49 protein-coding genes (2 of these 49 running past the window's edge) are annotated in these 57671 nt (G+C 61.9%); 20 read left to right on the top strand and 29 right to left on the bottom strand.

Annotated elements, in window-relative coordinates:
- The 3 genes in view from ACQKI2_RS09410 to ACQKI2_RS09420 are tightly spaced (at most 24 nt apart) and all read left to right on the top strand, a layout consistent with a single transcriptional unit that may run on beyond the window.
- On the top strand, window positions 1–569 hold the final stretch of the coding sequence (locus ACQKI2_RS09410; RefSeq protein ID WP_427379438.1) for an NAD(P)/FAD-dependent oxidoreductase. The gene continues 703 nt to the left of window position 1, outside the view; the window shows 569 of its 1272 coding nt (coding positions 704–1272); its start codon lies beyond the left edge, outside the window; it ends in the stop codon at window positions 567–569.
- A 24-nt stretch (window positions 570–593) separates the two neighbouring features.
- On the top strand, window positions 594–1049 hold the full coding sequence (locus ACQKI2_RS09415; RefSeq protein WP_427379439.1) for a thioredoxin family protein: 456 nt from the start codon (window positions 594–596) through the stop codon (window positions 1047–1049).
- Between the two features lie 21 nt (window positions 1050–1070).
- On the top strand, window positions 1071–1274 hold the full coding sequence (locus ACQKI2_RS09420; RefSeq protein ID WP_427379440.1) for a YgaP family membrane protein: 204 nt from the start codon (window positions 1071–1073) through the stop codon (window positions 1272–1274).
- A 50-nt stretch (window positions 1275–1324) separates the two neighbouring features.
- Here the strand turns inward: ACQKI2_RS09420 and ACQKI2_RS09425 are convergent, their stop codons facing one another.
- From ACQKI2_RS09425 to ACQKI2_RS09435, 3 genes are all read right to left on the bottom strand, one after another.
- Window positions 1325–1735 (bottom strand): EF-hand domain-containing protein, encoded by a 411-nt coding sequence (locus tag ACQKI2_RS09425; RefSeq protein ID WP_427379441.1) that lies wholly within the window; start codon window positions 1733–1735, stop codon window positions 1325–1327.
- Window positions 1735–2568: a sterol desaturase family protein gene (locus ACQKI2_RS09430; protein WP_427379442.1), complete on the bottom strand. Its 834-nt coding sequence runs from the start codon at window positions 2566–2568 to the stop codon at window positions 1735–1737. The genes ACQKI2_RS09425 and ACQKI2_RS09430 overlap by 1 nt, the downstream gene beginning before the upstream one ends.
- Window positions 2569–2644: 76 nt before the next feature.
- Window positions 2645–3217, bottom strand: coding sequence for a hypothetical protein (locus tag ACQKI2_RS09435; RefSeq protein WP_427379443.1), 573 nt, complete (start codon window positions 3215–3217; stop codon window positions 2645–2647).
- Between the two features lie 156 nt (window positions 3218–3373).
- On the opposite strand from ACQKI2_RS09435, the gene ACQKI2_RS09440 reads away from it, so the two are divergent.
- Together ACQKI2_RS09440 and ACQKI2_RS09445 are read left to right on the top strand one after the other, a co-directional pair.
- Window positions 3374–4087: a response regulator gene (locus ACQKI2_RS09440; protein ID WP_427379530.1), complete on the top strand. Its 714-nt coding sequence runs from the start codon at window positions 3374–3376 to the stop codon at window positions 4085–4087.
- Window positions 4088–4575: 488 nt separating this feature from the next.
- Entirely contained in the window at window positions 4576–5448 is an 873-nt protein-coding gene (locus ACQKI2_RS09445; RefSeq protein WP_427379531.1) for a HAMP domain-containing sensor histidine kinase, read from the top strand.
- On the opposite strand, the gene ACQKI2_RS09450 is transcribed toward ACQKI2_RS09445, so the two are convergent.
- Window positions 5438–6145, bottom strand: a complete 708-nt coding sequence (locus ACQKI2_RS09450) for a TetR/AcrR family transcriptional regulator (protein WP_427379444.1) — start codon at window positions 6143–6145, stop codon at window positions 5438–5440. The genes ACQKI2_RS09445 and ACQKI2_RS09450 overlap by 11 nt on opposite strands.
- 112 nt (window positions 6146–6257) lie before the next feature.
- Between ACQKI2_RS09450 and ACQKI2_RS09455 the strand changes: the two genes are divergently transcribed.
- Both ACQKI2_RS09455 and ACQKI2_RS09460 read left to right on the top strand, forming a co-directional pair.
- Entirely contained in the window at window positions 6258–8513 is a 2256-nt protein-coding gene (locus tag ACQKI2_RS09455) for a TonB-dependent receptor (RefSeq protein WP_427379445.1), read from the top strand.
- A gap of 52 nt (window positions 8514–8565) precedes the next feature.
- Window positions 8566–9933 (top strand): MFS transporter, encoded by a 1368-nt coding sequence (locus ACQKI2_RS09460; protein WP_427379446.1) that lies wholly within the window; start codon window positions 8566–8568, stop codon window positions 9931–9933.
- Window positions 9934–10032: 99 nt separating this feature from the next.
- On the opposite strand, the gene ACQKI2_RS09465 is transcribed toward ACQKI2_RS09460, so the two are convergent.
- From ACQKI2_RS09465 to ACQKI2_RS09475, 3 genes are all read right to left on the bottom strand, one after another.
- Entirely contained in the window at window positions 10033–11571 is a 1539-nt protein-coding gene (locus tag ACQKI2_RS09465) for a N,N-dimethylformamidase beta subunit family domain-containing protein (RefSeq protein WP_427379447.1), read from the bottom strand.
- 81 nt (window positions 11572–11652) lie between these two features.
- A complete protein-coding gene (locus ACQKI2_RS09470; protein WP_427379448.1) occupies window positions 11653–12306 on the bottom strand; it encodes a class II aldolase/adducin family protein in 654 nt (217 codons plus the stop codon).
- The gene (locus ACQKI2_RS09475) at window positions 12303–13253 is read right to left on the bottom strand and encodes a carbohydrate kinase family protein (RefSeq protein ID WP_427379449.1); all 951 of its coding nucleotides are present in this window, start codon (window positions 13251–13253) and stop codon (window positions 12303–12305) included. The genes ACQKI2_RS09470 and ACQKI2_RS09475 overlap by 4 nt, the downstream gene beginning before the upstream one ends.
- 89 nt (window positions 13254–13342) lie before the next feature.
- On the opposite strand from ACQKI2_RS09475, the gene ACQKI2_RS09480 reads away from it, so the two are divergent.
- The 3 genes from ACQKI2_RS09480 (at window position 13343) to ACQKI2_RS09490 (ending at window position 17032) form a co-directional block, all read left to right on the top strand.
- Window positions 13343–14620: an aminotransferase class III-fold pyridoxal phosphate-dependent enzyme gene (locus ACQKI2_RS09480; RefSeq protein ID WP_427379450.1), complete on the top strand. Its 1278-nt coding sequence runs from the start codon at window positions 13343–13345 to the stop codon at window positions 14618–14620.
- Between the two features lie 88 nt (window positions 14621–14708).
- The gene (gene alr / locus ACQKI2_RS09485) at window positions 14709–15803 is read left to right on the top strand and encodes an alanine racemase (protein ID WP_427379532.1); all 1095 of its coding nucleotides are present in this window, start codon (window positions 14709–14711) and stop codon (window positions 15801–15803) included.
- Complete coding sequence (locus tag ACQKI2_RS09490) at window positions 15800–17032, top strand: D-amino acid dehydrogenase (RefSeq protein WP_427379451.1); 1233 nt, start codon at window positions 15800–15802, stop codon at window positions 17030–17032. Before alr ends, ACQKI2_RS09490 begins: the two co-directional genes overlap by 4 nt.
- Before the next feature lie 89 nt (window positions 17033–17121).
- On the opposite strand, the gene ACQKI2_RS09495 is transcribed toward ACQKI2_RS09490, so the two are convergent.
- From ACQKI2_RS09495 to ACQKI2_RS09505, 3 genes are all read right to left on the bottom strand, one after another.
- On the bottom strand, window positions 17122–20499 hold the full coding sequence (locus tag ACQKI2_RS09495) for a TonB-dependent receptor (protein ID WP_427379452.1): 3378 nt from the start codon (window positions 20497–20499) through the stop codon (window positions 17122–17124).
- A 121-nt stretch (window positions 20500–20620) separates the two neighbouring features.
- Window positions 20621–21646 (bottom strand): FecR family protein, encoded by a 1026-nt coding sequence (locus ACQKI2_RS09500; RefSeq protein ID WP_427379453.1) that lies wholly within the window; start codon window positions 21644–21646, stop codon window positions 20621–20623.
- 12 nt (window positions 21647–21658) lie between these two features.
- Window positions 21659–22276 carry an RNA polymerase sigma factor gene (locus tag ACQKI2_RS09505; RefSeq protein ID WP_427379454.1) on the bottom strand — a complete coding sequence of 206 codons (618 nt, stop codon included), beginning with the start codon at window positions 22274–22276 and terminating at the stop codon, window positions 21659–21661.
- 85 nt (window positions 22277–22361) lie between these two features.
- Here ACQKI2_RS09505 and ACQKI2_RS09510 point away from each other — a divergent pair, with 85 nt between their 5' ends.
- A complete protein-coding gene (locus tag ACQKI2_RS09510; protein WP_427379455.1) occupies window positions 22362–24143 on the top strand; it encodes an amidohydrolase family protein in 1782 nt (593 codons plus the stop codon).
- A 39-nt stretch (window positions 24144–24182) separates the two neighbouring features.
- Here ACQKI2_RS09510 and ACQKI2_RS09515 read toward each other — a convergent pair whose 3' ends face one another.
- The 11 genes from ACQKI2_RS09515 to ACQKI2_RS09565 all read right to left on the bottom strand — a co-directional run bounded on the left by ACQKI2_RS09515 (window position 24183) and on the right by ACQKI2_RS09565 (window position 37730).
- Window positions 24183–24920 (bottom strand): TetR/AcrR family transcriptional regulator, encoded by a 738-nt coding sequence (locus ACQKI2_RS09515; RefSeq protein WP_427379456.1) that lies wholly within the window; start codon window positions 24918–24920, stop codon window positions 24183–24185.
- Window positions 24921–24957: 37 nt separating this feature from the next.
- Window positions 24958–26478 carry an FAD-dependent oxidoreductase gene (locus tag ACQKI2_RS09520; protein ID WP_427379457.1) on the bottom strand — a complete coding sequence of 507 codons (1521 nt, stop codon included), beginning with the start codon at window positions 26476–26478 and terminating at the stop codon, window positions 24958–24960.
- A 15-nt stretch (window positions 26479–26493) separates the two neighbouring features.
- Window positions 26494–27456, bottom strand: a complete 963-nt coding sequence (locus tag ACQKI2_RS09525) for an alpha/beta fold hydrolase (protein WP_427379458.1) — start codon at window positions 27454–27456, stop codon at window positions 26494–26496.
- On the bottom strand, window positions 27453–29153 hold the full coding sequence (locus tag ACQKI2_RS09530; protein WP_427379459.1) for an N-acyl-D-amino-acid deacylase family protein: 1701 nt from the start codon (window positions 29151–29153) through the stop codon (window positions 27453–27455). The genes ACQKI2_RS09525 and ACQKI2_RS09530 overlap by 4 nt, the downstream gene beginning before the upstream one ends.
- 18 nt (window positions 29154–29171) lie before the next feature.
- The gene (locus tag ACQKI2_RS09535; RefSeq protein ID WP_035594744.1) at window positions 29172–29420 is read right to left on the bottom strand and encodes a hypothetical protein; all 249 of its coding nucleotides are present in this window, start codon (window positions 29418–29420) and stop codon (window positions 29172–29174) included.
- The gene (locus ACQKI2_RS09540; RefSeq protein WP_427379460.1) at window positions 29417–29659 is read right to left on the bottom strand and encodes a hypothetical protein; all 243 of its coding nucleotides are present in this window, start codon (window positions 29657–29659) and stop codon (window positions 29417–29419) included. Before ACQKI2_RS09540 ends, ACQKI2_RS09535 begins: the two co-directional genes overlap by 4 nt.
- A gap of 196 nt (window positions 29660–29855) precedes the next feature.
- On the bottom strand, window positions 29856–30875 hold the full coding sequence (locus ACQKI2_RS09545; protein ID WP_427379461.1) for a glycerophosphodiester phosphodiesterase family protein: 1020 nt from the start codon (window positions 30873–30875) through the stop codon (window positions 29856–29858).
- A gap of 26 nt (window positions 30876–30901) precedes the next feature.
- Window positions 30902–33340, bottom strand: a complete 2439-nt coding sequence (locus ACQKI2_RS09550; protein WP_427379462.1) for a TonB-dependent receptor — start codon at window positions 33338–33340, stop codon at window positions 30902–30904.
- 942 nt (window positions 33341–34282) lie between these two features.
- Window positions 34283–34975 carry a class I SAM-dependent methyltransferase gene (locus ACQKI2_RS09555; RefSeq protein ID WP_427379463.1) on the bottom strand — a complete coding sequence of 231 codons (693 nt, stop codon included), beginning with the start codon at window positions 34973–34975 and terminating at the stop codon, window positions 34283–34285.
- Between the two features lie 23 nt (window positions 34976–34998).
- A complete protein-coding gene (locus ACQKI2_RS09560; RefSeq protein WP_427379533.1) occupies window positions 34999–36639 on the bottom strand; it encodes a DHA2 family efflux MFS transporter permease subunit in 1641 nt (546 codons plus the stop codon).
- 2 nt (window positions 36640–36641) lie between these two features.
- Window positions 36642–37730 carry an HlyD family secretion protein gene (locus ACQKI2_RS09565; RefSeq protein ID WP_427379464.1) on the bottom strand — a complete coding sequence of 363 codons (1089 nt, stop codon included), beginning with the start codon at window positions 37728–37730 and terminating at the stop codon, window positions 36642–36644.
- Window positions 37731–38041: 311 nt separating this feature from the next.
- Here ACQKI2_RS09565 and ACQKI2_RS09570 point away from each other — a divergent pair, with 311 nt between their 5' ends.
- The gene (locus ACQKI2_RS09570) at window positions 38042–39427 is read left to right on the top strand and encodes an alpha/beta hydrolase family protein (RefSeq protein WP_427379465.1); all 1386 of its coding nucleotides are present in this window, start codon (window positions 38042–38044) and stop codon (window positions 39425–39427) included.
- An 11-nt stretch (window positions 39428–39438) separates the two neighbouring features.
- Here the strand turns inward: ACQKI2_RS09570 and ACQKI2_RS09575 are convergent, their stop codons facing one another.
- Entirely contained in the window at window positions 39439–39810 is a 372-nt protein-coding gene (locus ACQKI2_RS09575) for a c-type cytochrome (protein ID WP_427379466.1), read from the bottom strand.
- 221 nt (window positions 39811–40031) lie between these two features.
- On the opposite strand from ACQKI2_RS09575, the gene ACQKI2_RS09580 reads away from it, so the two are divergent.
- Entirely contained in the window at window positions 40032–40673 is a 642-nt protein-coding gene (locus ACQKI2_RS09580) for a TetR family transcriptional regulator (protein WP_427379467.1), read from the top strand.
- A gap of 196 nt (window positions 40674–40869) precedes the next feature.
- Window positions 40870–41418: a lipocalin family protein gene (locus ACQKI2_RS09585; protein ID WP_427379468.1), complete on the top strand. Its 549-nt coding sequence runs from the start codon at window positions 40870–40872 to the stop codon at window positions 41416–41418.
- Window positions 41419–41432: 14 nt separating this feature from the next.
- Here the strand turns inward: ACQKI2_RS09585 and hutU are convergent, their stop codons facing one another.
- Genes hutU through hutI form a run of 4 tightly spaced genes read right to left on the bottom strand, consistent with a single transcriptional unit; the run spans window position 41433 to window position 46669 of the window.
- Entirely contained in the window at window positions 41433–43100 is a 1668-nt protein-coding gene (gene hutU / locus ACQKI2_RS09590; RefSeq protein ID WP_427379469.1) for a urocanate hydratase, read from the bottom strand.
- Between the two features lie 10 nt (window positions 43101–43110).
- A complete protein-coding gene (gene hutG, locus ACQKI2_RS09595; protein WP_427379470.1) occupies window positions 43111–43929 on the bottom strand; it encodes an N-formylglutamate deformylase in 819 nt (272 codons plus the stop codon).
- On the bottom strand, window positions 43926–45467 hold the full coding sequence (gene hutH / locus ACQKI2_RS09600) for a histidine ammonia-lyase (RefSeq protein ID WP_427379471.1): 1542 nt from the start codon (window positions 45465–45467) through the stop codon (window positions 43926–43928). The genes hutG and hutH overlap by 4 nt, the downstream gene beginning before the upstream one ends.
- Window positions 45464–46669: an imidazolonepropionase gene (gene hutI, locus ACQKI2_RS09605; protein ID WP_427379472.1), complete on the bottom strand. Its 1206-nt coding sequence runs from the start codon at window positions 46667–46669 to the stop codon at window positions 45464–45466. The genes hutH and hutI overlap by 4 nt, the downstream gene beginning before the upstream one ends.
- A gap of 77 nt (window positions 46670–46746) precedes the next feature.
- Here hutI and ACQKI2_RS09610 point away from each other — a divergent pair, with 77 nt between their 5' ends.
- The 3 genes from ACQKI2_RS09610 (at window position 46747) to ACQKI2_RS09620 (ending at window position 50027) form a co-directional block, all read left to right on the top strand.
- Window positions 46747–48117 (top strand): formimidoylglutamate deiminase, encoded by a 1371-nt coding sequence (locus tag ACQKI2_RS09610; protein WP_427379473.1) that lies wholly within the window; start codon window positions 46747–46749, stop codon window positions 48115–48117.
- A gap of 44 nt (window positions 48118–48161) precedes the next feature.
- Window positions 48162–48884, top strand: a complete 723-nt coding sequence (locus tag ACQKI2_RS09615; RefSeq protein ID WP_427379474.1) for a UTRA domain-containing protein — start codon at window positions 48162–48164, stop codon at window positions 48882–48884.
- A 102-nt stretch (window positions 48885–48986) separates the two neighbouring features.
- Window positions 48987–50027: a DUF7064 domain-containing protein gene (locus tag ACQKI2_RS09620; RefSeq protein WP_427379475.1), complete on the top strand. Its 1041-nt coding sequence runs from the start codon at window positions 48987–48989 to the stop codon at window positions 50025–50027.
- A gap of 103 nt (window positions 50028–50130) precedes the next feature.
- Here ACQKI2_RS09620 and ACQKI2_RS09625 read toward each other — a convergent pair whose 3' ends face one another.
- The 3 genes from ACQKI2_RS09625 to ACQKI2_RS09635 form a co-directional block, all read right to left on the bottom strand.
- Complete coding sequence (locus ACQKI2_RS09625; protein WP_427379476.1) at window positions 50131–51465, bottom strand: spinster family MFS transporter; 1335 nt, start codon at window positions 51463–51465, stop codon at window positions 50131–50133.
- 129 nt (window positions 51466–51594) lie between these two features.
- Window positions 51595–53922 carry a TonB-dependent receptor gene (locus tag ACQKI2_RS09630; RefSeq protein WP_427379477.1) on the bottom strand — a complete coding sequence of 776 codons (2328 nt, stop codon included), beginning with the start codon at window positions 53920–53922 and terminating at the stop codon, window positions 51595–51597.
- A 578-nt stretch (window positions 53923–54500) separates the two neighbouring features.
- The gene (locus ACQKI2_RS09635) at window positions 54501–54926 is read right to left on the bottom strand and encodes an organic hydroperoxide resistance protein (RefSeq protein WP_035601581.1); all 426 of its coding nucleotides are present in this window, start codon (window positions 54924–54926) and stop codon (window positions 54501–54503) included.
- A gap of 149 nt (window positions 54927–55075) precedes the next feature.
- Here ACQKI2_RS09635 and ACQKI2_RS09640 point away from each other — a divergent pair, with 149 nt between their 5' ends.
- From ACQKI2_RS09640 to ACQKI2_RS09650, 3 genes are all read left to right on the top strand, one after another.
- Window positions 55076–55540: a MarR family winged helix-turn-helix transcriptional regulator gene (locus tag ACQKI2_RS09640; protein WP_427379478.1), complete on the top strand. Its 465-nt coding sequence runs from the start codon at window positions 55076–55078 to the stop codon at window positions 55538–55540.
- A 98-nt stretch (window positions 55541–55638) separates the two neighbouring features.
- Window positions 55639–56475, top strand: a complete 837-nt coding sequence (locus tag ACQKI2_RS09645; RefSeq protein ID WP_427379479.1) for an acid phosphatase — start codon at window positions 55639–55641, stop codon at window positions 56473–56475.
- A gap of 118 nt (window positions 56476–56593) precedes the next feature.
- Window positions 56594–57671, top strand: the start of a protein-coding gene (locus ACQKI2_RS09650; protein WP_427379480.1) for a Tex family protein. It continues 1238 nt past the right edge of the window; only the first 1078 of its 2316 coding nucleotides appear in the window; it begins with the start codon at window positions 56594–56596; its stop codon lies beyond the right edge, outside the window.

Raw genomic sequence — 57671 nt, forward strand, 5'->3', positions numbered from 1 at the left:
CGGTCGAGGAGGTCAATGAGGATGGCAATGTGAAACAGGTTCACGAACTGCCGATGAAGTATTCCATGATGCTGCCCGCCTTCAGAGGCGTCAAAGCCGTGCATGGTATTGGAGGGCTCACCAATCCGCGCGGTTTCATCCTGACGGATAAGCATCAGCGAAACCCGAAATATCCGGAGATTTTCGGCATCGGCGTCTGCATCGCGATTCCGCCCGTCGGCAAGACGCCGGTGCCGGTGGGCGTGCCTAAAACAGGCTTCATGATTGAGTCCATGGTCACCGCGACCGCCCGGAATCTTGCCAGCATTCTGGAGGGCAAGGAGCCCACCCATGAGGCGACCTGGAACGCCATCTGCCTTGCAGACTTTGGAGACAAAGGTGTCGCCTTCATCGCTCAGCCCCAGATCCCGCCGCGCAATGTGAACTGGTCGGGCTCGGGCGGCTGGGTACACACTGCAAAAGTCGGATTCGAGAAATACTTTATAGGGAAGGTGAAGGCCGGAAAGGCAGAGACGTTCTATGAGAACGCTGCCCTGGCGCTCATCAAGACCCACAAGCTGAAAGGCTGAAGACGCCTTCAAGGAGAGTCAGACATGGCGGAAGACAGAACGATCGTGTGCCTGGCGTGCAGCGCAGTGAACCGAGTGCCGGAAGGCAAATCGCTCACTGCGGCGAAATGTGGCCGGTGTTCAGAGGCGCTGGCAACGCCGCAGCCGGCTGACATCACGAACGACCAGATGCGGCTGCTGGAGAAAAAGGACACCGGGGCTTTTGTCGTGGACCTGTGGGCGCCCTGGTGTGGACCCTGCCGGATGATGGCGCCGCACTACGCGGCGGCTGCCGAACATCTTCAGGGTGATGTCCGCTTCTACAAGATCAATACCGATCAACACCCCGATGCCGCCATTCGCCTCAACATTCGCGGCGTGCCAACGCTGGTTGCCTGGAAGGGCGGCCGGGAACTCTCCAAACAGGCGGGCGCGCCCGGCGGCGCCGCGCTCGAGCGCTGGGTGCGTGACCTGTTTGGCCTGGCGCCGTTCCCCAACTGATCCCTCAACGGAGCAACTGAAATGAACCTTGATCGTGCTGTTCTCGCTTTTGCTGGCTGCGTTGTGCTTGCCAGCTTAGCGCTCGGATATTTCGTCTCGCCCTACTGGTTCCTGCTGACGGCTTTTGCCGGCCTCAACATGTTGCAGGCCTCCGTCACGGGCTTCTGCCCGGCGGCGATGATCTTCAAGATGATCGGTGTGAAGGAAGGCTGCGCGTTCAAATAACGGTGAAAAAGGAAGAGGCCGCATTCCAGCCTCTTCCTTCCGCCGGGGGGTTATCCGCGTTTGCGGATCGCGTTGATTTCGGCGGCATCGAGCACGCCATCATCATTCTTGTCGGCCCTGTCAAAGGCCCGGGCCGGGCTTGCATCCCATTCGGCCTGGCTGATTGTGCCATTGCTGTCGGCATCGATCTGCTGAAAGGCTTTGCCTGCCAGCCGGCTCCCTTTCTCCCCCAGGAAAGCGGTGAATTCCGTCTGGCTGAGTCCGCCCGAATGGTCCGTATCCAGTGTGGCGAACATGGCGCTGCGGCGGCTGAGGAATTCCGCGCGGGTCACCGCGCCGTCTCCGTTTGCATCGGCATTGAGGATGATGCTGCCGGCAGTGCCGTTCGGATCGGCGGACGCTGGCAGGGCGAGCGCAGCCAGAACAGCCAGCAAGGCACACAGGGTTGGGAGGACTTTCATTATGGATGTTCCTTTTCATAAGTGAGTGAGAGCGATGGGGAAGCGGGGGCGCTGGCAGCTTTCCGGAAGGCGGCGGCATAATTGGGGTGGAGCGTGCCGAAGAGGCGGTCCCAGATCAGCGTGTAGAGGCCGTAATTGTAGCGGAAGGTCCGATGGTGCTGGTTGTGGCTGGTGGCTGTATTCAGCAGGCGGAGCACGGGCGTTTCCCCCATGAATCGGGGAAAAAGTTCATAACCCAGATGGCCCATCACATTGAAGGCGATCAGAAATGTGGAGAAGCTCAGGAAGGCCAGAGGATGCAAGGGAATGATCGTCAGAACCACCAACAATCCCACCGCTTCGATGACCGCCTCATAGGGGTGAAACGCAAAGGCCGAGAGCGGAGAGGGATTGGTCGAAAGATGGTGTATCCGGTGGACACGCTCGAAGACGGCTGGCGCATGCATCAACCGATGGGCCCAGTAGAAATAGAAGTCATGTACCAGAACGGCAGCCGGGATGCTGAGCCAGAACCACGCCCAGCCATACGTGTCGATCCCGTTATAGAACGCCATGAACTCGAATTCGCGGTTGGCAAAGTGGGCCGCAAGACCCACAGCGCCGAATACAAGGGCAGAGAGCGCTGACCAGCCAGCTTCCCGCCGGAACTGCTTCGCCGTGAACGGGGCGGGCTGAATGCGCCTGCCTGCCAGCGATTTGTGGTTCGCCATGATCAGCCACAGCGCCCCTCCGGCAAAGATCAGGTAACGGACAAACAAGAGCAAGGCGACAATGCCGGCGATGAGCCATGGCGTTAACGCTGGATCAGCAGACTGAACATATTGAGCAAGCATGTTGGCTCCCGAAAAAGGTGCGGCCGGCGAAAGGTAAAACGGACTGCGCCGGCCGCAGAGTGGGGGTGGGGGGAGATCAGTCCGTTTGAACAGTGACCCAGCGCGTGCGCGAGCTTTCTTCGCCCTGTGCGTTGGTGCGTGTGGTTGTCTTGGTGCCTTCGCCGTCTCGCGTCACATCACGAGAGGCAGTCTGGCCATCGGGGCCCGTAACGCCGCTCTCTTTCACGAGATTGCCGTTCTCATCCACATAGCGCACGGTGCTGCCGCTGACCGTTTCGCCGTTCGGGCCGGTGACGTAGGAGTTGCGGCCGCAGGCGCCGTTGTCACAGGACGCGGCAGAGCCCGACGAAACCGTCGCACCGGAATTGGTGGTGGTCGAACCGCTGCGGAAACGCCCGCCATTCTCCTGGTCGATGCCGCTGTTTACCGTGCGCGATGCGCCATAGCCTTCACCGGTCTGCACGCTGCCGGTTTTTGTGCGCGTGCCATCGGCGCGTTCGATCATGCGGGAAGACGTTGCGGTGCGGCCGTTTTCGCCTTTTACCGTGGTCTGGCGGCTGCGGCCTTGCGCATCTGCGGGGGTTGCAAAGGCGGCCACGGCGAGGGCGCCGAGGGCCGCAATAGCGGCAAGTTTCATGTTGCGGTTCATGGATGATCTCCTGGGCTCAGAGGCGGCTGCCTCATGCCGAGAGATCTAACCGCCTTGCGTAACGTGGGTTTTTCCGGGGAATGCCAGTTTGTTACGTTTTGTAACCTGCAGAATTCCTTCGTGGATTTCCAACCAATTGCGCGGCATTTTCCGCTTATGGAACAACGTCCGATCATCCTGGTCGTCGAAGATGACGAAGAAATCCGCACGCTTGTCAGCGATTACCTCCGCATCAACGGTTTTGATGTGGAGGGCGCCCGTCATGCCGGTGAGCTTGACCAGCTGCTGGCGCGTGTGTCCCCTGATCTCATCGTGCTGGATATCATGCTGCCCGGCGGCGAAGATGGCCTTTCCATCTGCCGCCGTTTGCGGGCTCAGTCTTCCATTCCCATCATCATGCTGACGGCGCGGGGCGACGATATCGACCGGATTGTCGGCATCGAGATCGGGGCAGACGACTACATTGCCAAGCCCTTCAATCCGCGTGAGCTTTCCGCGCGCATTCGAGCGGTCCTGCGCCGGTCGGCTGGTCTGGAGAAACGCCCTGACAATGAAGTGCGCGCAGGCCACCTCATCATCAATTATGATCGCCGGGAAGTGCGCGCCGATGGCGGCCCCCCGCTTGACCTTTCTAGCGGAGAATATGCTCTGCTTACGGTATTCCTCAGCAGACCGCAGCGCGTTCTGGATCGGGACCTGCTGCTGGAACTCGCAAGCGGCCGCAGCACCAGCGGGGTGTTTGACCGCGCCATAGATGTTCAGGTCAGCCGCCTGCGCAAGAAAATCGAGCGGGATCCTGCCAATCCCGAACTCATCAAGACGGTGCGCAATGGCGGCTACATCTTTGCCTGCAAGGTCATCACGCCATGAGGCTTCCGGGCATTGGTTCCAATCCGGCACTGCGGGTGCTTGCCGTCATGGGGCTGCTCTTCTTTGCTGCCCAGTTGGTGATTCTCGCCGTCTTCTGGCGCGATCACCGGCAGGGAAGCGAGCGTGTGTTTCTGCTGCCGCTGCCCGCGCGCGTGGCCACTATGGTGGATCTCGCCGACAATGCGGATGATGCGACGCGCGACAAGCTCGCGCGCGCTTTCAGCTCCAGTGACAGTCGCGTCTATATTCAGGAGGGCCCGGTGGAGGGCGAAAAGCGCGATGGGGCCGCGGTTGAAGCATTCCGCCGGGCGCTCGGGCTCTACAGTGAAGAGATGCAGGGCCGTCAGGTATCGGCAATGGTCGGTCTAAATGGCCGCGCCATTGGCCCGCCGCGGAAGACGGAAACCGGTCTGCAGGCGGAATATCCCATGCGGCTGGTGGTTGAGCTATCCGATGGAAAATCAATGGTCGTCGAAACGCCAAGCCTTATGGAATGGCGTTTCCGGCGCACACCTGTCGGGCTCTTTGCGGGGCTCTTCGGCCTCATCGTGGCTGGTATCGCGCTCTGGAGCATCTGGAATGTTGTTCGTCCCGCGCGCGATATGGCCAAGGCGGCCGGGCGGTTTGCGGCAACCGGCATTCCCCAGCCTGTCCGCCCTGGCGGTGGCGCGGAAATGCGGGGTCTTGTCAACGCCTTCAACACTTTACAGGAGCGTGTTGCCGAACTGCTCGCAAACCGCGCGCTTGTGATGTCGGCCATGTCCCATGACGTCCGCACCTATCTGACGCGCCTGCGCTTGCGGATAGAGCCGCTTGAGCCCTCCAGCCGGGATGCGGCCGAAAAGGCGATTAACGAGATCCAGGCGCTGCTGGATGATACGCTGACTTTCGCAGAGGCTGAGCAGGGCGGTATCGGAGGCGCTGAACACCTTGCGCTGGCCGGCTGGCTTGAAGACCTCAAGACCTCCGGTCAGTTCGACCCAGACAAGATCACGCTCCGGGTCGATGCCAGGCCTGTCGCGCCGGTTCATCCCGGACGGCTCGAGCGCGCGCTGGTCAACATCATTTCCAATGCTGTAAAATATGGCGGCCGGGCGGATGTCACCCTCGCGCAGGAGGGGGCAGATGCTCTCATCACGGTTGCAGATTCTGGCCCAGGCATACCGGACGCGGAGAAGGCGTGTGTCTTCGAGCCATTTTACCGGCGCGACGTTTCCCGCAATCGCTCGACAGAGGGCGCGGGCCTCGGTCTTGCCATTGCCAAGACGATCATCGTGCGTCAGGGCGGCAGGATCAGCCTGTCAGACCGGCCAGGGGGCGGGCTGGTCGTTTCGATCCTGTTACCGGCGGTCAGTCGCTGAGTTGGGCGTAGTGTGTCACGATCATCCTGGACACATCGGTGCATATCTGACGCGCATCGCGCTGCGGCTCCTCAAGCACCATTTCCATGGCGCTGTAAGCAAGCTCGGTTGTCAGTCGCGCTGAAGAGATCAGGCGCTCGCGCGAGGCCGGGTGGCCCTGCGCTTTCATGGCATCTGCGATGCGCTCAGCCACCATGTCGCTGGAGGCCAGGCGCACTTCCCGCAGGATGGGGATCGCCCGCAGCGCCCTCAGTACAAAGATGTTTCCGGGGAAGTGCCGGGTGATGTCGTTCACCCGTTCCTGCAGGCGCACATTGCTGGCCACTTCTTCGTCGAAGCCCCTGGCTTCCAGCCCGCCCTCGGCGATCCATTCCAGCACCGCCTGGTCCTGCAAAGCCATGAGGCGGTCGCCGAGTTCGCGAAGAATGGCATATTTGTTCGGAAAATACCGGTAGAGGGCAGGCGGGGAGAGGCCCGCCCGGCGGCACACCAGATTGGTCGACAGCCGCTCCAGCCCAACCTCGTCCAGCAGCCGGCCAGCCGTGTCGAGGATCAGCTCGAACGTGTCCTGCGCCCGCGCCTGCTGCGGTTGCTGCTTGGTGGCGGTTTCCACCTGCATGGGGTCGGCCACCTTGCGAGAGGTCGTTTTCTTTGCGCTGCTCATTTCCTCGGCGTTCCCCACGCTGGCTGTGCTCATTCTGCACACTTATAGGCTAAACATCATGAAACGGTAATTAAAGCTATTGTAAAAGTGCTAGTGATCGCTATCCAATCGTTTCCGAATAGGGATGGAAGAAAAGGATTCTGCGATGAGATCTCTTTTGATCGGAACCGGGGCGGTCGCCCTTCTCTGGACTGGCAGCGCCGCGGCGCAGACCGAGGAGCCTCAGGAAGACGCCTCCGCGCGCCGTCTTGAAAGCATTGTCGTGACGGCTCAGAAGCGGGCCGAAGACGTGCAGGATGTCCCAATCGCCATCACGGCGCTTTCCTCGGCAACGCTGGAAAAGCAGCGTGTTGCCAACGTCACCTCGCTGGACAACCTCGTTCCTGGCCTGCGCATCGCGGCAGCTGACGCGGCTGCAAACCCGAAGATCTTTATCCGCGGTGCCGGCTTGAACGACTTCAACCCGACCTCTTCGAGCGGCGTCGGCCTGTACGCTGACGGCGTCTATATCGGCTCGCCGCTCGCGCAATATTCTGCCTTCTACGACCTTGAACGTGTTGAAGTTCTGCGCGGCCCGCAAGGCACGCTCTATGGGCGGAACACGACCGGCGGCGCAATCAACGTCATCGCCAGACGCCCGACTTTCTCGCCGGAAGGCTACGCCGATCTCGAAGTCGGCAATTTCGGCTCGGTGGAAGCCAATTTCGGCTTCGGGGGGCCGGTCATCGGCGACAAGCTCGCCTTCCGCCTGGCGGGTCAGTATGTCGAGGACGACGGCTACACCACGAACGCCATCACCGGGAACAAGGTCAACGACGCCGAGCGCTACGCCCTGCGCGGCTCGATGCTCTACACGCCGGACGAGAAAACCGACGTGCTGCTGTCGCTCAGCACCTTCGTGAACCGCGGCGGCGCTGTTCAGCCCAAGTCGCGGCAGCTGTTTGCGGTCGATCCGGCGGCGGCGGGCGCGGACGGCGTCTGCGCGCCGGCCTATTTCCGCAGCGGCCTCTGCACGGATGCGCTCGGCTTTGCCGATACGGATGCCGATCCCTACACCGTTACGGCTGATGTCGAAGGCCGGGACAAGGTGGACCTCTGGACCGCCGCCCTCACCATCGACCGCGACCTCACCGACACCCTGACCCTGACTTCGATCACGGCTTATCAGGACGTTGAGCGCAACGCGCACGAAAACACCGATTCCAGCCCGCTTCAGATGCTCGAAGCCTACTACATCAACACGCAGAAACAGTTCTCTCAGGAACTGCGCCTCGCCTCTGATGGTGAGAAGCTGAAATGGGTTCTCGGCGCCTATTACATGAACGACGAGACGACCAGCGACAGCGCCTATGACATCCTGCGTATCCTGCGCCCGATGTTCACGACGCCGGAAAATCCGACAGGCGCAAGCCCGGAAAACTCGGTTGTTTTCCTCGGCTATCCGTACACGCAGGAAACCGACAGCTATGCCATCTTCGGCCAGGCTGATTACGAGCTGGCCCCGAAACTGTTCCTCACCGCTGGCCTGCGCTGGTCGGCTGACGAGAAGTCGATGGACTACGCAACGGTTGCCGAACAGGCCGTGACGGTCTTCGAGTATCAGGGCAGCAAGACGTTCAGTGACTGGTCGGGCAAAATCGGCCTGAAATACGATATCACTGACACGACGAACATTTTCGCCAGCTACAGCCGCGGCTACAAATCTGGTGGTTTCTTCGGCGGTAATGCCGACAGCGCGGAACAGATCGAGCCCTACGACAACGAGACGGTCAACGCCTACGAGATCGGTTCGAAGAGCGATCTTCTCGGCGCCCGCCTGCGGATGAACCTGTCCGGTTTCTACTATGACTATCAGGACATTCAGGCCTACTCGACCGTGGAGCGCAACGGCCTGACAGTTCAGGTGCTCGACAACGCGGCAACGGCTGAAATGTACGGCGCTGAAGCTGAATTCGTTGCCCGTCCGATCAGCGCGCTCGATCTCTCGCTGGGCCTTGCCTGGCTGCATGCCGAGTATGGCGATTACAACTCGCTGGGTGGCGACTATTCCGGTAACAAGATGCCCCAGGCACCGGAATTCAGCATGACGAGCCGCGCAGCCTACACGATCGAGACCGCCAGCGGTGTGACCATCACGCCGAGCGTGGACGTGTCCTACCGCTCGAAAGTCTACTTCGACAGCACCAACCGCGAACGCCTCTCCGATCCGGAGTTGTGGCTGGTCGGCGCAGAGCTTTCGGTGATGTCGCCCGATGGCAAGGTCGAAGCGGGCCTCTGGGGCCGCAACCTGACGGATGAGGCTTACCTCACATCGGCCAACCCGATCGACAGCCTCGGCGTTGATCTGCTGACCTACTCCCGTCCGCGCAGCGCGGGCCTCTTCCTGCGCTACCGCTACTGATATGGCGCTGATGCCGACAGCGGCCGGACCGGAGGAGGCACTGCCTCCCTCCGTGTCCGCGCCGGGCGCCCGCAAGCTGGATCGCTCTGCCTGGTCATGGGCCACCTATCAGGCAGGGCGAGACCCGTATATCGGCCTCGTCAATGGCTTTCTCTTCGCGCCTTATTTCGCCACCGTGGTTGTGGGCGATGGCGTGAAAGGGCAGGCGATGATCGCCCAGATGGGAATGATCTCGGGTCTGACGGTTGCTTTCATTGCCCCGGTCATCGGGGCAACGGTAGATACCATCGGCCCCCGCAAGCCCTGGCTTGCTCTGATCACGCTGATGGTCATCCCTTTGATGATGTCGCTCTGGTTCGCGGCGCCCGGCGGCGCGATCCTCTCCCCCTGGGTTGTTGTTGCCATCCTGGGGCTGATCTCCATTCTCCTGTCCTGCGGGGAGGTGCTCTTCTCCTCCATGCTGCCCTATGCCGCCACGCCGCGCATGCGGCCCATGGCATCGGGATGGGCCTTGTCTCTGGGCAACGTCACGTCGATCATCCTGCTGGTATTCATCCTTCTGGCGCTGATGCTCCCCGAAAAGCCGCTCTTTGGCCTTTCGAAGGAAGCGAGCGAGCCCGACCGGATTGTGCCCATTCTGGTCGCGCTCAACTTCGCTCTCTGCGCCATTCCGCTTTTCCTGTTCAGCAAGGATGCGGCCAAGTCCGGCGGCAAGGCCAATGCGTCTTCAGTCCGGGCAGGGGTTGGGTCGCTGGTCTCTCTCATCCGGAACTGGAAACAGAATTCCGATGCGATGATCTATCTGCTCGCCCGCACACTGGCGCAGGATGCGGGCGGCGTTCTGCTCATCCTCTGCGGCGTTTACGCTGCCGGGGTAATGGGGTGGGGCGGCACGGAAATGCTCGTCTACGGACTTCTTGGCTGTGTGGCCGGGCTGATCGGCGGCGTGCTCGCCGGCTGGCTGGATGAAACCTTCGGCCCGAAGACCGCTTTCCAGATAGAGATTGCCGGCTCCGTGGTTGGCTTGATCGGGATCATCGGCGCGGCGCCTGCGCAAATCCTCTTCATGCCTGTCGCTGATCCCCAGCCTGTCTGGAATGCGCCGATGTTCTCGACGCTTCCGGAACTTGTGTTCGTATTTTTCGGCTTTTCCGGCTTCGTCTTCCAGATTGCCGCCTGGTCTTCCAGCCGCACGCTGCTCACGCGCCTGGCGCCTGCCTCCCAGATGGGCGCCTTCTTCGGTCTGGCTGCACTGGCGGGAAACTCCACCAGCTGGCTTGGCCCGATGCTTGTCGGCATCTTCACGGCCGTCTTCCATTCGCAACAGGCGGGTTTCGTCCCCGTCACCCTCCTGTTTGCGGCAGGGTTCCTGCTGCTCTTCTTCGTGAAGGGCGGCGGCAAGGAGCCCGACCCGGCCTGAGTTTCCTCCCAGCCATCAAGGATTCAGGCCAAAAGAAAGGCGCGGAGGCTGTCCCCTCCGCGCCTTTCGACTTTTGTGCTTAGGCAGATGAACTGGTGATCAGGCTTTCGTCACACCAAACCGCTTCATCACATTGTGCGTGATCACTTCAACGAACGGGTCTTTCGCGGCAAGGCCGTGGGCCCATTCGGTGGTGCCGGTATTGAATACTTCGCCTTTGCCGCGCTTGAAGCTCGCCAGCATCGCATGGCCGCGCAGAACGCGCTGCTGCCTCGCGGGGGAGGGATCGCCATAGATCTCCCCGGCAATCACATCCAGCTTCTCCGGCGGGATCATCGGCGCATAGCCGCTGGTGGGATCTTCGCCCAGCGTCACCGGGGCAAGGCCGATGATTTCGAGGTTTTCCGGAACGCCGCCCACCGTCAGGGCCTTGGGCAGGCCATCGGTGCCAAACTCGAACAGGCACCCGTCGCTTTCATAGCCGATCAGCGGAACGTCCCCGCCCAGAATGTCGCCATAGAACAGGTCCGTGCCTTCCAGCGACCAGTGCTTGTCATTGTAGATCGTGAACCCCGCCGTCCCGCGCGAGACGCACATGCCAAGCCGGTGATAGCCGCCAAAATTGAAGCTCAACCCTGTGATCTCGGCTTCGGGCGCTTTGAAGGCGCGGTGCGACCAGAGATGCGTTGCCAGTTCTGCCGGCACATCCTCTGCCTCAAAGCCTTTCCATTTGTGGCACACATAGGTCTTGCCATCGTCTTCCCAGCGCACCTTCCAGAAACAGGTATTGCCCGAAAGGATTGCGGCAAAGCCGCCCGCATCCACAAACCGCTCCACCTGCGCGCGCTCATTGCCAGACCAGTATTCGGAGTGTCCCACGAAGAACGCAGATGTGTAGGCCGACAGCAGATCAGGATCCGTTTCCAGATCATAATCGGTCACATAATCGAACACATAGCCTTCTTCTTCCGTCCACGCCGCAAAGGCATGTTCCCACTTGTTGAGGAAACCGGCCGAGCCATCATAGGGAGAGATACGATGCTTGCGCATCCAGACGGGGTCCGCCGTCCAGGGCTTCTCCTTGAAGCCCCGCGAGCGCATGTTGATCAGGCGGGGAGCATCGTCCGGCGCAGCGATGATCATCTGCGTGAACGGGCGCTGGGTGGAGGAAACGCCGATTGCCTGATCCATTGCCTGGTCAAAAGGCACGGTGCCGGTCATCAGGCCGGTCACGTTGGAATAGGCGTTCGCCCCGCCCCACCAGTTGTAGGAATGGTAGGTGTTCGTCGCCAACACCAGCACCGCCTTTGAGCCCGCCATGCCTTTGGCGGGCTTGATGCAAACGAAATGGTGCGTCTGCTCCCCGGCGGTGTCCGTCAGCACGATGTCGTAATAGCCGGTGCGCCAGTCTGCGCCCGTGGTCACTTCCAGCGCTACCGGCCAGCCGCATCCGTTGCGGTCAGCATCGGCCGGTGCCGGGTGGTGGCCCGCCGCGATCCCGTCCTGCGTATGAACAATCTCGCGCGCCTTCCCGACGCGGGCGATCTCCAGCCGGCAAGGGCCGTGCTCCACGCTGATATGGAGGGCGAATGTCTCGCCGGGGTGAAGGCTCAGGCGGTCAGTATAGCAAGCCAGCATTGGACGCTCCCATCAATCTGCATAGGCTAATGGTAGCCATCATTATCATATTCGCAAGCGCGAAGAGGCCGCACCAGCGCCTTATGGCTTCTTCTTCTGCCCGTAGGAGCGAAACCGGTCAGCAATGCGGGCCATCTCGTCATCTGCCAGAAGCATTGGCCCGCCGATAGCGAGTGTGCCCCAGTAGATCGCCGCCTGTTCCTCTATCTCTTCGGCAATCAGAAGCGCCTGTTTCAGGCTCGGCGCCACCACGATCTGTCCGTGATTGGCCATAAGTGTCCCGAATTGTCCGGAAAGTGTCTCGCAAACGGCCTCCGCTAGCTCGGCCGATCCGAAGGTGGCATAGGGCGCCACCGGCACAGACGGTCCGCCGCTGACGGCCACCATATAATGCAGGGCAGGGATCGGTCTGTTCGCGCAGGCCAGCGTCGTGGCAAAGCGCGAATGGCAATGCACCACCGCGTTCACATCCTGGCGCAGCTGCAACAGCTTCCAGTGCATCTGCCACTCGCTGGAAGGCTTCATGCCGGCCGGGTCAAAGCTGCCATCGGGGGCCATCCGCACGATATGTTCCGGCGCAAGCATCGAAGGCGGAACCCCCGTCGGCGTCACCAGCATATCCTCGCCCAGGCGCGCCGATACATTGCCGGATGTCCCCCGGTTCAGGCCGCGCGCATCCATCGCCGCCATCACCTCGACAATCTGCGCCCGCAGTTTTGTTTCCTGCTCGCTCATGATGCGGCGGCCTCCTTCACGGGAAGTGTTGTGACAGCGTTTTCAACCTGCTCAAAGCTTTCCAGCTTGCCATAGGTCGCCAGCCCCTGCGCCACCATTGCAGCGGTCGCGGCGGCAAACTTCAGCGCGTCGAGATCGCCCAGTCCTTTAAGATGCGCCGTGATGAACCCCGCGCAGAACGAATCGCCGCACGTCGTCGTATCCACCACTTTGATGTCGAATGCCGGCAGCCGCCCACGCAGGCTGCCCGCTGCCATCACGGCCCCGCGCCCGCCATCCTTGATCGCGCAGTTCCCAGCCCCCATCGCCACGAACGCATCTGCTGCCGCCTGAAGATCCTCTTCTCCTGTCAGAAAGCGCGCTTCCTCCGCGCTTGGCAGGAACCAGTCCACATGCGGAAGTATCCGCGCCAGTTCCGCCTTCGCGTCCGGCCTCGGCGCAATCAGGTCACACGTCACCACGGCGCCCGCCGCCTTGGCGGACGCCACCAGCCTTTCGCCCGGCCCGCCATCAAATGTCGGCGCGCCGATTGCCGCATAATGAAGGCAGCGCACATTCGCTGCGGCCGCCATCAGCGCGTCTGTCAGCGGCGGAACAGAGCCAGCCCCGGGGGCGTGCAGCGTCGGGCGGCGGCCCTGATCATCAATAGGCAGGATTGTCGTGGAGGTCGGATACCCTTCCAATGTCTGCAGGAGGCTTGTGTCCACCCCACCATCTTCCAGCGCAAAGCGGACGAACTTGCCCGTCAGGTCGCTGCCGATGGCGCCCGCAACGCCAGCCTTCAGCCCCAGCCGTGCTGCGACACACGCCGCGCCTGCGGCTGTGCCGGCCGGCGCGCAGGCAATCTGTTCGATCAGCCGCCCGCCCTCATTCTGCGGAATTTCCGTGATCGGCCGGCCCACAACATCCAGCGTCGTCAGGCCCACGCACAGAAGATCAAGTTTCATCCAATTTCCTCCCGAATTTACCTTGCGTCCATATCGGTCTTAAGTAAGATAGTCAAAACTATCTTATCGGCAAAATCGGCGAGGGCAACATGTGGACGAACTCAGTGGACAAGGCTTTGCGTGAACGGGCGGAAGCCGTCATTCCGGGCGGGATGTATGGTCACCAGTCTGTGCGCCTTTTGCCTGACGATTATCCGCAGTTCTTCGACCGTGCTTCGGGTGCCTATATGTGGGACGCTGATGGCAACCGATACATTGACTATATGTGCGGCTACGGACCAAACTTGTTCGGCTATGGCCATGACAGCATCGACGCTGCCTACATCAACCAGCTGAAAAAGGGCGACACGATGACCGGCCCGGCCGGCCTGATGGTAGAGCTTGCCGAGCAGATGACGGCGATGGTCACCCATGCGGACTGGGCCATGTTCTGCAAGAACGGCACAGACGCTACCACAATGGCGATGATGATCGCCCGCAACTTCACCCGCAAGAACACCATCGTGCTCGCCAAGGGCGCCTATCACGGCGCTGCGCCTTGGTGTACGCCCGTCAGGAACGGCACAGCGCCAAGCGACCGTGCCAATCAGGTCTTCTACACTTACAATGACGTTGCTAGCCTCGAAGAGGCGGTCCGCAAGGCAGGTGACGACCTTGCCGCCATTTTTGCCTCGCCGATCAAGCACGACACCTTCGTCGATCAGGAAGATCCGACAGCGGAGTATGCCCGCCGCGCCCGCGAACTCTGCGACGAGAAGGAAGCGTTGCTGATCGTGGATGATGTCCGCGCCGGGTTCCGCCTTGCCCGCGATTCCAGCTGGTCGCGTGTTGGCATCCAGCCCGATCTTTCCAGCTGGGGTAAGGCCATTGCCAACGGCCACCCCATCTCCGCGCTCCTTGGCGTCGAAAAAACCCGCAATGCGGCTGCCACGATCTACGTTACCGGCTCCTTCTGGTTCTCCGCCGCTCCGATGGCGGCCAGCCTCGAAACACTGCGCCTCATCCGCGAGACCGACTATCTTGAGCGCACTCAATCCCTCGGCCAGCGTCTGCGCAAAGGGCTGGATGAGGCCGCAAACCATCACGGCTTTGCTCTCCGTCAAACCGGCCCAGCAGAAATACCGCTCATCATGTTTGAAGATGATCCGGGCTATTCCAAAGGCTACGCTTGGAACGACGCCCTTATGAAACGTGGTGTCTATTTTCACCCCTGGCACAACATGTTCATCTGTGCGGCGATGACGGAACAAGACATCGACCAGACCATTCAGATAGCGGACGATTCCTTCAAGTTTATAAAGGACGCCGGGCCGCTTCCGCCGGTCGAGAAACTCGCAATTCTGGGACTTTTGGCGGATGGTCACTGAGGCAGCCTTTCCGGCGCCTCAAACCCCCGCTCAAATTGCAGAGAGCTGGCGTCCTTCTTCGGATGAGGCGGGCCGGTTGACGATTGATATGGCGGCTATTGCTGCCAACTACCGCCGTCTCTGCGGGATGCACCCGGCCTCCCGCGTCGGCGTGGTGGTCAAGGCGGATGCCTATGGGCTTGGCGCGGCGCAGATTGCGCCGGTGCTTGCGGCTGCGGGCGCGCGGGATTTCTTCGTGGCGCATCTGGCCGAAGCTCTGGCTGTGAAACCTTTCCTTCCGGCTGATGTCACCATTTTTGTTCTCAACGGCCTTGCGCCGGGCGGCGAAGCGCTCTGCGCGGCGGAGAAGAACATCATCCCGGTGCTGAACACGCCGGAACAGGCGCGGGATTGGTATGCGCTCACGGTAGACCAGTCCCGCGTCCTGCCTGCCGCGCTTCAGGTTGATACCGGTATGTCGCGCCTTGGCCTTGATGAAGAAGAATTTGACGAAGTTCTGGACTGGCCGGCCTTCACGCAGAAGATCCCAATCCGCCTGCTGATGAGCCATATGGCCTGCGCCGATGTTCCAGGTGCCCGTGCCAATACAGATCAGATCGCCCGGTTTGAGCGCTTCTGCACGCGCCTGCCTTCGGTGCCCCGGTCTCTGGCAAATTCGGCGGCGGCCATATTCCTGCCAGATGCGGCGGGCGATGTCCTGCGGCCGGGTCTTGTGCTCTACGGCGTTGATCCGGGAACCGCAGGCGTTCCGCACATGCGGCCTGCCGTCTCACTTGATGCCCGTGTCATCCAGCTGCGGGATATTCCGGCCGGCGCGGGCGTTGGCTATGGGTTCGACTACATCGCGAACTTTCCGTTGCGCACGGCCACGATTTCGGCCGGCTATGCCGATGGCTGGCCCCGCTCCCTCAGTAGCCGTGGCGGGGTCTGGTTTGACGGCAATCGCCTGCCGATCCTGGGGCGGGTCTCGATGGATAGCTGTGTGGTGGACGTGACCGCGCTGCCGAAAGGGAGTATCGGCCCCGGCGACAGGGTGGAACTGATCGGGCCAAACCAATCGGTCTCTGACCTGGCAGAGCTTATCGGCACAACGCCGCACGAAATTCTTACGGGCCTTGGACGCCGCTTTTCCAGGGTCTACGCGAACAGGCCGCCTGTGGGCGGAGAGGAGATGCAGTCATGAAAGTCGTCATTCTGGGCGCCGGCGTCTTGGGGATCACGACCGCCTACTATGCAGCGCTCGATGGCCATGATGTGACCGTGGTGGACCGTATGAGCGGCCCGGCGCTGGAGACCAGCTTTGCCAATGCCGGCGAAATCTCTCCGGGCTATGCCTCTCCCTGGGCCTCCCCCGATGTGCCGCAAAAGGCGCTCAAATGGCTGTTCATGGAACACGCCCCGCTGATCATCCAGTATCAAAAGCTCAGCCCCGCCATGGTTGCCTGGGGCGTGGCGATGCTGCGCAACTGCACGCCCGCGCGCTACGCCGCCAACAAGGAAAAGATGGTTCGCCTGGCCACCTACAGCCGCGACATGCTGCGGGATCTGCGCGCCGCTGAATCCATCAGCTACGACCACCGCACGCTCGGGACATTGCAGCTCTTCCGTACCCAGAAACAATATGACGGCGCCGCCCGCGATATTGAAGTGCTGAAAGCCGGCGGCATTGATTTCGAACTTCTGGACGCGGCAGGCTGCCACGGGGCAGAGCCAGGCTTGGCCCACGCAACCGATCCCATCGTTGGCGGACTACGCCTGCCGGGGGATGAGACCGGCGATTGCTTCAAATTTACCAATGGGCTGGCCGCCATTGCAGAGGCCTGCGGCGTGAAGTTCCTCTGGAACACATCCATTGATGGTCTGTCCGAAAGCGGCGGCCGGGTCAGCGCGCGCATCGGTGGCAAGCCGGTAGAGGCAGATGCGTTTGTTCTGGCATGCGGCGCCTGGTCTCCCGCGCTGGCGCGCCCGCTGGGCATCAGCCTGCCGGTCTATCCGGTGAAGGGGTATTCCATCACTGTGCCGATCACGGATGAAACCCGCGCCCCGCAATCCACGCTGCTGGATGAAACCTTCAAGGTTGCCATCACGCGCCTGGGAGACCGTGTGCGCGTGGGTGGCATGGCAGAGCTTGCCGGATTTGACCGCAGCCTGAAGCCGCAGCGCCAGCGCACGCTGGAGCGGTCGGTCTTCAGCCTGTTCCCGGGCGTGACGGCGTCGGAGGAGCGCAATCTCTGGTGCGGCCATCGCCCGATGACGCCCAATGGCGTCCCCTTCGTAGGCCGCTCGAAGTTTCAGAATCTATGGCTCAACACCGGACACGGAACACTGGGCTGGACCATGTCCTGCGGCTCGGCCCGCTTGGTGGCAGACGAGATTTCAGGGCGCAAACCTGCGGTCAGCCTGGCCGATTGATAAAGCCACTCAAGCCGATTTGCTGAAATCCGGGTAAAAGAAAGAGGCGGGCTGTTTCCAGCCCGCCTTTGTTTTTATCTGGATTCTTATCAGAAGCTCTTGCGGATGCTGGCATACCAGTACCGCCCATAGGGCTGGTAAAGCGCGCCGTTATAGCCGGTGGAGCTGGAGTCCATCGGCGGCAGCTGGTCGCCCACATTGCGCACGCCGAGGCGGACGCGCGTGTTCTGTGCAAAGCCTTCCTCGAAGGCATATTGGGCGTAGAGGTTGACCGTCTGCTGGTCATCCACGCGCCAATAGTCGCCTTCCGAGTTCAGGATCGACGTATCCCAGAAGTAGCCGGTATACTGAGTATAGGCACCGATCGTGATGGCTTCGGTGGGCTGCCAGGTCATCGAGGCATTCCACTTCCAGCGCGGCGAACCGTCCTGGCGAAGCAGGTTTCCGCCTTCCGGAATGATCGTTCCGGAGTTGATTTCGCCGGCGGCCCGGGCATCCAGCAGAGCCTGGATATCGGGAGACGCTGCGCGCTCATACTCGATGAGATGGGCGACGTTCACATCGAAGTTGAAGCGGCCAATCGGTGTCTCATGCAGCGCCAGCGATGCCGAGAAATCCACGCCGCGCAGATTTTGCGGCTGAAGGTTCCGGTAAGCGTCGTTGACATAGAGCACACGGCCAACCGGATCGAGACCGGTTCCGGCAAACGCAGCAATCTCGTCAGCCGTCGGATCAGCACGGACGACATCCGGGTTGCTTGAGCCTTGTGTGCGCAGCAGATAGTCAAGGATCAGCGCGTTGCCTTCACCATAGATGCCGATCAGGCCTTTCTGCTCAACATTCCAGAGGTCTGCGGTCAGCGTCAGAGACCCGAAATGATCGGGCATGATGCGCGGTTGCAGAACCGTACCAACGGTCCACGTATCGGCCGTTTCCGCCTCGAGGTCCGGGTTGCCGGCGCGGCGGCCGGTCGTGGCGTAGCCATAGCCGGTGCAATCGGAGAAGTTCGCGATGCGCCCGGCCCGGACGTCGGCTTCACAACGCACCCAGTCTGTCCGCGTATTGGAGCGGGAAACAACCGTTGCGTTGATCTGCTCGAGGTTGGGGGCGCGGAAGGATTGCGCCCAGGAACCACGGAAGCGCAGCCCGTCGATCACCGCCCAGGACAGTGCCACCTTCGGCTTGGCGATATCGCCGAAGTCCGAATAGTTTTCGTAGCGTCCGGCGGCCTGCATTTCGAGGCTCTGAACCAGCGGCACGTTCATCTCCGGCGAGACCAGCGGCACCGCGAACTCGATATAGGCAGAGCCAACCGTGCGCGAACCTTTCGTGTCCGGCGTATCGCTGGTGCCGACCAGATCGCTGAGAACCGTGACGCCGGTTTCGGTGTCCGTGAACGTGAAGGTTCCATCGACATGCTTGTCGCGGTCGTCAAGCTGCAGGTCGCGGCGCAACTCAACACCCGTTGCCATGCCGACATCGCCGCCGGGCAGGGTGAAGATGTCAGGCCGGCTGAGCTTGAAGTCCAGTTGGGCCAGCGAGGTGCGCGAGTAACGCTCCGTACGGATACGGGCATAGTCAAGCGCCGCCGCATTCGACAGGGTCGTGTCGAGGCCCTGCGGGTCTGCCGGGTTGGCACCATTGAAGGGGTTGTAGGCGTTGGGGGTCGACCAGGAGAGAGCTTCCTGAAGCCGGGTTGACGAAACGCCGTCCTGCTCATCGCGAACAGAGGCGCGCGAGTACAGCAGCGCGCTTTCCCAGTCGAAATCGCCGACTTCCCCGCGAACGCCCGTCAGGAAACGGAACTGGTGATTTTCAACATTGACGTTCGAAAGTCCGAAATCATCGAAGCGATAGCTCGTCAGCGTGACATCGGCCCCTTCGTCCGAGATATTGAGGCCGGTCAGGCGGTTGGGGTTGACGCTGCCATCGGGAAGCAGGGTCGCCCCGAAAGGGTTCCAGTAGTTCGTAGACGGAACAGTGATGCGGGCAGAGCTCAGCATCGTGGACGGTTGCTGCCAGGCGTTGGTTTCGGCAAAATAATAGCCCAGTTCGCCGAAGGTCTGCATGCCGCCGGGCATATCATAGCGGAAGGTCGAGAAGAGGTTGATCCGCTCGACTTCCGGCATCAGCGAGGTGCCAACGGCGTTGGTGTCATAGCGCGTGTTGCGATCCGTGCCGGTCGTCGCCCGGTTGCTGGCGCGCAGGCACACACCGTCTCCAAGAGACGTTGCGCAGCTTCCGTTGGCGGACGGAATGATGGAGAAAGCCCCGGCGGAAGTGGTCAGCGCCACGCCGTTCTGGCGCACCGTTCCGGTGCCGACGGTTGCAAAGTTGCCCCAGCCGCTGATAGTGCTCGTGCGGTCGAGTGTGCCCACGCCTTCAAAGTCGGTGCCGGTGAAGAAGCTGCGGCGGTCGGCCGTTGCCGTCCAGCTCTGATCCGTCGTCGACAGTTCAGAGCGATCCGTATAGCCGAGGAACAGCGAGACGTTGCCGCGCCCATCGGCGAAATCGGTGCCGAAGGTGCCGTTGACATCAAGCTGGCGCAGGTCGGTGCCTTCAGCCCCGCCATACTGAACCGTCAGGTCGCCGCCATTGTTCACTTCGCGCAGTACGGTGTTGACCACGCCGGCCACGGCATCGGCGCCATAGATGGCGGCGGCGCCATCGCGCAGAACTTCAATCCGGCTGACACCGGCGGTCGGGATGGCATTGGTGTTGTAGGTCAGCACCGGAACGAGGTTCTCGTTGGCGCGCGAGGTCGGGTGCAGAACCACCCGGCGGCCGTTGAGCAGCACCAGCGTGTTGCCGATACCCAGGTTGCGCAGGTTCACCGAGCCGACATCGCCGCGTGCGGCGTTGCTCGACTGTGGCAGGTAGCTGCTGTTGAAGGTCACGTCACCCATTTGCGGGATGGACCGGAAGAGATCATCGCCCGAATCCGCGCCGATGGCGGCCAGCTGCTCCTGGCCAATCAGGGTCACCGGCAGGGCCTCGGTGGTGCGTGCGCCCTGAATGTGCGAGCCGACAACCACGATCGTCTGTTCACGGCGTTCTTCGGTGGCGGCCGCTGCCGTCTGGATAACGGGTTCAGACTGAACACTGCTCTCGTTGACAATTTCCTGATCCGGGCTCGTCTGCTCAATGGCGGAAGCGTCGATCAGGAACACGTTGGAGGGCGTCACCCGGTAGCTCAGGCCCGCATTGGAGATCAGCGCGTTCAGCGCATCTTCAGGCTCGAAAGCGCCTTCCAGGCCGGTGCTCTGCTTGCCGGCGACCAGGTCTGCCGAGACAAGGATTTCACGGTCGCTCTGGCGGGAGAAATCCGTCAGGGCCTTGGAAAGAGATCCCGGAGGAACAGAAAACTGAACCGGCTCGGCAATCGCTGATCCCGCCATCAGGGCGGTCAGAGCCGCGCCGCTCATCACGCCGCGCTTCAGTTTGTTTTGGGAAGTCCTGCTTGTCATCTGATCCTCATTGCTTCTTGCGTGCTGAGGGCTTCCTGTTCCCCGCGGGAAGCCCCTTCAATGACTAGGACGCAGCAGCTTCGGCAAACCCGCCTGACAAATATGACGGGCAAGTAACAAACTAGTGAGGTTGTGACATTTTTAGCACGATCACATTGCCCTCGCGCTGGGCTTCAATCGGGAAATAGACCTGAAGCGCTTCGGTAAAGCGCGCCTGCTGACCAGCGCGGAAGAGGCCGGTGATATGCAGGCTGGAAATGCCTTCGCCTTCGGGAACGATCCGCACGGTGGAATAGCGGTTCATCTCGGCAATGGCTTCCGTCAGCGGCGTGTTCTCGAAGGTGACATAGCCTTCGCGCCAGCTGGTGGCCTTGCTGGTGTCTATCTTCGTCACTTCCGGCAGGCTCGCCGTGGACGTGGCGACCAGCCGCTCGCCCGATGCCAGCTGCACCAGCGGCGCAGGCTTCTTCCGGCCAGAGGCTGGCACCTCCTCAATCTCGACCTTGCCTTCCACCAGGATGACTTCAACGGCCGTTTCGTTGAGGCGCACATCAAACGTTGTGCCCAGCGCAACCACGCGCTGATCCCCCGCAGTGACGATAAACGGCCGGTTTGGATCCTTGGCCACTTCAAACAGGGCCTGCCCCTTTAGCAGGGTGATCAGCCGCTGTTCACCGGAATAATCCACATGTACGCGGCTGTCAGTATTCAGCGTGATGACCGAGCCATCCTCCAGCGTGATGCCGGAACGTTGGCCAACAGTTGTGGCGTAATAGGTCGGCGCTTCGAGATCGATCTGGCTGGGCGGGGCATCCCCCCGCATCATGAAATTCGCCGCAACCGGCACCATAAGCGCGAACATCGCAAGGCAAGCGACCAGCGCATACCGCCGCTTGTCGCCATTGTGGCGCTCATTCAGCGCGGCATCCCGCAGGGCGCGCATCTCAGGTGAATGCGCGGCGGACAGCAGGGCGGAGACAGACTCCTGCAGAAGCTCATAGGCCTCGCGATGGCTGGGGTCTGCCTCATACCAGTCGCGAAAGGCGCTGCGTTCTGCATCGCTGCAGTCGGGATTGCGCAGGCGCGCATCCCAGTCGGCTGCTGCGGTATGCCCCGTCATCGTCTTTCTCGAACCCACGTCCTTCATGGCGTCAGATCATTACCGATCGCTGCGGCCAAGCCGGGTCAGCAGATGTGCGTTTGCTCGCGCCATATATTTTTCAACCGTACTAACCGATATTTTCAGATGTTTCGCAATCTCGGAGTGCCTGTACTGCTCAAAATGGTAGAGCGCAAACGCCTGACGAACAGGGGCGGGCAACTCATAGAGGGCTGAGATTAGCCGTTTGACTCCTTCCTTTCCTATCAAGACGCGCTCGGGATCAGAATCCGCCAACCCATGCAGCTCTTCTTCGAAAGTTTCATGTGTGCCTCCGCCGCGCGCGGCCGACCGGCGGATGCTGTCGATGAGGACGCTGTTGGCGGTCCGGAACAGATAGGATTCGACGGTACTGACTTCCGTGAGGTCCGCCTTTCGTGCGATCTTGGCGAAAACTTCCTGCACCAGATCTTCGGGGTCGAGGGCCGCAGGCGCCCGTTTGCGGAAGTAGTTCCGCAGGGCGCCGCCATATTTGCGCACCCAGACATCGAGGTCTGCAGGGATCTGTTCGGTTCGAGTGCCCTTGCGGGATTGGTGGCCCATCTTGGATTCGCCCAGCTTGGTTGTGTGATAAATACAAGTGACGGTTCTGCGACAACCGGAAAAATGCGATCTCACCGGAGGATTTTGCCGTCTTGTGCGTCTTAGGAGACAGACGCTCCGCTCTGCACAAGCCAAGATGCCCCCATATAAGGAGAAATATGTGCTCCGCCTTCTAAGTGTTCTGATCCTCGCGGCTGTCTGCCTGTTTGGGCAGCAGTTCGCCTTCGCCCGTCCCGGCCAGGTCACGGCCATCACCAATGTTGAGGTGTTCGACGCCACCGGCGCGGCGCCCTGGCAGGGCACGGTGCTCATCCGCGATGGCAGGATCATTGAGGCAGGGCCGAAAGTGAAAGCGCCGCGCGGCGCTAAAGTCATCAAGGGCGAAGGCCGCGCGCTGCTGCCGGGCTTTTATGATGTCCACACCCATTGGGGCCCGCGCGCCACGCCGTCCGCCCTGCCGGACGTGGCCGCCAAGTACCTCGCCTCAGGCGTGACAACTGTGCTCGATTTCCATCAGCCGCCGGAAGCTTTTCAGCCGCGCCGCGAATGGCTGAGCCAGATTCCTTCCCCGCATGTGAACTTGGTGGCCCGCATGAGTACGCCGGGCGGCCACGGCGCTGACTGGAGCGACCAGACCACCACGAAATGGGTGTTCACGGATGAGTCCGCCCAGCGCGCAGTGCAGGAACTGCTCCCTTATGAGCCGGACTATATCAAGGTTTTCACCGATGGCTGGCGCTATGGCATGTCGCCGGAAGAAACCAGCATGAATGAGGAAACCCTCAGCGCGCTGGCCGCCGAAGCGCACAAGAACAACATCCGTATCCTCACCCATACGGTTACGGCCCAGCGCGGCGCGCTTGCTGCCCGCGCCGGCGTGGACATCATCGCCCACAGCCTTCAGGACCGTGTGATCACCGAAGAGGAAGTGGCTGATATCGTGGCTTCCGGCCTCTACTATGCGCCCACCCTCGCCATCTATGAGCCCCGCCGCCCCGGCGCGCCCGAGCTCGACATGGAAAGCGCCGCCGTGCGCCAGCGCGTCTGGAAATACGGCAACGCCGAGGAAAACCTCCGTACCCTGTTTGCGGCCGGCGTGCCCGTTGCCCTCGGCACGGATGCCGGCATCGGCGGTCTGGTGCATGGTGATGCCACGCTGCGCGAAATCGAGCTCTTCGTTGCCGCTGGCCTGGCGGAAGCTGACGCGCTGATCGCCGCTACCGCCAACAGCGCCGCTGCCCTCGGCCTTGCCGAAGATCGCGGAACGATTGCTGCTGGCAAGCGCGCCGACATCGTCCTCATCGATGGCAAGCCCTGGGAAACCATCAGCGATGTGCGGAAGATTTCGCTCGTGCTCGTTGATGGCGCCGTCGTTTACGACGCCGCAAACCCGCCGAAGCCGCTTCCGGCAACCCTTGCGGCGCGTCCGGCCGCGGCCCTGATCGACGATTTTGAGCGCGCCGACGGCCGCACGGCAATCGACACGCTCCCCGTCACCGATCTCGACTTCGGCATGGAGCGCTCGGTCATCACCTTCACGCGCCGCCCGCGTGAAGAAGGCGATCATGTCCTCTCTGTCAGCGCCAATATGGCCCGCAAGGAAAACCCCATGGCCGGCGTGCTGTTCCCGCTCAGCCGCGGCTCGGTTATCCCGGCGGATGTCACCGCCTATGAGGGCGTCTCCGCAGAGCTCTTTGGCGCCGGAGACTACACGCTGCGCATCGTCTCGATGCAGGGCATGTGGGAGGCGAAAGTCTCGGCAGGCGAAGGCTGGAACAGCATCAATGTTCCGTTTGCGGATTTCTCCTTCACTGGAAACCGTGATGCAGCTCCGGAATGGACCGGTGACGATCTGCTGCAACTCGGCGTGCTCGTAAACCGCGCGGCCGGCGAAACCGCCTGGTTCGAGATTGACGATATCGGCTTCTACCCCGCGCCGTAACCTTATGCCCGGCGCCTCTGCACAGGGCAGGGGCGCGGGCTATGCCTGCTGCGCCTTGGCCAGCATCTGCCGGAATGTGGCAATCTTCGCGTCCAGCCGCGCGTGGCCTTTTTCGGTCGCGCAGGCTGCCAGGATCAGAGCATAACCAAGCCCCACAGAGGGCAGCAGCTCCTCGGTTTCCAGCATCCCCACCGACCAGGAAAGCAGCGTCCCCCCGGCCAGATGGGACAGCATCCGCTCCAGCGCCTCGGCGCTCGTGTCCGTCTTCAGCAGGCCTTCCTCCTGCGCAGAGGTCAGCAGCATATGCCACGCCGCGCGCGTCTGCGCCTGCCGCTCGGGGCTTGCGAGCCCGGTATCATCATCCTTGCCGCCCGCCGTCAGCAGCGCGCGCCAGAGCGGCCGGTAAAAGTCCGGGTCCCGAACAAAATATCCATAGCCGAGTTCATAAGCTTCAAAGATGCGCTCGATTGCATCGGCCACGTCCAGCTTGTGATACTTCTGAACAAAATCCCGTTCGTCCTCCAGCACCGCCATGACAACCGCGCGCTTGGAACCGAAGAGGTTGTACGAGGTCGCCACGCTCACCTCGGCGCGCCTCGCCAGTTCGCGCATCGACAGGTTCATGTCGCCCGTCTCGCGGATCATATCGCGCGCAGCCGCCATGATTTTCTGGCGGCGTTCGGCTTTGGCCTGTTCGCGGCGGCCCAGATCGGCAGCAGGTTCGGCAACGGGTTCAGCCATGGTATTGGCGCCAGCCTCCAGGGTGGGTGAAGTCATGAGATCCTGCTCTCCCTGCTTCCTGACGCCATTTCCCTCATGCGGCCAGTGGCTTTTCCGTCGCGGCGCGTTCCATGTCGGCCTTGTAGTCCAGCTTGAGCGCCTGCATCATCTCGATACGCTCCGGGCCGGGCTTGGGCGGATAGGCCGCCGCGTTCAGCCGCTTGCCGCGCGCCCAGTAATAAAGAACGCCCGCCAGATTCTTCGGCTTGCCCAGCCATTTCTCCGGATGCTCCAGCATATGAAACCCGCGCATCGCCTCGCGCAAAAGCCGCGTATCGGAGCGCAGCGCGATCTTCACACCATCCTCCACAAAGCTCTCCATCATCCTTGAGCGGAAGCTCTGCTTTGCGCCGGGCGTCAGCGTTTGCTGCGCGCGCTTCATGGCGCTGCGATCCTGCCGGCGCTGCACGATATAGAAAGGGCGAAGCTCCTCGGTTACGCGCTCATGATATTTCAGCGCGCGCTGCATCGGGTCTGGCGTTGCTTCCAGCGTCTGGCGCAGAGCCTGCGCCGAAACAGCGGCAAAGGAGCAGCCCCGGCCATACAGCGGATTGGTCCGCACCAGCGTGTCGCCGAGCGCAAAATAGCCTCTCGCTGCCGGTTTGCCGTCCACCACCATGTCGCGCCACCGGCTGATCAGATCGCCCATGCCGAACACCTTGCTCGTCGGCTCAGACTGCTGCGCATTCGTCCACGGACGAAGCCCTGGCAGCATCAGCGTGATCTGATGGAAAATTTCGGGGTCGAGGATCGACTTGCGCATCTCCATCTCAATCTCGGGGATAGCCACCGTGATCGAGAAATTCCCATTATCTCCGGGAAAAACGCCGAATTTCAGAAAGCCCAGATCGCCGGTCGGCGGCGGATTGGCCTTCCGGTCCGGCTCGGTCTTGCCCGGCAGGAAGCGGTAATGCCGCGTGAAATAGAGAATACCTGCGCTCTCGCTTTCTTCCCGAATGCCGGCGCCTTCCTCCATCAACTGCTCAATGGTGAAGCCGCCTTTGCCGCCCGCATCGACGATCACATCTGCCGTCAGCGTAACGGCCACACCATTCTCTTCGCCCTCGATGCCGGTCACATCGAATACGCCATCCTCGCCCTTCCGGGTAATCAGCTTGCGGACAAGGAAACCAGACCGCAGCGTTACATTCGGAAGCGTTTCCACATAACGCCGCATCGCCATTTCCAGCGTCGTGCGGCGGCTGGTGATGATCGTCAGCTCTGCATCGCTCGGGTCGGCCTGGTAACGTGCCTGCTGCTTTTCCGTCAGCATGTTCTCGAACGGCAACTCTCGCACGCCCATCGCCATCAGCTGGTCGAGCAGGGCAGGGTGCTCGGCCTTCATGATCGTCCGCAGGCGCGCAAGAAAAGCGTGGCTCTGGCGCAGATGGCCCACGCCCACGCGCTTCCAGGTCTTGAACAGCTCATCCGGATCACTGGTTTCCACCGGCCCGTCGCGTTCCAGAACGATCACATCGCGCCCCGATGGCGCCAGCATCAGCGCCGTACACAGACCGCCGATCCCGGCGCCGATAACAATCACTTTCTCACGCATGCGTCCCCCCACCTGTCAGGAGTCGATATTGCGAAGGAATTCCAGAATGGTCTCGTTGACCGCTTCTGGGGCTTCTTGCTGGGTCCAGTGGCCAATGCCGGGGATCATCTTGTTGATCCGCAGATCCTTGACGAAATGCGGCATCGCCTCAATGGCCGCTGCCGCCATCATCACCACGCCGTCTGCTGTTCCGGCGATAAACATCGCAGGCTGATGGATTTCCATCGGCGCGCCTTCGGTCCGCTGCCAGTGCAGATCATGGTTCCGGTAATAGTTGATCGGCCCGCGCATGCCCGACGCCTTGAACTCTGACACATAGAAATCAAGGTCAGCGTCCGTCAGCCATTTTGGCAGTGTTTCCGGATAGGGCAGGCTGGTCAGCAGATCGTCATGTTCCGTCTTCGGAGGCAGTTTGGTCAGGTCGGTTTCCCCCGCAGCCATGATCAGAAACTTGCGCAGCCCCGTATACATGTCCTTCTCGAACTCGGCCTCGGCCACGCCCGGCTCCTGGAAATAGAGCTGGTAGAAGAACTGCCCCTTGTAAATCTCCCGCAGCATCGGCATCGGCTGAACCGGCGAGCGCGGCAGGAAGGGTACAGATAGTCCGCCTACGGCGCGCACCTTGTCCGGATGGAACAGCGCGGTGGACCATGCCGTCGGCGCGCCCCAGTCATGCCCGATCACAACCGCCGTCTCATAGCCCAGCGCCGGGATCAGGCCGATAATGTCCTTGATCACTTCGGTCTGAACATAGTCGGTAATGTTCGGCGGCTTGTCGCTCTTGCCATAGCCGCGCATGTCTGGCGCGACCACATGATATCCCGCCGCCGCAATCGGCGCGAACTGATGCCGCCAGGAATACCAGCTCTCGGGAAACCCGTGCAGCAGAAGCACCAGCGGGCCTTCGCCCGCCTCGGCAATGTTCAGCTCGATGCCGTTGGTTGCAACCCGGCGCTGGGTAACACCCGGCCAGCTCATGCGGCCACCAGCGGGCGTGTGTCGGCCCCGTCGCCCGGCAGGATGGCGCCGCGCGTATCCTCGCCAGCATAGCCGGCCTCGGTAGACCAGGCGATGCCGCCGCCAACGACCACCGTATCCACCCCGCGCGAGTCGCGCACATAGCGCTTCCCGTCGCCCGGCACGTCCTGAACATAGGTTTCCTCGCCCCGGTCAATCGTCGCCGGGTCGAACACGACGAGATCCGCCACATAACCTTTCTGGATCAGTCCGCGATCGGGAATGCCCCAGATGCCAGCCGTGTCAGAGGTCACCTTCTTCACCGCATCCTCAATGCTCATGGCCTTCAGATTACGGACGAAGTGCGAGAACAGATAGCCCGTGTCGCCATAGGTGGAGAAGGAGAGAATGTGCGCGCCGCCATCGCTGGCGCCAATGTGTACGCGCGGATGCTTCAGCATCGCGCTGACGCGCTCGTCATTGTTGTGGCCCATGTTTGCGGCCATGAAATGCGCGTCCAGCTTCTCTTCCACCGAAAGGTCGATCATCGCTTCCAGTGGCGTGCAGCCACGCATCTGGCCAATCTCGGCCAGCGTCTTGCCGACATATTTCTGGTTCGCTTCCGTCTGTGCAAAGCGAAGCGTCAGGAATGACCAGAGGCCCATATTCGGTGTCGCCTCGGCGATCAGCTTCTTGCGGCTTTCCGGATTGGTGAAGCCCTCGATGATCTGATCCGGCGTGCCAAAGCGCATCAGCTTGTACCAGTTTGGCAGCCGCACGAAGATCAGGCTCGGCACGGCAAAGCTGAAGCTGATATCGATCGGGCGCGTCTGCACCTGCGGCCAAACGCGGGCCCCGCGCGCAAACTGTTCGTCCACGCGCGCCATCACGCGCTCCACCGCGTCCACATTGTCCGCATTAATGAACAGCGGCGAGAAGGTTGTCGGAATGGAATATCTCAGCGAAAGTTCAGCCAGCTGATCAAGGCGCGCAATCGTCAGGTCTGGGTCATAGAATTCCGGTACGATCTGCAGGATACGGCCATATTCGCCCAGAACGCTTGCCAGCGCGTCCACTTCGCTCGCGTCCGCATACCGGCTCGGCACGGGAAGCAGCGTCTCGTCCATGTCCACATAGCTGGTGGAGAGGCCAACCGCGCCGGCATCAAGGCACTCGCGCAGCACGCTCTGCATGCCGGCCATTTCCTCTGCCGTCGCGGTCCGCACCATCGCCGCGTCGCCCATCACCCAGAGGCGGATCACGCTATGCCCCACCAGCGGCGCCACATTGATGGCCAGCCCCTTGCGGATGCGTGTGATATATTCGGAAAATGTCTCCCAGTCCCAGACGACGCCTTCCTTGAAGGCCTTGTACGGCATTTCTTCAATCTGGTTGAACATGCCGACAAGCTTCATGCGGTGTTCCGCTTTCAGCGGCGCCAGGGACAGGGAGCAGTTGCCAGGAACAATTGTCGTGACGCCATGCGACAGGGCGGGCTTGGCATAGCCATCCCACAGCAGCTGAGCGTCAAAATGTGTATGCGGATCAATAAAACCGGGCGCGACCACCTTGCCGGCGGCGTCCACTTCCTCGCGGCCTGTCTCGGCCACGCGGCCGATTTTGGCGATGCGATTGCCGCTCACGGCAATGTCCGCCTTGTAGGAGGGCATGCCCGAGCCATCGACCACCGTGCCGTTCCGGATCACCAGATCATACATTTCAAATTCCTCCCTGATTCATGTCGCCGATGCACCGGCATATCTTTGCGATGAGGCGATGAGTGCGTCGCGGACATGCTCCCAGCTCGCCCCGATAAGGTCTTCCGGCACCGTTGTTCCGCAGGCGTCAAACAGTGCCCGCACGGCATATTCGTCCAGCGTGACGAGCGTGGTGCCGCCATTGTCGTATTTCAGTGTCACGAGAAGTTCCGCGTCGCCGTCATGGGCGGCCGCGATCTGAACTTCACTGATGACCGCAATGCTCATGCCTTGGCCTGCGGCGGCTCGATGAAGATCACATCGCTCGGCAGGATAGGATTGTCCCCGCGAACCCCGCCTGCCGCGCCCACGGCGCGCATGAACACATGCAGGTTCCAGCTCTGCAGACTGGAGACGGCAGCCGCCTCCTCCATCGCGGGCAGTTCCCGCTTTGCGATGCTGCTCCAGGTGTCGCCCGGCTTGGGCAGCACCGATTTGCGCACCCGTGAGAGTTCCGCTGCGGCCATGAGTCTTCCTCCCGATTTTCAATATAATTGGAACATGTTCCAATTTTTCTGACAAGCGGCTCCCCTAGGGAAACTACTGAGTGATTTTCATGTTTTCTCGCCGCCCAACGCTTCCCCATTGAATTCACGCAAAAAAAAGGGGGCGCCCCGAAGGACGCCCCAAAAGGTAGGGAGGAAACTACCGCTTTCGCGGTGGTCAGTTGCCATCGCGCACTGCGATGGCAGTATCCGGGTAATCGACCCAGATTCCGTCAGCGCCGGCCGCGATCAGCGCGCTCAGCTCAGCCTGCGCGGTGTCATAGCCCTTCAGCGGCTGATCATCGCGCACCGTATAGACATGCACCAGCAGCCCGCGGGCATGGGCGCGGTCCACAAAGTCCGTGGTCGTCCCATCCTCATTCAGGATGAAGGATTTCTCGGCGCCCACGCCGGTCGTCGTCATGGTTTCGATATCGTATTCCAGGCCCAGCAGCTTGTTATAGGGCGGGCCCACCATGTTCTGGATGGTCGGCAGGTCGCTCTTGGCCGCAAAGGCGGCCAGGAATTCCGGCTCGAAGCACTGGATGAAGACGGGAACGCCCGCTTCGGCCAGGCCCTTGGCTTTCATGCCCTCAATGATCGGGTCTACCATGTCGAGGCCAACCGAAGAATAATATCCCGGCCATTTGGCTTCGATATGCAGGCCAACCTTGCGGCCTTCACTGGCGGCTTTCAGCGCAACATCCATCACCTCGTCAAAGGTCACGATGTCGAGCTGATCGTTGAACTCCATCGTCCGTGCCGGGAATTGCTGACGCGCCTTCAGCGTCTTGATCTCGGCAAGGGTGAAGTCGTCCACCCACCAGTCTTCCATCTCGCCCATCGGCGTCACGCGCTTCTTCTTGCGGTCGGCAAATTCGGGATGGTCGGCCACATTTGTCGTGTCCGAAAGGTAAGGATCGTGGCGGGTGATCAGCACGCCATCTTTCGTCATTACGAGGTCGGGCTCGATGAAGTCCGCGCCCTGGGCGATCGCGGTTTCATAGGCCAGGATCGTGTGTTCCGGATAAAGCCCGCTGGCGCCGCGATGGGCGATGATGATCGGTTTTTCGCCAGAGAGGGTGCGATAGCTGGCCGCCTGTTCGGCGGCAGCCATGGGGGCGGCCTCCGTGCTCCCCACCTGCGCAGGTGCGCAGGCGGAAAGCAGCAGGGCGGCAACGGCCACAGTATACTTCATGATACGTATCTCCTTGCCGTTCCGGATCAGAACTTGATGTAGGCGCCGGCCTTCAGCATCTGCGGCTTGCCGCGGATGATGGTGTGCAGGCCGAAGGCGCCGCCGGTATTGCCCACATCGATGAGGTATTCCTCGTCCAGAAGGTTATCCCCCTGAACATAGACGCCCCAACGCTCGCTGGCGCTGTCAAAGCCTGCGCGCAGGTTGACCAGGCCGTAGGCACCGGTTTCTTCAACTACAGCCGTGCCGTCCGGATAGGTTTCGCGAACGCGGGTGAACCCGCCATCGCCGTTGGCAATATAGTCGAAGCCGTTATCGTCCTCGAAGAATTGCTGGCCTTTCCAGATATAGCTCGGCGTGAGCGAGAATGTGCCGTGTTCGGCAAACGGAATGGTGATGTCCGCTGCGATCGAGAAGCTGTTCTCCGGGCTCATGCGGAAGCGGTTCCCGGCAAACTGCAGCGGGTTGCCGTTGCTGTCCTCGTCGTCATACTCGGAGAAGTTATAGGCGTATGTGCCCAGGAGGCGGATATTGTCCGTAACCAGAGCCTGACCATCAAACTCGAAGCCATACTGCGTCGCGTTGCCGGAGTTTTCCGTCACGAACACGCCGTTGATCGGGTCAAAGCGGCTGGTCTGGAAGTTCTCATACTGGCCGTAATACACAGAGGTCGTCATCTGCAGGCGGTCGTCGAAGAAGCGGCCGAACATACCGGCTTCCACATTGTCCAGCGTCTCTGCATCGACTACGGAAGACGTGCGGCCCGAAATCGAGATAGCTTCCGGACGGCGGCCCCGGCCATAGGACACCCAGGTGTTCACATTGTCAGACACGCGATAGGCCGCGTTGAGACGCCAGGTGAACGCGCCATCCGGCTCTGCCGAGACGCTGTAGGGATTGTTGATCAGGTTGGCGTTGATCAGGAAGCCTGGCGTAAAGGTCACGGCATTGCGCGTTCCGCCGAGTGCCGCGTTGCCACGCAGCAACTCGCCCACGCTGGAAGCGGCCAGTTCATTGACCGTGTAACGCAGGCCAGCCGTCAGCGCGAGCCGGTCGGTGACATCATAGGTCACGTCGCCGAACAGGTCATAGCTGGTGCGTGCATCGGTCGTTCTGGACTGTTCGGCATGGGCCGAGTTCAGAGGGATCAGCGCGCCCTGGGTCAGCAGTCCGACGACGGAATACTGGAACGGCGTTTCAAAGCTTCCGATATTCTCTGCGCCGGGAACGCCCTGCGACATCAGCAGGCCGCGGATCTGCGCCACGGTGAGGCCAGCTCCGGCAGCGATCTGCGGCAGGAACAGCGATTGTGCATAAGCCTCATCGGTCGAGAAGGTCAGGCTGTCGCGGGTTTCATAGTCGAAATAGTTGGCGCCGAAGAAGCCGCTCAGCTTGCCGCCATTGTCATAGTTGAGGCGAAGTTCCTGGCTGAAGGCTTCGCCTTCGCGGGCTTGGTAGAATTGCAGCAGGTTGAAGGCCGCGCCGTCCGAGTCCCAGGCCTCGTTGGAGGTCAGGTCCCGGTAGTCGGTCAGCGAGGTCAGCGTCCAGGCGTCGTTCAGGGCGTATTCCAGGTTGGCCGTCACAGCGAAAATCTCGCGGTCATTGCCCAGCTTGTCGCGCACTTGGTCTTCGTTGATGTTCATGGCCGTCGGGCCATAGGGATCGATCACGCCATTCACCGGGAAGAAGCCAGAGGTGAACTGCGTGCCGGTGGATTCGTCGTCCTGATAGTTCACGAACACATCGGCGGTCAGGGCAGGGATCGGCTCCCAATGGATCGCGCCGCGCACGGCGGTCGTGTCCTGCCCCATAAGGTCAGGGGAGTTGGCCGTGTTCGGAACATAGCCATCCATCCGCTTCACCTGGCCGGCAAGGCGCACAGCCAGTGTGTCGCTGAGGGCGAAGTTGTAATGGCCTTCGCCGCGCATGAAGTTGTAGTCGCCGCCTTCCAGCGTGAACTTGCCTTCGTTGCCAGCGGTGGAGGCGCGGTTCTGGATGTAGTTGATGCCGCCGATCAGCGCGCCCTGGCCAAACAGGGTGGCCTGCGGGCCCTTCACCACTTCGACGCGCTCGATGTCATAGATGGCAATGCTGGTGGCATAGCCGGGCGTGCCGATGGAGACGCCGTTCTGGAAGATGGCCACGCGCGGTGCGCCGCCATCGGCCACAACGCCGCGCAGCGAATAGGTCGGCGCGTTAAGGCTCTGCGCCTGAACCTGAAGGCCGGGGATGAAGTTGGCGAGATCTTCAATGTCATCGCCACCCAGCTTGTCGATCAGGTCCTGGTTGGTAACGGAGATGTTGATCGGAACATCGATCAGAGACTGCTCGGTCTTCTGGGTCGTGACGGTCACGACCTCCAGGCGGCGCGAGTCTTCTGCCTCGGGCGCGTCAGCATAGGCAATAAGCTGGCCGGAAACGCTGAGTGCGGCAACGGCAGTGGCGGAAAGGATGCGGAATTTCATGTCAGACCCCGGTTGCACGGCGCGGGAGGAGCGCCGGTTGCCGGGTCGTTAACGAGCGCCTCGGAGGCGTTCAAATCAAGGTTTTGCGAAAGTAATGCGTTGAAAATATTAAATAGTTACGGATTTTTGGCTGTGGCGCACAAGCCACGCATACCGCCGGTCTGCGCCAGAAAGTAGGGTGTACGCCATGCGGGCAGAAGGGCTGTGACCCTTCACTTATTAGACAATTATCCAATAACAACCGGCTGCTTCTGCTACAGAAGCGGCCAGCCGGTGTTGGCGGGCGGCGCCAGGGCCGTTGCCGCCTGCTGAAACCTGAAGTGTCCGCTTTGGCACGGCGCGGCACACCCGGCGCCGGGGAGAAACATGAAGAGAGTGCCGCAATACTTCCAGAACATGTCCTGGTGGCTGGAGATGCGCCTCGCCAATGCGCGCCATCTTTCCCATCACGGTTTTTAAACGGTGATCAGAACCGTGTCAGAGATGGCGCGGATTTGTCCAGATTTGTCCGGGGATGTCCGAAAATGTCCGGATTTGTCCGGAAACGTGCTCGCCGTGTCCCGCAATGTCCGCCCCCGGAAGGGGGCTCGGCCAAGCTTATCCCTCAAATTCCTGCGGAGGTCGCCCCGCCGCTATCCCCCAAGCCACCGCCGCGCCTTCCCGATAGACACGCTGGCGCCAATCCACCCTATCCCTCAAAAAAACGCCGGCCTCAGACAATCAAATCCACCCCCTCCGAAAGCCAGCTTACAATATATTCCTGCCGCCAGAGAAAAATCGCTCGCCACGAAGCTGATCTGGTCGGCCGCAACACGAAGCCCAGAACGGAGGATCAAAGGAAAGGAGGGGAGGCGCCGCCACAGGAAAGCAAAAGAGTTGCACACGCGCCTGAGAGGCAGCGCGGTCAACCGGCCATGCCAAATGCAAACCTGCGCTAAATAATCAGTATACAGATATATTCCAAACGCGGGCGCGGCGCTGTTCCACGCTCTCCAGCTCCATCGTGGTGGCAATCTCGTACTCCGCCATCAGTCCGGCCTCGCTCTCTGGCGCATAGGCCCGCCCCGGATCTCCGGCATAGGTGGCCACCCCTTGCGCTGCCGCCTGTTTCAGCCATTGCAGAAACCGCGCGGCCATCGTCATCTCGTAGAAGATATCCCCCGCCAGGATCACATCCACATCCGGGGGTGACCTGTCCAGCAGGTTCCCCGCTAGCCAGCACAGCGACACGCCATTGGCCTCGGCATTCAGTTGCGCCGCCGCCTCGCAGATCGGGTCGATGTCATTCACCCACACTTCGCGTGCGCTCGCCGCTGCTGCTGCAATGCCCACCATCCCGCTGCCGCAGGCAATATCCAGCACGCGCTTGCCCCGCACGATCTCCGGCCGCTCCAGGATCAGCCGCGCCACCGCCTGTCCCCCCGCCCAGGGAAAGGCCCAGAAGGGCGGCTCAATGCCCTGCCGGTCAAGGTCAGCCTCGGTGGCAGACCAGATCGGCGTGATTTCGTCAGCCTGCCAGATACGCAGTGTTTCCAAAGGCTTGCGATGTGGCAGCGGCAATCCGTCCACCGGCGCCAGCCGTGTATTGGCCGCAATGAACGCCCGGTTCCGCGCGAGAGTGTCTGTCGCCGCCAATGCCGCTGCCCTGTGAGAAATGCCTAGCTGGGCGGCTGTACCATCTTTGGCTTCGGCATCAAGGCAAGCGCGCCCAGCACAAACACAAACCAGACGAAGATAATGAAGAAGCAGTCCCGGAATGCATACACCAGCGCCTCTGCGGCAACCTTCTGATTCAAAACGCCAAACGCAGACTGAAACGCCTGCACCTGCGCCATCCCCCGCATCTCCAGCGTCTGCGCCTGAAGCGCATGCTGGTACATCATCTCGGCATTCGTTTCATTCAGCGCAGCCGATAGATGGTCGCCGTGGAAGATCGTGCGCCGCTGCAGGATGATGGCGAGGAGGTTCACCCCGAATGCGCCGCCCACCTGCATAAGGAACGACACGCCGCCCGCTGCCGAGGCCAGCAGATGCGGCGGCACAGCCCGCGCTGCCGTTGTGTTGGAAGGCGGCATGCAGAAACTGATGCCGATCCGGCTCAGCACGATCCATCCCACCAGCACCCAATAGGGCGTCATCGCCGAAACATGCGACAGCAGCCAGGCAGAGACCGCAAAGCTGATGATACCAAAGCCCAAGAGCCAGCGCGCATCCATCCTGTCAGTCAGCCGGCCCGCAATCGGAAAGCCGATCATCATGGCAATTCCCGCCGGGATCATCATCACGCCTGCCGCTGTTGGCGAATACCCCTGCACTAGCTGCACGAACATCGGAATGAGATAGGTTGATCCATAGATCGCGATGCCCGTGGCAGAGATGATCAGCCCGGCAGACCAGAACTGGCGATAGGAGAAAATCTTGGGGTTCAGTGCCGGGAATGGATGCCCGCGTTCCCACAGGAAAAACAGGATGCCCGCCACAATGCCGATGCCAAAGCGCAGCAGGGTCTTGTCCGAATCCCAGCCATCCCGGTTACCGCCGGCAAAAGCCGCCAATAATCCGACCACGGCAATTGCCAGCAGGCTGAGGCCCTGCCAGTCGAGCGGCGGGCGCGGCATGTTGGGATTGCGGTCTCCCTTCGGCATCAGGAAAGGCGCAATCGCCATGGCAACCAGGGCGAGGGGCAGGGTAGCTACAAAAACCAGCCGCCAGCTCGCCAGGTCCACGGCAATCCCGCCCAGCGCCGGGCCAAAGGCGGGCGCCAGCACCACGCCAATGGAGAACACGCCCATCGCCATGCCGCGCTTGTTGTCCGGAAAGGTCTGGAAGATCAGGAACATCGACATCGGCTGCAACAGGCCCGCTGATATGCCCTGCAATCCCCGAGACAGGATCAGCAGCTCCAGCGTGCTGCTGAACGCGCCCAGCAATGATCCGATCACGAACACGATCATGCCGAAGGTGTAAGTTGCGCGCGGCCCGAACGTCGCCATCGCCCAGGCATTTGCCAGCATGGCGATGGTGGACGAGGCGAGGAACGCCGTCGACATCCATTGCGCCTGATCCTGGCCAAGGCCAAAAGCACCGATGATGGCAGGCAGCGCGACATTGATTGTCGTTGCGGCCAGCATGGTCGCCATGGAGCCGGTCAGCATCGTGAACAGCAGGATCCAGCGATACATCCCGCCAAATCGTTCGAACTGCGCCCGCACCGATGGTCCGGCCATGGCGGGGATATCGATGGGCGCGGGGCTGCGTTCACGGCTGGGCCTGCCTGCGGGCAGAATGCCGGGCGCCATCGTCACGCCGTTTCTCCGCTTGCCCCTGTGCCGGCGTCTGTCTTGCGGATACGCACCCGCACCATCGTTCCAGGCCGCAGCTCCACCTGCGTCGGCTCCAGGTCTATCCGCACCCGTATGCGCTGCGTGATCTTGGTGAAAACGCCGTTGGCATTGGGATTGGGCATCATCGCAGCTTCGCCGACGGTGGCATCATGCACGCGGGTTACCCGTCCGGAAATGGGGTGGGACGGGTCACTGTCGGCGCGCACCTGCACGGGCGCAGAGGGGCGCACATGCCGGATGTCGGTCTCCTTGATGTTAGCCGATACCCAGACGGCATCGGGATCATGGAGCAGGGCCATCCGGTAGCCGCGCAGGGAATGTTCGCCATTGTCGAAGAACAATTCGTCTACCACTCCGTCGATTGGACTACGGATGGTGTGTTGTTCCACCACTACCTTCTGCGCCTCTACCCGCGCCTCCGCCTGATCCAGCCCCGCGCGCAGTACGGTCAGCTCATAGTCGATGAGGCGAACCTCCTGGCCCGCGATGCTGGCCGTGCGGTGGTCGGCGGCGGCGGTTTCCCGCTCGGCCTGCGCCCGCCGCAGGGCCTGGGCGCGCGTGTCGAGCACATTCTTGGCCTGGTCGAGATTGGATTGAGGCATAAGCCCCCGGTCGAACAGATCCTTGGTGCGGTCATAGTCGCGCTGGGCGATCTCGAGATTGGAGCGGGCGGCTTCAACACTGGCGACCGCTGACACGGTGCCGGCCCGGCGCGCGGCCACTTCGCTTCCCGCCTTGGAGGTGGCAAGGCCAGCGCGCGTTTCCTCACGCGCCATTTCGGCGCGCAGCCGGGTCGCTTCCGCCTCAAGCTGGGCCAGCGTGAACACGGCTTCGCGGTCATCAATGGTGTAAAGAATATCTCCCGCAGATACCCGGTCGCCCTCCTTCACCTGAACACTGGTGATGCGTCCGGAAATGTCGGTGGAGACGGCAATCATCTCGGCGGCGATACGGGCGTCGGACGTGGAGACATAAGCCCCCCGGTCCATCAGGAAACGGATGCCCAGAACCAGCAGGATCAGGGTCGCCGCCCCCGCGATCCACATGCGTCCGCGCCGCGACCGGACAAACGCTGCCGCGCGCTGCCGTGCGGTCGGTTCCGTCTCTGCGGCAAAGGATTGTGAATCGCCTTCCATGGCCCGTGACCGGCTAAAACAGCGCCGGATTTTTTCCTCCCTGTCGTGGCTGTTTCGCGGGACGTTGGCCGTCCTCATCTGCCACATATCGTATTTGAGCGGGACATAACCCTAAGGCAATCAAGCGTTATTATTCCGGCTTCCGGCAGATCGTTGTGTTTACCGGCAAGGGGCGTCATTGCTGTCAGTAAGGACAACAGAAACGGCGGGGATTCGCGGGCATGAAAACGCTGGGCATAATGACTGCGGCGCTGATGGCGGGGTTGCTGGTTTCCTGTTCCAGCCGGATGCCAAGCCTTCCCGAAATGCCAGCCCTTCCGGCCATGCCGTCCATTCCGGGCCTGGCTGCCGGCCCGGTGGCCGGCGACCCGGCCTGTGGCGGCAGCTGGCAGCTTGAGAATGGCGGCGGCCTTGCCGTCACCGCGATGGAGGAAGGGCTGCGCTGGCGCGCGCTGGATGGCCAGACCGGGCGGTTCGTGTTCGAGAATGAAGCCTGGAAAGCCTATATCGGCTGGAGTGACAGGCTTGAAGACCGGCAGATCGAGTTCGCCTGCGAAGGGGGGCTCACCCAGTTTGAGGGCGCCTGGGCCGTCCCGGTTGAGGTGACGGTTCAGGATACGGTCTTCACCGGCGCCAAAGGCACACAACTCGCCGGGCGGTTGATCCTGCCGGCGGGCGCCGAGACGGTGCCTGTGGTGGTGCAGGTGCATGGATCGGGGCGGTATTCTGCGCTCGCCTATGATGGGTTCCAACATCTCCTGCCTCTGCAGGGTGTGGGCGTCTTCATCTATGACAAGCGTGGCACAGGGGCGTCCAAAGGAGACTATACGCAGGATTTCAGCCTGCTGGCGGCCGATGCCGTTGCTGCCTCTGCCGAGGCGCGCCGTCTGGCGGGCCAGCGTCTTGGAAGATTTGGCCTGCATGGGGCCAGCCAGGGCGGCTGGGTGGCGCCGATGGCGGCGGTGTCGGTGAAGCCGGATTTCGTCATCGTTTCCTACGGCCTGCTGGAAAGCCCGCTGGCAGAAAATCGCGCGCAGACTGTTCAGGATGTGGCCGAAGCCGGCTTTGGGCCGGAGGTGCAGATGGCTGCAGGCATGCTGGCGGATGCGGCCGGAACGGTTATGGCGTCAGACTTCAAGTCAGGCTTTGCGGAACTCGAAAACCTGAAGAAAATCTATAAGGACGCGCCTTGGTATCGCCATGTCAAAGGCGAGTTCACAGGCGAGATCCTGCAGCATTCCGAGGTCATGCTGCGGGTGGCCGGTCCGCTGCGGTCGGTCGGCACCAGCTGGCGGCATGAGGGCGAACCTGTCCTGCGCCAGGTCAAAGCGCCAGTCCTCTGGGTTCTTGCGGGCGCTGACCGGGATGCGCCGCCCGCCTACACCCGTTCGAGGTTGAAAAGCCTCCAATATGAAGGCCGTCCAGTCACTATTGCGGAATATCCCGGTTATGATCACGGCATGCGCGGCTTCGATATCCTGCCGGACGGCTCGCGGGAATTCACCCATATAGCGCCCGGCTATTTCGAGATGGTCGCAGATTTCGCCGCTGGTGTTCAGGTGGTGCCGGGGGGCTATCCTGAAGCGGTGATTTTGCCGAGCCGCTGATGGGAGTTCTTCTATTTCGCCTGGATGGATTCCAGATAGACGATCAGCTGTTCCACCTGATCGGCCTCGAGCTGAAATTCCGGCATATCCTCATGGCCAACGGCGATGCCTTCGGCGAGGGCCTCTTCCAGAAGGCGGACAGGGTATTTTTCCGAAAGCGTGCGGAAGGGTGGGGCATCGGCATGGGGGCTTTGCCCTTCAAGGCCAATGGCATGGCACCCCGCGCAAAGGGTTTCAGCAATCTGGCGGCCGGGCATCGTGGCGCTGGCCTCTGACGCGGCAGGCGCTTCCCCCGCCTCTCTGGAACAGCCCGCCAGAAGGCCGAAGCCTGCCAGGAGAAGGAAACTGCCTGCCGCTGCCGGTTTCAGAATATAGCCTGCCATGTGCCCGACTCCCTTGGTGGTTTTTGCGCAGGGTCGTGTGGGGCTCGACTGCTGTCAACTCAGGGATATGCGCGGGGTGGGCGCCGGTTTCAGCCGCAGGCGGATCGATTCCCTGCTGCCAGCCATCCCTGCCGCCCTGCTGGCGCCCGGCCAGCCCCCGATGCTTGCGCCTCCTGGGCTTTTCGTTCATCAAGTAACGCGAAGTGAGGGGTGGTATGTAAATGGCCGGCACACCGGAGAACATTGAATTGGTGGATGCCGTTGCGGAACGCTCAGGGCGCGAAATGCTGCTGGAGGCCGCCGGGGAGTTGATGTCGGAAATCGGCTCCATCGACGTTTCCCTCCACCAGATTGCCAAGCGCGCGGGCGTGACGGCGCCGTTGGTGAAATACCATTTCGGCTCCAAGGATGGCCTGCTGCTGGCCCTGGCGCAGCGCGATACGGCACAGTCCATCAAGCAGCTGACCGAGCTGATGGCGATGAACCTGGACCCGGCCACCAAGCTGCGGGTGCATATTCAGGGGATCATCCGCACCTATTCGCGCTTTCCCTATCTCAACCGCCTGCTGGAGCATTTTCTGGATGATCCGGAGGCCGAAGGCACGCGGCAGATATGGTCCAGCTTCCTCCTGCCGCTGATCGAGGCGCAGAAGCAGATTATCACCGCCGGCATCGCCGCAGGGCAGTTCCGCGAGGTCGATTACAAGTACGTCTATTTCCTCATCAATGGTGCCTGCCAGTATATCTTCTCCACCCGTATCACGCTGCGCGAGATGATCGGGGAAAAGAAAGTGGGGCAGGAACTGGCCCGTGAATATGCCGCCTTTGCGGCGGAGACCGTGCTGCGCGGCATCGCGAAGTAGCGGGCAGCCTCCCTTCAATCGCCATGAGTTCTGCTGCGCGCTGATCCAGTCGCTGTGAGGTTTCGTACAATATGGCGAAGCTCTGTGAGCCCGGCTGACCGTGCCGTTGCCGCTCCGCAAAGGCGTGGCAACGAATAGCGGCGGTATCAGTTGATGTCTCTGAAGGCGGGCTATTTACGACGGAAAGGGAGATGGAATGAAAATCGGGTATGCGCTGTTGCCGGTTTCTGCGCTGCTGCTTGGCGCGTGCATGTCGCAGCCGGATTATCGGCAGACGAGCGCGGAGCTGCCAACAGTGGCTTCCGTGGATCTCGACCGCTATGTGGGAAAATGGCACGAGATTGCGCGCTATCCGAACTGGTTTGAGCGCGGATGTGTGACGGCAACAGCGGAATATGCTCAGCTGCCCGATGGCAAGATTTCGGTGAAGAATTCCTGCACCAAGGAAGATGGCGAGAGTGACGTTGCCGAGGGCAAGGCGCGCGTGGTGGAAGGATCGAACGGGGCGAAGCTGAAGGTGAAGTTTGCCCCGTCCTGGGTGCCGTTTGCAGAGGGCGACTATTGGGTGCTTTATCTGGAGCCGGACTATTCGGCAGTGTTGGTCGGCGCGCCGAGCGGGAAGTATCTGTGGATCCTGGCGCGTGAGCCTGATCCCCCGCAGGCGACACTCGACCGTATTCTGAAGAAAGCCGAAGATCTTGGCTTTGAGATCGAGCCTCTGGTGTATGCGGGCAACCCGGCTTGAACCGTGCGGCCTGCTCAGCCTTTGAGGCTGGGCAGGTCAAGGCCATTCTGGCGCGCGCAGTCTATGGCGATATCATAGCCGGCATCAGCATGGCGCATGACGCCGGTGGCCGGGTCATTCCACAGTACACGTTCGATGCGTCGGGCGGCGGCTTCCGTGCCGTCGCAGCAGATAACCATGCCGGCGTGCTGGGAATAGCCCATGCCGACGCCGCCCCCATGGTGGAGGGATACCCAGGTGGCGCCTGAGGCGCAGTTGAGCAGGGCGTTCAGGAGCGGCCAGTCTGAGACCGCATCGGAGCCATCCTGCATGGCTTCGGTTTCGCGGTTGGGCGAGGCGACAGAGCCGGAGTCCAGGTGATCGCGTCCGATGACGACGGGGGCCTTGAGTTCCCCGCTCGCCACCATCTCGTTGAAAGCGAGGCCGAGGCGGTGGCGATCCCCCAGGCCCACCCAGCAGATGCGCGCGGGAAGGCCTTGGAATTTGATCCGTTCGCGGGCCATGTCCAGCCAGTTATGAAGGTGGGGATTTCCGGGGATCAGTTCCTTCACCTTCTGATCTGTCTTGTAGATGTCTTCAGGGTCCCCTGAAAGCGCGGCCCAGCGAAAAGGCCCGATGCCGCGGCAGAAAAGCGGGCGGATATAGGCAGGCACAAAGCCAGGGAAGTTAAAGGCATCGGCCACGCCTTCATCCAAAGCCACCTGGCGGATGTTGTTGCCGTAATCGACCGTGGGGACGCCGCGTTTCTGGAACTCCAGCATGGCGCGAACATGTTTGGCCATCGAGGCGCGGGCGGCCTTTTCCACAGTCTTGGGATCGCCGATGCGGCGGGACGTCCATTCCTCCACGCTCCAGCCCTCGGGCAGGTATCCATTGATGGGATCATGGGCAGAGGTCTGGTCGGTCAACAGGTCCGGCAGGCGGCCAAGTTCCAGAATTTTCGGGAGAATCTCGCAAGCATTGCCCAGGAGGCCGATGGATTTCGGCGTTCCGGAAGCGCAGCTCTCGTCAATCATCGCGAGGGCTTTTTCGAGGTCATCCGTCCACGCATCGAGATAGCCGGTGCGCAGGCGCATTTCGATGCTGGAAAGCTGGCATTCTATGGCGAGGCAGGCGGCGCCCGCAAAAACAGATGCCAATGGCTGAGCCCCGCCCATGCCGCCGAGCCCGGCGGTGAGCAGCCATTTGCCTTTCAGGTTTCCGCCATAATGCTGCCTGCCCATCTCGGCGAAGGTTTCATACGTTCCCTGAACGATGCCTTGCGCGCCGATATAGACCCAGCTACCGGCCGTCATCTGGCCGTACATCATCAGGCCCTTGCGGTCGAGTTCGTTGAAATGGTCCCAGTGGGCCCATTTGGGAACGAGGTTCGAGTTTGCGAGCAGCACGCGGGGCGCGTCGCTATGCGTGCGGAAAACGCCGACGGGCTTGCCGGACTGAATGAGGAGGGTCTCGTCGTCCTTGAGGCGTTTCAGAGTGGAAACGATTGCTTCATAGGCTTCCCAGTCGCGCGCGGCGCGGCCGATGCCGCCATAGACGACAAGATCTTCGGGGCGTTCTGCCACATCGGGATCAAGATTGTTCATCAGCATCCGGAGGGGCGCTTCCGTTAGCCAACTTTGCGCGGTCAGTTCTGTGCCCCGAGGCGCGCGGATTTCGCGGATATTGGCGGGATAGGGCATGGGGGCCTCCTCAGGGCGTTTCGGCGAAGGCGAGACAGGCGGCGAGCACCTGGCGCAGGGTTTCGGTTATCGGAGCGGCATAATGGGCGTCGAAAGGAACGGGCCAGTCAGCGTCTGCGACCTGGCCGATGGGTTCGCGCAGATAGCCGCGGCAGGAGAGTTCCATCTGGATGGCATGGGCGCCGCTGGCGGGCGCCCCGTGATGACGCACGGTCCATCCGCCCCGGAAACGACCGTCCAGAACGGTGGGCTGGCCCGACGCAGCGCAGAGGCCCGTGACCTTTTCGGCGAGCGCCGGCGCGCAGGTGGTCTGATAATTGGTGCCGACATTGAACACCGGCAAAAGGCCCTCGAACAGGTCCGGGATCTGTGAGCGGATGGAATGGGCGTCGTAGAGGACGACCTTGCCGTGAGCGGCGCGTAGGCGGGCGATCTGGTCTTCTATCGCGTGGTGATAGGGGGTGTGGAAGGCGGCGCGGCGCCGGGAGACGTCTGCGTCATTCGGTTCCTTGCCCGGCTTGTAGAGCGGGGCGCCGTCAAAGGTCGTCAGGGGACAGAGGGTGGTGGTGTTCTGGCCGGGATAGAGCGAAGCGCCCGAAGGATCGCGGTTCACATCGATGACGGAGCGGGAGATGGCTGTGTGAATGATAGTGGCGCCCATCTCGGCTGCGAAGGCATAGAGCTGGTCTACCCACCAGTCAGTATCGCGCCGGGCGCGCTCAGGCGAGACGAAATGGCCGGCAAGATCTTCCGGCAGGGATGTGCCTGTATGCGGGAAAGTGACGATGAGGGGACGGGTGCCCTCTCGGATGGTGAGCCAGCCGGTCATGCGTCTGCCTCCAGCGAGGGGAGCTGCATCTGCACGCTGCGGAGGGCCGCGCCGTTGCGGATAAGGCCGGTGGCAGCCTCGATATCCGGGTGCATGAGGCGGTCATGATCCAGCGGCGCCACTCTGGACCGGACGAGGGCGCGCAGGGATTCAAGCGCGATGCTGGATTTCAGCGGCGCATGGAAATCGCACGCCTGAGCAGCGGCGATAAGCTCGATGCCGAGTACATAGTCCACATTCTTCGCCATCTTCAGCAAACGGCGGGCACCATGCGCTGCCATGGACACATGGTCTTCCTGATTGGCGGAAGTGGGGATGGAATCGACGCTGGCGGGGAAGGCCATCTGCTTGTTTTCGGAGACGAGGGCGGCAGCGGTGACCTGCGGGATCATGAAACCGGAGTTAAGGCCCGGCTGCGGCGTGAGGAAGGCGGGCACACCGGAGAGGGCAGGATCGACCAGCATGGCGATGCGGCGCTCGGCAATGGAGCCGATCTCGCAGAGGGCCATGGCGATCGTATCGGCGGTGAAGGCGACGGGCTCGGCATGGAAATTCCCGCCGGAGAGGGCTTCGTCCGTCTCCGGAAAGATCAGGGGATTGTCGGAGACGCCGTTGGCCTCGGTCAGCAGCGTCTCGGCGGCCTGCCGCAGCAGGGTGAGCGCGGCGCCCGCGACCTGGGGCTGGCAGCGGATGCAGTAAGGATCCTGGACGCGGGTATCGTTTTCCAGATGCGAGGCTCGGATGGCAGACCCCGCCATGAGCGCCCGCAATGTGGCGGCGCAATCGATCTGGCCCTGATGGCCGCGCAACTGGTGGATGCGGGCATCGAAGGGCGCGTCTGAGCCTTTGGCCGCCTCGGTGGAGAGCGCGCCGGTGATGAGGGAGGATTGCAGGATGCGCTCCGCCTCAAAAAGGCCGGCGAGCGCGCAGGCGGTGGAGAACTGCGTTCCATTGAGCAGGGCAAGGCCCTCCTTGGCGGCGAGGGCAGGCAGCGGCGAGAGGCCAGCTCCGGCAAAGCCTGCTTCGGTGTTCATCCGCTCGCCATTCAGAAACACCTCCCCGACGCCGATCATGGCGCAGGCCATGTGGGCGAGCGGGGCGAGGTCTCCCGAGGCGCCGACCGAACCTTGCGAGGGGATGAGAGGCAGCAGGTCTGCCGCGAGCATGGCTTCCATCAGCGCTATGGTTTCCGGGCGCACGCCCGAGGCGCCGCGCCCCAGATTGGTCATCTTGAGGGCCATCATCAGGCGGACGATACCGGCCGGGGAGGGATCGCCAACGCCAGCGGCATGAGAGAGGACGATGTTGCGCTGGAGGGTTTCAAGCTGATCGTCCGGAATGCGGACTGTGGCGAGCTTTCCGAAGCCGGTATTGATGCCGTAGACGGGCTTGCCCTTGGCGAGGATGCGCGCGACGGCAGCGGCGCTGGCCGCGACGGCATCCTGGCATTCCGCCGAGAGGCGAGGGGCCGCGCCAAGCCACACGGCGCGCCAATAGCTGAGCGGCACGGCGCCGGGTGTCAGGATGATGTCGCTCATTGACCTCTCCAGATGCGGGTGTGGAGCCGGTTGAGGCCCATATTGCTGACGAGTTCTGCCGGGCGCTCGATGTCCCAGATGCTCAGATTGCAGAGTTTTTCGGGCTCGAGTGTTCCGGTTTCTTCTTGAAGGCCGAGCGCGCGGGCGGCGTGGCGTGTGGTGCCAAGAAGGCATTCCTCGACCGTCATACGGAAGAGGGTGGCGCCCATGTTCATGGCGAGGAGCAGGGAGGTGAGCGGAGATGTGCCGGGGTTGCAGTCTGTTGAAATTGCGAGGGAAACGCCGGCCTTGCGCAATGCATCGAGCGGCGGGGCGTGGGTGTCGCGCAGGAAATAATAGGCGCCGGGCAGTATGACGGCGACCGTGCCCGAGGCGGCCATGGCGGCGATGCCGGCTTCGTCGAGATGTTCCAGATGATCTGCAGACAGCGCATTGTGGCGGGCAGCGAGGGCGCCCCCCTGAAGATTTGACAGTTGGTCAGCGTGGAGCTTTACCGCGAGGCCATGCTGGCGCGCGGCGGATAGCACACGGTCTGTCTGCCGCCGCGTGAAGCCGATGGTTTCGCAGAAGGCGTCAACTGCGCTGGCGACACCGGCCTTTGCCGCCGCCGGGATGATCTCGTTGCAGACAAGATCAATGTAGGCATCGGCGCGGCCCTCATATTCCGGCGGCAGGGCATGGGCGGCGAGGAGAGTGGTTTCGACATCTACCGGGCGGGCCTTGCCAAGCGCGCGGGCGGCGCGGAGCTGCTTAAGTTCATGTTTGACACTCAATCCGTATCCGGACTTTATCTCGATAGTGGTGACGCCTTCGCCGATCAGCGCGTCAAGCCGAGGCAGGCTTTCGGCGACAAGCTGAGCTTCACTGGCGGCGCGGACTGCGCTGACGGTGGAGCGGATGCCGCCACCAGCGCGGGCGATTTCCTCATAGCTGGCGCCGGCGAGGCGTAGTTCGAACTCATGTGCGCGGCTGCCTGCCCAAACCAGATGCGTATGGCAATCTATCAGGCCGGGGAGCAGCCAGCGGCCTTCGCAATCGACGACTTCATGCCCGTCTGCCGGGGGCGCCTGATCTGCGGGGCCGGCATAGGTGATCCGCTCTCCCTCGGCGGCGAGGGTGCCTTTCTCGACGATACCGAGGCCCGGCAGGCGGGGCGACATCGTGGCGAGGCGGGCATTCGTCCAGATACGCTTTTTGGGCATCCTCCGCTCCCCGTTGTGTTCGCGCCGATATTCTTTTAATATGTATAGACATAATAGAAGAGTCGGAGGGATGTCCAGTGGCCGGGAAATCTTCAGAGCGTCTCTGGTTTGATCATGGGCTGTTGCCGTCCGGCTGGGCGAGCGGGGTCGAGATCACGGTTTCGGGCGGGGCGATTGAAAAAATTTCTACAGGTGTGGCGCCTCCTTCGGGGGCTGTTCGGGGACGGACGGTGCTGCCAGGGCTGCCAGACCTGCATTCCCACGCCTTTCAAAGGGCGATGTCCGGGCTGACAGAGGTGCGCGGAAAGGATCAGGACAGTTTCTGGTCGTGGCGGAGTTTACTCTACCGGTTTGCCAGCCGGATTGGGCCGGAGGATATCCACGCCATAACAGCCATGGCCTATGCCGAGATGCTGGAGGCGGGGTTCACGCGCGTCTGCGAGTTTCACTATCTCCACAACGACCCAGACGGGTGGCGCTATGATGACCCGGCGGAGATGGCCGGACAGGTGGTGCGTGCTGCAGAAGAGGCGGGCATCGGACTGACGCTGCTGCCGGTTTTTTATGCGCATTCGGGCTTTGGCGGGCAGCCGCCAGCGGAGGGCCAGAAACGGTTTCTCAGCGATGTGGAGAGCTTCGCCGGACTGCTTGAGGATGTTGGACAGCATACGGTCAATCAACATGATTTTGTGCTGGGGATTGCGCCGCACAGCCTGCGTGCGGTGACGCCGGATGAGTTGAAAACGCTGCTGATGATGGACAAGGAAGGGCCTATCCACATCCATATCGCCGAGCAGGAGAAGGAAGTGCGGGATTGCCTTGCCTGGTCTGGCGCGCGGCCCGTGGAGTGGTTGCTGCACAATGCGCCGGTGGACGGGCGCTGGTGCCTGGTTCATGCGACGCATACGAACGACCGGGAAATCCACGGGATAGCCAAAAGCGGGGCGGTGGTGGGCCTTTGCCCCGTAACCGAGGCGAATTTGGGCGACGGGATTTTCGACGGGCGCGCCTTTGTTTCCCATGGTGGACACTATGGCGTTGGCACTGATTCCAATGTATCGATCAGCGCCGGTGACGAGCTGCGGATGCTGGAATATTCTCAGAGATTCAAGACGCTTTCCCGTAATGTGATGACCGGGGAGGGCTATGCCTCGACGGGGCGATCCCTGTTTGAGCACGCCCTTGCCGGCGGGGGGCGGGCGGCGGGGATTTCTGTGGGATTGGCGCCGGGCCATCCGGCAGATTTCATGGTGATTGACGAGGCGAGCCTGCCTGAAGCGGCAGCCGGGGGGGACAGGCTGCTGGATGCCTGGGTGTTCCGGGGAAAAAGTAATGTGATTTCAGATGTATGGCGGCGCGGCCGGCATATGGTGGCAGGCGGCCGGCATGTGAACCGCAGCCGCATCGAAGCGCGCTACAAAGCGGTTCTCGGGACGCTCATTTCGTGACATCTGACGGACAAATTCGGACATTTTCGGACAAATCGGGACACATGCCGGACGGCAACGACACAGTATCGGTCAGCGAGCGCATCCGGCTGGACCTTGAGCGGCAGATCCTTTCGGGCGGGCTGAAACCCGATGACCGGATCCCGCTTGAGCGCGAGTTGATGGAGATTTATGATTGTTCCCGCATGACGGTGAACAAGGCGGTGAGCGAACTGGCGAGCCGGGGGTTAATCGTGCGGCGCAAGCGGGCGGGCTCGTTCGTGGCGCACCCGCCGAGCGACTCCACCATTCTGGACATTCCCGACATTCGCCTCGACCTGGAACGGAAGGGCTATGCCTATGCCTACCGGCTGTTGCACCGGGGCGTGCGGGCAGCGAAGGGGGCGGAGGAGGTGGCCCTGGTGGGCAAGGGGGGGCGGCTGATCGAGCTGCGCGGGGTTCACCGGGCCGATGGGCAGCCCTTTGGCTATGAGCGCCGGTTGGTGAGCCTGGCCGCTGTGCCGGAGATCGAGGGGGAGGATTTTGCCGAGACGCCGCCGGGCACCTGGCTGCTGGGGCATGTGCCATGGTCGCAGGCCGAGCACCGGATCTTCGCAGTGGGCGCCGATGCGGGCGTTGCCGCGCATCTGGACATTGCGGAGGGGACGCCCTGCCTGATGCTGGAGCGGCGGACTTGGGCGAACGGCGCGCCGGTGACGCATGTATGGCAGACTTTCCCCGGCGACCGGCACTCCTTCATCGGCGCGCTGACCCGGCGGCAGGCATAAGGGCTGTTCCGGAGGGGGCGGGGGTCTGACGCGAGGACAGGCTTGTCTCGCGCAAAACGCATGGCAGGTTCGTCTGATAACTGAATATCAGGGGAGTTTGCCATGACCGCAGCAGCCGAAGGCTACAAGACCATTCTGGCGCCGGAAGACGAGTTCACGCACGATCCGGGGACCGCCGAGAATTACAATGAAAGCATGTATTTCAACGTGTTCGACGCGGGCAAGCGCGCGGGCGCGTGGTTCCGCCTCGGCAACCGGCCCAACCAGCGTTACGCCGAAATGTCGATGTGCGTTTACTTCCCCGATGGCCGGGTTGGTTTCATGTTTGCGCGGCCGGAGATCAGTGACAATTCACAGATGAACGCGGGCGGCCTGCGGATCGACGTGGTGGAACCGTTCAAGACGCTGAAGGTGACTTACTCCGGCGAACTGCTGGTGCTGAAGGAGCCGGGGCAGATGGCCGATCCGAAGGTGGCGTTCCGCAACAATCCGCGCCTGCCCTGCAAGATGGAAATGACCTATACAGGCCTCTCGCCGATGTATGGCGGGGAGACGGTGAAGGCCGATGGCACGCCGCTGGAGATCGACCCCGAGAAGTCTTTCGCCAAGGCCCATTACGAGCAGCATTGCGGCGCCAAGGGCTATATCGAGTGCGGCGGCGAGCGGCTGGAGATTGACGGCTATGGCCTGCGCGACAAATCCTGGGGGCCGCGCCACTGGCAGGCGATTGAATGGTATCGCTGGTGCCCGATGAATTTCGGGCCAGACTTTGGCATGATGTTCAATGTGATGGGCGATGGCAAAGGCGGCGTGCATCAGAGCGGCATGGTGTTCCGCGATGGCATCTATGACCAGATTGTCGCCGCCGAGCTTTCCAGCAACTGGGACGGAAACGAATACCAGACCGAACTGGAAGCAAAGATCCGTACAAAGAGCGGCAAGGAATATACCGTTGCCGGCAAGGTGCTTTCCCTCATTCCGCTGCGCAACCGGCGGACGGCGCCCGATGGCACAGAGCTGACGACGCGCATCACTGAGGCGATGACCGAGTATCGCTGCGATGGGAAGCTTGGATATGGCATGAGCGAGTATCTGGATCAGATCGTCGATGGGCGGCCGCTGGGCCGTCTGGCCGGGTATTGAGGGGGGCGAAGGCAGGCAATCCGCTTCACAGGGCCGGGGGCGTAAAGCAGTCAAGAAGAACAGGCCGGGCATTCAGAATTGCCCGGCCGTATTTTCTGTTGCCTCAGGAGAGGGAAGTGTCCCGCGCGGCTTTTTCGGCAAGCTCGCGGCGGATATTGCGGCTGGCGAGCCAGTAGAGCGTGGCCGGGATGACGCCCATGACGCCGGCCACATAGAGTGACCAGCGCACGCTTTCTGCGCCGGCCATGGGGGCGAGGACATCCGACAGGATACCGAAGAGAAGCGGGCCGAGGCCGAGGCCGATGAGGTTCAGCGTGAACAGCATCAGCGAGACGGCAACCGCGCGGGAAGCCGGGCTGATCAGCAGCTGAACGCAGCCGAAGGTGGGCGCGTAGTAGACGCCGGAAAGCGCCGCTGAGAGCGTCAGCATCGGGATGGCCACCCAGACCGGGCCGATATAGCCGATGAGCAGGATGGGGACTGTGAGCAGCATGGCGACCGCCGGGGCGAGCATGTAGTGAGCAGGCTTTTCGATGCCGAATTTGTCGGATGTCCAGCCGCCCAGCCATGTGCCGAGGATGCCGCCGATGCCGGAGCCAACGCCATAGAAGACGCCGACCTGCCAGAGTTCCAGCCCGTGCGAGCGGATGAGGAAGATGCCGTTCCAGACGCCTTTGCCATAGCCGAGGAAGGCGACGAAGGATGCGCCGAGGGTAGCGTAGATGAAGACCTTGGAGGTGAGGACTTCCTGCAGCGTTTCCATGATGGAGGAGCGGCGGACGGCCTGACTGGCCTTGAGGCGGGCGGCGGCCTCGGCCACTGTGCCGGCCTTGCGGGGCTCTTTCACGGCGAACCAGAGGACGAGCGCCAGCAGGATGCCAGGCACGCCGGCGACCATGAAGGCAATCCGCCAACCGACAGTATCGGCCAGAACGCCGCCGATAACCATGCCCATGAGCGAGCCGATCGGAATGCCGAGGCCGAAGAAGGCGATGGCCGAGCCGCGCTTTTCTGGAGGGACGGTATCGCCGATGAGCGAATGAGAGGCGGGCGTGCACCCGGCCTCACCCACACCCACACCAATGCGCGCCAGCAGCAGCTGCCAGAAGTTCATGGCGAGGCCACAGAGCACGGTCATGCCCGACCATATGGCGAGTGAGCCGGCGACGACGCCCACGCGGTTTGATTTCGGATTATCCGCCCACCGAGCAATCGGGATGCCGAGGATTGTGTAGACCAGGGCAAAGGCGAGGCCGGTCATCAGGCCGATCTGCGTGTCAGACAGGCCCAGATCATTCTTGATCGGCTCAGCGAGGATATTGACGATCTGGCGGTCAACGAAGTTGAAGGCGTTGACGGTGAGGAGCAGCCACAGGGTAATGCGGACGCGGCTTTGCGGATTGCTGGCAATGCTGGGCGGCAGGAGCGTCTGGGACATCAGGCGGTGTTCCTCTGGGCGTTTCTGTCGGTCTTGTGGAAAGGCTTATTGCCAGATTTAGGAGGGCGGTCACCCCTTTTCGGAGGGATGACCGCGATATGTTGCAGCTTACTTAGCGTAAGGCATGGCTCAGAAGGAGCCGCGCAGCGTGACGCCGAAGGTGCGCGGGGCGCTCATATAGGCGTTCACGTCGCCCGACTGAAGCGTGGTCGCGAAGTGGTTCGTGACGTAACGCTTGTCGAATGCGTTCTGCACCCAGCCTTCGAGCGTCCAGCCATTTGCAGACTTCACGCCGAGGTTGAGGTTCAGAAGGCCAAAGCCGCCCTGTTCCAGCATGTTCGAGTTGTTGGTGAGGTACCCGCCTGAATACTGCTGGTTGATGCGGCCAATGAGGGAGTAGGTCTCGCTGATCGGTTTGTCGAGTTTCAGCGACACGCTGCCGGAAAACTCCGGGGCAACGGCGAAACGGCGGCCGGAGAGGACCGCGCCGAGGGAGGCATCTTCGCCCAGCTTGGCTTCGGGCAGATAGGTGACGGCGGCGTCAAGCGACAAGATGTCGTTGATCTCGAGCGCGCTTTCGACTTCGAGGCCGTATACTTCAGCCGTGCCGGCGTTGAGGACCTGGAACTGCGTGCCGACAAAACGGGCGACCTGCAGGTCGGTCATGTCGTTGTAGAAGGCCGAGAAGTTGGCACGGCCGCGACGATTCCAGAATTGGGTTTTCAGGCCAAGCTCGTAGGCGTTGACGAATTCTGGATCATAGCGCGGATCACCGGGAACAGCGTCCGGGAAGTAATCCGGGTTTTGACGGAATCCGCCGGCTGCGTTGGCGTCGAGGTTTACCCCGCCTGCCTTGAAGCCGCGGTTGTAGCTGGCATAGAGCATCGCATCTTCGTTGAAATGATACTGGATGCCGAGCGTGCCGCTGAAGGCTTCGTCGGTTTTGGACTCGTTGAAGTGAGGTGCCGGCTGGACGCCGAGAACCTTGTACACATCAAGCGGGTTGGGGCGGTAATAGAGGTTCTCGAACTGGCCCTGCTTCTTCTCCTGAGACCAGCGCAGGCCGGCTGTGAAGCCCCATTTGTCGTTCAGGCGGCCATCCCACTGGCCGAAGAAAGCGAGGGACTCGTTGTTGCCTTCGATGACCTCGACTGAACGCAGGCCAGGGGAGGCGTCAAAGACGAGGGTGGCGGGGAGGGTGGCGGCGTAGACGCGCTGCAGGTCTTCGCCCCACCAGCCAGTGCGGCCGGACTTGATGGATTCGTCTGAATAGAAGACGCCGGCCACATAGTTGGCATTGCCTTCCGCGCCGAAGCCATGCTCGCCGGAATAGCTGAATTCCTGCGAGAAGAAGTTGCTCTTGAATTTCTCATGCAGCAGCAGAAGGTCTGCGCCGGAGAAGTCGGCATCGGTCGTTTGATCGACTTTATACTGACGAAGCGCGGTGACCGAGGAGAGCTTGCCGGGGCCGATATCCCAATCCGCCTTTACGGTGTAGCCGGTGTCTTCGACCAGCTGGTCCGGCGTATAGTTCAGGACAGACTGATATTCATCCTTGCGGCGGGACGTGGGCACAAGGCCGCGCTCGCGGATGATCTGGTCAACGACATCCTGAATAGGGCCGGGATTGCTGTCCACGGTACCGAAGCAGCAGTTTTCATCCGAGCGGGCATAGTCTGCGATCAGCCGGATACGGAAGTCGTCGGTCGGTTCATACAGGAGCTGGGCCTTGAGGCCGTTGCCGCGGCGTTCGTTGTAGTCTTCGCCCGTGTTGGGATTTTCGAAGAAACCGGCGCGGTTCGCGCTGATGGCTGAGATGCGCAGGGCGGCGTTCTCGCCGATCGGGGCGTTGACGGTCACGGTGCCGGTGAGAGCTTCGTAATTACCGATGGTAAGGGAGTAGTCCCCGCCCGTCTCACCGAGGACGGGCATCGAGCTTTCCAGCAGGATGGCGCCGGCCGAAGTGTTCTTGCCGAACAGCGTGCCTTGCGGGCCGCGCAGCACCTGGAGGTTGCCGACATCCAGGAAGTTCTGCAGCGCCGCGCCGGGGCGCGAGCGGTAAACGCCATCAACGAACACGCCCACAGCACCTTCGAAGGCGCGGCTGGCGCCGGTGGTGCCGATGCCGCGGATCTGGAGGTTGGCTGAAGTGGCGGGGTTGGAGGTGTTGCGGAAAGTGACGCTGGGCGAAACGGAGGTAATGTCGCCGATATTCTCGACGCGCGCTTCGGCCATGAATTCGGAATCAACCGAGGTGACCGCGATGGCGGTTTCCTGAAGGTTGGTCGCGCGGCGGGTGGCGGTGACGACGACCTGGTTGAGCTTGAGATCGGCTTGGCCGGCTTCTTCCTCTGCGGGCTGCTGCTCGGTCTGGGCGGCAGCGATAGGCGCAAAAAGGGCGGCCAAGGCCAGCACGGATGAGCCGGTGAGCAGTGGGCGGCAATTGAGTTTCTTCAAGAGAATTCTCCCTGGGCTGATAATCATCTGGGCTGGCGCAGGCACGCGCGGATGATGGCCAGACAGGCCAAAGCCTCAGGGATCACGAGCCAGGAAGGCCGCGCCGCGAATTGCTTTCGTCTGTTCAAGGAAGCCTCGCGCCGTGACACGCACGCAGTGAGGACGCCTCCCGCCATTATCAGCCGCGCAATGGTGCTCACGCTGCCGGGGTCTGTGCCCCGTGGCCAGCGATAGGGAACCCTTAACGGCCAGTCAAACAGTTTCGAGTTCTTTTTTATGACGGTTCAGGGGGTGTGCTGCGGACAACACGGCCTTCAGCGGAGAGATTGCAGCCGGGGGTAGTGGGGCGATCGAGGGATTTGAAAAATTATGTATTAAAAACAAATATTTATGATTATTTTGTGTGGAGCGGTCGCAGGTTTCCGTAAGAGATAAGCCTCGTCAATGTATCCTGTACAAACATAAAGGAGGGTGATTTCTGCCGTCTTGACTTAGCGCCAGAGCGAATCCGGCGGTGGGGATGAAGCCCGCTTCAGAAGGGGCTGCGCCGGCGTTTGCGCAACCCCTTCCGGCCCGGATCAGAGGACGTTCAGGCTGACATCAATGTTGCCGCGCGTGGCGTGCGAATAGGGGCAAACCTCGTGCGCTTCGGCGACGAGCTTCTCTGCCTCATCACGGTCCACGCCGGGAATGGCCACATCCAGCTTCACCACCAGGCCGAAGCCCTTGTCTTCACGCGGGCCGATGCCGACCGTGGCCGAAACGGTGGTATCGGCAGGCAGTTTGAAATGATTGCCGGACGAAGAGACAGCCTTCATCGCGCTGAGGAAGCAGGAGGCATAGCCGGCGGCGAACAGCTGTTCCGGATTGTTGCCATTGCCGCTGCCGCCCAGCTCTTTGGGCAGGGCGAGGGCGACATCAAGGGCGCCATCGGTGGTTTTGGCGCGGCCATCGCGGCCGCCGGTGGCCGTTGCGGTGGTTTTGTAGAGAACATTGATGGCCATGGGGAACATCCTTTCCTGTTGGTTACGGGCTTCAGAATCGCTGGCGATTAAATCGCGTGCGATACATATTGCGCGCCGCCGTTAAGACTTCAAGCCTTGCGATTAAATCGTGTGCGATTTATATTTCGGCCATGACAAAAAAACGCACGATGCCTGCTGATGGTTCCCCGGTGACAGGTCCGGCGCTGCTGGATCATGCAGTGTGTTTTGCCGTGTATTCGGCAGGGCTGGCCTTCAACCGTGTCTACAAGCCGATCCTTGATCAATTCGGGCTCACCTATCCGCAATATCTGGTGATGATGGCCCTTTGGCAGGCCGAGGGGCAGACAGTAAGCGAACTGGGCGAGCATCTGTTCCTGGAGTCCAATACGCTGACGCCGCTGCTGAAGCGGCTGGAAGCAGCGGGTTTCGTGACGCGCAAACGCGATGAGGCCGATGAGCGGCAGGTGCGGATTTCGCTGACCGCCAAGGGGCGCAAGGTTCTGGAAGACTCTTCCTGTGTGCCCCAGCAGATATTCGAGGCAGCCGGTATGCCGGCGGAGAAGCTGGCAAGGCTGCGAGAATCGCTGGCGAGCCTGCGGGACAATCTGCGCGCCGCCGCAGAGAAAGCCTAGACGTTTTCCCGTCACCAAAGGGCCAGATTGCCGGATCAAGACAGCGGTGCTGCCGGCATGTAGGGTGACGCCCGATTCCTTGATGGAGGGGTGTACCCATGAAATATCGCACAGGTGTGGCCGCGATTGCCGGCGTTCTGATGATGGCGGCTTGCCAGGCAAATGGAGCCGCGCCGGCCGCAGAGGGCGCAAGCCTGCCGCCGACGGCGCAGGCCGAGATTGGCGAGATGCGCGAAGGCAGCGGCATTCTCAACGGCTATCTGGGCGCCCAAAGGCTGCCCGATAGCGCCGCGCTGTTGCCCCCGCCGCCGGTGGAGGGCTCTGCCGCTGCGATGGCCGATCTGGAGGCGTACCAGACGACCCGCGCTCTGAAAGACACGCCCCGGTGGACGCAGGCACAGGCCGACAATGAACTGAAATTCCCTCAGGCGATCCATTCCTATAGCTGCGCGCTGGGCGTCGGCATCACCGAGGAGGGGACGCCCCACCTTTACACCCTGATGCGGCGGACGCTGACCGATGCGGGTTTCTCCACCTACCGCGCCAAGCAGATGTATCAGCGCACCCGGCCGTTTGCTCTGCTGGAGGAGGAGAGCTGCGTGCCGCATGAGGAAGAGATGCTGCGCGGGGACGGGTCTTACCCCTCCGGCCATGCTGCCCTTGGCTGGGCATGGGGGCTGGTGCTGGCAGAACTGGCGCCGGAGAAGGCCGATGCGCTGCTGCAGCGCGGCTATGAGTTTGCCCAGAGTAGGATGGTGTGCGGGGTTCACTGGCAGAGCGATGTGGAGGCCGGGCGCGTGATGGGCGCGGCAACCGTGGCGCGGCTGCATTCTGACCCGGTATTCCTGGCGCAGGCGAAGCTGGCGCAGGCGGAGATCGAGGCCGCCAGGACGGCTGGCGCTGTGCCAGAGGGGTGCGGGGCGCCGGAAAACTGAAGGTGTGCCCGCGCAGAGAATGCAGAGCGTAAACGAGGTGTAAACGAGTTCTGTTGGATTGAGAAAGCTTGCTCCAAAGTGGGCAAGAGTTTCCAACGTTTGCACAAGGCGCGCGTTCATGACCGGACAGGTTCGTTCTTCTTCCCAGGCTTCTCCCCCTTCAATTGCCCGTATCATTGCCGATGAGCTGGGCGTGCAGGAGCGGCAGGTTCAGGCCGTTATCGAACTGCTGGAGGAAGGCGCGACCGTTCCGTTCATCGCGCGCTACCGCAAGGAGCGCACCGGTGGGCTGGACGATACGCAGCTGCGCACGCTTTCGGAGCGGCTGGACTATCTGACAGACCTCGCCAAGCGCCGGGAGACCGTGCTGAACGCCATCCGCGAGCAGGGCAAGCTGACCCCCGCGCTGGAGCGCGAGATCAATTGGGCGATGACCAAGGTGGCCATGGAAGACCTCTACGCGCCTTACAAGCAGAAACGGCGCACCAAGGCGACTATCGCGAAAGAGGCAGGCCTTGAGCCGCTGGCCGAACGCCTGCTGGCCAATCCGTCTCTTTCGCCCTTCGACGAAGCGAAGGCGTTCATCGCGTCTGGCAAGGGCGTGAAGGATCTGGATGCTGCCCTGGAAGGCGCGCGGGACATTCTGGTGGAACGCATTGCCGAGACGCCGCGCCTGGTCGGCAAGGTGCGCGAGACTGTGTGGAAAGAGGGCAAGCTCGGCTCCAGCCTTGTCAAAGGCAAGGAGCAGGAAGGCGCGAAGTTCGCTGACTATTTTGATTTTGACGAACCGGTCACGCAGATGCCGTCGCACCGCGCTCTGGCGGTCCTCCGTGGGCAGAAGGAAGGCGTGCTGAAGGTGAAGCTGGCTGTGCCGGTGGAGCCGAGCCGCGAGCATCCGGCGCTGCGTGAAATCCGGAACGAATTCGGTATCGCCAAGAAGGGCCGCCCCGGCGACGACTGGCTGATGGAAACGGCAGAGGCGGCGTGGAAATCTAAGCTGGAGCCGTCTTCTTCGCGCGATGTGATCAGCCGCGTGAAGGAAGGCGCAGACCGCGAGGCCATCAAGGTGTTCTCGCGCAACATGCACGACCTTCTGATGGCGGCGCCCGCGGGCCCGAAAGTGGTGATGGGGATCGACCCCGGCATCCGCACGGGCTGCAAGGTGGCGGTGGTGGACGCGACTGGCAAGCTGCTGG

This window comes from Hyphomonas sp. NPDC076881, from assembly GCF_050269995.1.
Classification (GTDB): Bacteria; Pseudomonadota; Alphaproteobacteria; order Caulobacterales; family Hyphomonadaceae; genus Hyphomonas.

Coding starts and splice junctions, on each gene's coding strand:
- ACQKI2_RS09415 (WP_427379439.1), top strand. CDS start 594: ATGGCGGAAGACAGAACGATCGTGTGCCTGGCGTGCAGCGCAGTGAAC.
- ACQKI2_RS09420 (WP_427379440.1), top strand. CDS start 1,071: ATGAACCTTGATCGTGCTGTTCTCGCTTTTGCTGGCTGCGTTGTGCTT.
- ACQKI2_RS09425 (WP_427379441.1), bottom strand. CDS start 1,735: ATGAAAGTCCTCCCAACCCTGTGTGCCTTGCTGGCTGTTCTGGCTGCG.
- ACQKI2_RS09430 (WP_427379442.1), bottom strand. CDS start 2,568: ATGCTTGCTCAATATGTTCAGTCTGCTGATCCAGCGTTAACGCCATGG.
- ACQKI2_RS09435 (WP_427379443.1), bottom strand. CDS start 3,217: ATGAACCGCAACATGAAACTTGCCGCTATTGCGGCCCTCGGCGCCCTC.
- ACQKI2_RS09440 (WP_427379530.1), top strand. CDS start 3,374: ATGGAACAACGTCCGATCATCCTGGTCGTCGAAGATGACGAAGAAATC.
- ACQKI2_RS09445 (WP_427379531.1), top strand. CDS start 4,576: ATGGAATGGCGTTTCCGGCGCACACCTGTCGGGCTCTTTGCGGGGCTC.
- ACQKI2_RS09450 (WP_427379444.1), bottom strand. CDS start 6,145: ATGAGCACAGCCAGCGTGGGGAACGCCGAGGAAATGAGCAGCGCAAAG.
- ACQKI2_RS09455 (WP_427379445.1), top strand. CDS start 6,258: ATGAGATCTCTTTTGATCGGAACCGGGGCGGTCGCCCTTCTCTGGACT.
- ACQKI2_RS09465 (WP_427379447.1), bottom strand. CDS start 11,571: ATGCTGGCTTGCTATACTGACCGCCTGAGCCTTCACCCCGGCGAGACA.
- ACQKI2_RS09470 (WP_427379448.1), bottom strand. CDS start 12,306: ATGAGCGAGCAGGAAACAAAACTGCGGGCGCAGATTGTCGAGGTGATG.
- ACQKI2_RS09475 (WP_427379449.1), bottom strand. CDS start 13,253: ATGAAACTTGATCTTCTGTGCGTGGGCCTGACGACGCTGGATGTTGTG.
- ACQKI2_RS09480 (WP_427379450.1), top strand. CDS start 13,343: ATGTGGACGAACTCAGTGGACAAGGCTTTGCGTGAACGGGCGGAAGCC.
- alr (WP_427379532.1), top strand. CDS start 14,709: ATGGCGGCTATTGCTGCCAACTACCGCCGTCTCTGCGGGATGCACCCG.
- ACQKI2_RS09490 (WP_427379451.1), top strand. CDS start 15,800: ATGAAAGTCGTCATTCTGGGCGCCGGCGTCTTGGGGATCACGACCGCC.
- ACQKI2_RS09495 (WP_427379452.1), bottom strand. CDS start 20,499: ATGACAAGCAGGACTTCCCAAAACAAACTGAAGCGCGGCGTGATGAGC.
- ACQKI2_RS09500 (WP_427379453.1), bottom strand. CDS start 21,646: ATGAAGGACGTGGGTTCGAGAAAGACGATGACGGGGCATACCGCAGCA.
- ACQKI2_RS09515 (WP_427379456.1), bottom strand. CDS start 24,920: ATGACTTCACCCACCCTGGAGGCTGGCGCCAATACCATGGCTGAACCC.
- ACQKI2_RS09520 (WP_427379457.1), bottom strand. CDS start 26,478: ATGCGTGAGAAAGTGATTGTTATCGGCGCCGGGATCGGCGGTCTGTGT.
- ACQKI2_RS09525 (WP_427379458.1), bottom strand. CDS start 27,456: ATGAGCTGGCCGGGTGTTACCCAGCGCCGGGTTGCAACCAACGGCATC.
- ACQKI2_RS09530 (WP_427379459.1), bottom strand. CDS start 29,153: ATGTATGATCTGGTGATCCGGAACGGCACGGTGGTCGATGGCTCGGGC.
- ACQKI2_RS09535 (WP_035594744.1), bottom strand. CDS start 29,420: ATGAGCATTGCGGTCATCAGTGAAGTTCAGATCGCGGCCGCCCATGAC.
- ACQKI2_RS09540 (WP_427379460.1), bottom strand. CDS start 29,659: ATGGCCGCAGCGGAACTCTCACGGGTGCGCAAATCGGTGCTGCCCAAG.
- ACQKI2_RS09545 (WP_427379461.1), bottom strand. CDS start 30,875: ATGAAGTATACTGTGGCCGTTGCCGCCCTGCTGCTTTCCGCCTGCGCA.
- ACQKI2_RS09550 (WP_427379462.1), bottom strand. CDS start 33,340: ATGAAATTCCGCATCCTTTCCGCCACTGCCGTTGCCGCACTCAGCGTT.
- ACQKI2_RS09560 (WP_427379533.1), bottom strand. CDS start 36,639: ATGGCGCCCGGCATTCTGCCCGCAGGCAGGCCCAGCCGTGAACGCAGC.
- ACQKI2_RS09565 (WP_427379464.1), bottom strand. CDS start 37,730: ATGTGGATCGCGGGGGCGGCGACCCTGATCCTGCTGGTTCTGGGCATC.
- ACQKI2_RS09570 (WP_427379465.1), top strand. CDS start 38,042: ATGAAAACGCTGGGCATAATGACTGCGGCGCTGATGGCGGGGTTGCTG.
- ACQKI2_RS09575 (WP_427379466.1), bottom strand. CDS start 39,810: ATGGCAGGCTATATTCTGAAACCGGCAGCGGCAGGCAGTTTCCTTCTC.
- ACQKI2_RS09580 (WP_427379467.1), top strand. CDS start 40,032: ATGGCCGGCACACCGGAGAACATTGAATTGGTGGATGCCGTTGCGGAA.
- ACQKI2_RS09585 (WP_427379468.1), top strand. CDS start 40,870: ATGAAAATCGGGTATGCGCTGTTGCCGGTTTCTGCGCTGCTGCTTGGC.
- hutU (WP_427379469.1), bottom strand. CDS start 43,100: ATGCCCTATCCCGCCAATATCCGCGAAATCCGCGCGCCTCGGGGCACA.
- hutG (WP_427379470.1), bottom strand. CDS start 43,929: ATGACCGGCTGGCTCACCATCCGAGAGGGCACCCGTCCCCTCATCGTC.
- hutH (WP_427379471.1), bottom strand. CDS start 45,467: ATGAGCGACATCATCCTGACACCCGGCGCCGTGCCGCTCAGCTATTGG.
- hutI (WP_427379472.1), bottom strand. CDS start 46,669: ATGCCCAAAAAGCGTATCTGGACGAATGCCCGCCTCGCCACGATGTCG.
- ACQKI2_RS09615 (WP_427379474.1), top strand. CDS start 48,162: ATGCCGGACGGCAACGACACAGTATCGGTCAGCGAGCGCATCCGGCTG.
- ACQKI2_RS09620 (WP_427379475.1), top strand. CDS start 48,987: ATGACCGCAGCAGCCGAAGGCTACAAGACCATTCTGGCGCCGGAAGAC.
- ACQKI2_RS09625 (WP_427379476.1), bottom strand. CDS start 51,465: ATGTCCCAGACGCTCCTGCCGCCCAGCATTGCCAGCAATCCGCAAAGC.
- ACQKI2_RS09635 (WP_035601581.1), bottom strand. CDS start 54,926: ATGGCCATCAATGTTCTCTACAAAACCACCGCAACGGCCACCGGCGGC.
- ACQKI2_RS09640 (WP_427379478.1), top strand. CDS start 55,076: ATGCCTGCTGATGGTTCCCCGGTGACAGGTCCGGCGCTGCTGGATCAT.
- ACQKI2_RS09645 (WP_427379479.1), top strand. CDS start 55,639: ATGAAATATCGCACAGGTGTGGCCGCGATTGCCGGCGTTCTGATGATG.